Raw genomic sequence first — 46,989 nt, forward strand, 5'->3', positions numbered from 1 at the left:
CATTGAGGGTTTCTGCGTGTCTTCTTTTTCGGGGCAAGGTCACGGTAGAACGTGCCCCCCCCCCCCCCCCCCCTGAGGAATAACCCCATATTAGAAACAACTCTCCAAACATCCTACTTTCACCCTGTTTGTGCTGGTTGAGGCATTATCTCGTATCACAAGCGAATCTAATATCAAAAAAAGGCTAAAACGACTAAGGCGCGCGGTTTGGAAGTAGTTTGTGGATTGCATGGAGGAATTTAACCTAAAATAAGAGCCTATACAGGAAAAAAAGACGAAGCCACCCTTTAACTATATATCTCTATATTGTAGAGTAATTTTACTATTTACATCTCATTTGCAAAATAAAAAAAACCGTTTTTCAGTAAAGATGGAAGTAAGATCAACCATCTACGAAGGAACGGTTCTTTGTACATTCAACATACCATGGACTAACTTCATCGACGGTCTCTTCAAATGGGAGGGCCTACCTTTGAGACAACCCTTTCCTTTTTAGACTAATGAACCCTTTTACAAAAATTAAGATAACTCCTATCATAACAAACACCAAGTATTGAATTGCTGATTTAATATTAGAAAAGTTTTCGCTACTCTGAATTAAGTCCAAGTATTGCTCTTCGAAACGCTCCAAATTACTATTCGAGGGCTGAAGCTCTCGTGCTTTTAAATGATATAGATCTGACAAATAACTTGATAAAATAAAGGCACTCATAAGCAAAACAGTTCCAACAATCGAGTATAAAAGAGCCCTTTTTAACTTAGGAGGTTGAGAGAAGAAGCTTTCAAATAAAGGTTGTACTTTAGGAAAAATAAGCAAATAAGTAATTACAAATAAAATTATGATTACTAAATTAACGCTCCACAAATAAAACAAACAAGCAAAAAAGCAATAACCAACAAAAAGATTCGCGTTATTTTTCATTATGCCCCCTTGAACGTTCATCTGAATCAATATTCCCTTTACTCATGTAGATTAACCCTCTTAAGAAAAAAGCATTACTTTCATCTTTAATTAATGTCAATTGTTCGTTTAAGAAGTTATCTAAAGACACTAATTCCTTAGATAACAAATCCTCTAATTTAAAATATCGAATGATCTTCGAAGCGACATAGGTTGCCTCTAACGAGGGGGAGTTATCATAGGAATTAAACTTAAATCCTCCCTTGGGGTGAATATATTGTAACACACTCTCCTTTATAATATCACTATCTACGTGGCTCCCTAAGTAGTACTGCAATACAAAGTATTGATATAACTGCTCGATATTAATTTCATTTATATTGTCTAGTTTGTATTGATTAAATAATGATTTGCTGCTTTCACTTCCTTCATACTGACCAAGTTGTACACCTAATATTTTTGCGGATTCAAACAATGCTGTAATAGACAATATATTAATTTCTTCTCCACTTAAGAGTTTAATTCTACTTAATAAATAACGCTTTGCATTATTTATTAATTCCTTGTCACCTAATACGATAATACTTTTTGAAATAATTCTGAACTTTAAATCTAAAAATGTATTGAACGAATCCGAATTCTCAATTTGAGTAAGTAGAGATGAATAATAGTTCTTAATTCCTGATAAATTAAGTTCATTAATCTGACTTAGTTCTCTGGCTATAAATAAACCATACATTGTTGTATTTTCATTAATGATCCCTTCTAGAGAATTCCAACCGTTATTAAAATAAGTACTTTCGAAATTAGATTCTAACTTCTCTTTCTCCTTTTCGTTTATTCTGCCTTTAAATATAACGGAGTATTTGTATAAAATTTCCAGACTAGTCCCCTCACCACTAAAATACTGGTCAAAAGAATAAAGTAACTTATCTTCCGTTATATTAATATTAATATCAACAGGAACTGTTGAAGATATCATTTTGATTTGATACCACATATGAGTATTTCTAAACAAATCTTTTGAATCAAATATATCTGTAGATAATCCTTTTATTACATCTTTGAATTGAATCAAAAGTTCTTCTGGAATAGTTTCTTTTAACATAATCAAGTAATATACGTGATTTATTTTACTCATATCTGAATCTAAAGCAGAATATTCATTGTTAATGTAATGTAGAACCTTTTTTTTATTCGGTATCTCCATCTTTAATAAATCATAAATTCTAATCGCCCATAGCGTTGAAATGAGTGGGTCTTTAATTTCATCATCACTAATAAAAGAACCATCGGATTGTTGTCGCGCTTTAAAATGACTATCAATATTCTGTTGGTATCTTGTCGGAACATTCGATTCAAGTTCATTATATATTTCTAGCTGAAATATTAGAGCATACTCTGGGGGTACCCCCTCTAACCACTCAGTATTCGCTTTATCAGTAGAATGTACAGGTTGAACAAGTTCTACAGAGTTCATCCAATCAATTATTTCACTTTTATGCGGGATTTTAATGTCTAGTTTGTTTAAAGTTTTAAGTGTCCACAAAGTTGTGTAAATACTCGGTTTACCATCTTTAAAACCAGCTATATGCCCGAGATCAGCATAACGCTGTTTTAAAACAGGATCCATAGCGGCAGCTTGCTGTCCAATTGATGAAGCGTTACTACACCCAGTAAGCAGAATTGCCAGCACTATCAGACTTAGTAGTCCTTTCACTTTTGCCACCTCTTACTTCGTTCTCTTCTAATTAGGTTCCCGACAACATTTAACGCAAATATACAGCAAGATGATCCTTTACTGCGAGGCGGAGATTCTCTACTTAAGGTCTATGTCCACTAAGCCTTAAGCCAAAACATCGTATGAAACAATCAAAAGCACCATTGGGTGCTTTTGATTATTTCATACCAGAAAGCTCTAAGAAGATGTATCTAAACCATGGTCTCCATTAGCGGTAACATGTTCATAAATATCTCCATCCGGAATTTTTATCCATCCACTAGCTACAACTGTAGCTGTACTGATTGTCCAAGAAGAGAAGGATTCACTAATACTTGTTGAAACATTTATCGCATTGCATCCATTTTGAGTGGCCTGCTCCTGATATGGCAATCCGCCCTCACTAAATCCAGCATATCTCGTTATGGAAGCCTTAGCATAAATTTTCATTTCAACATCATCACAGTATCCTCCGTCCCACACAGACGAAGCCCACCCAGAAAAATTAACAGTAGTTGTAGGTAAGTCAAACGAAATTGTTCCCTGGGATCTGACGTGAAACCCCCCTATCTTGGTTCCATCAAGATTCCAAGTCGTACTTGTCGGATTCGCCGCAAAAGCATTTGATGCGAAAGAAACCATCATAACTGACCCCAATAGCAATGCACCTATTTTTTTTCTCATAAAACTACCTCCTGTTTATATTATTTATTACAGAGATAATTGAAACACGATTTGCTTAATCAAGTAATATCTACGATATAACAATTTTGTTAGAACAATGAAATAATGTATTGAATGACCACCCAAATTGACCACAGCATCTCGTAGTGAATGCGAGAAATAGCCCCCACTTTATACACAAGATGAGGGCTATTTTTCGCAATTTAATCTATAAACACCAGACAATTCAGCAGCAATCAATCCACCCACAAAAGCTGTTTGTCTAGCACTCCCAGATCCTTTAGACCGGAAAGCTAAGGCACCTGCTCGAAGAGATACTGAAAGTACTAGAACCGATTCTTAGACTTAGCATCCGAAACCACTTGAACAGGAACAAAGAACACCAGTTTAAATTCGTGAAGAAAGTGGCGCTGCGCATAGAAAAATCCTCCTCTATTTAGCTTTTGAGGAGGATTTTTCTATGATGTGCTCAATGGGAAGGGGTGATGTACACCACCTCTTGCTTTCACGCAAAACGCACAGTGTGTAACACTGTGCGTTCCTAAATCTATTTTATAAAGCTATTCATGCCGAATCTGGCTCCGCAAATACCCATCGATAAACGCATCCAGATCTCCGTCCATTACAGCACCAACGTTACCCGTCTCCACCGACGTACGATGGTCCTTGACCATGCTGTACGGATGGAACACGTAGGAGCGAATCTGGCTGCCCCATGCGATATCAGATTGCTCGCCGCGAATCTCAGCAAGATGCTTTTGCTGCTCTTCGATTTTGCGCTCATAGAGCTTGGAACGGAGCATTTTCATCGCTTGCTCGCGGTTCTGGATCTGGGAACGCTGCGTCTGGCAGGCTACGATGATGCCGGAAGGGATATGCGTAATCCGGATGGCAGACTCCGTCTTATTGACGTGCTGGCCGCCTGCGCCGCTGGCACGGTACGTATCGACCTTCAGGTCTTCCGTCCGGATTTCAATCTCGATGTCATCATCGATTTCCGGCATAACGTCACAAGATACGAACGACGTATGGCGGCGTCCCGAGGAGTCAAACGGCGAGATGCGAACGAGGCGATGGACGCCCTTCTCCGCTTTGAGATACCCGTAGGCGTTATAGCCTTTGACCGAGATCGTTACGCTCTTAATGCCCGCTTCATCGCCTGGCAAATAGTCGAGCAGTTCGACCTTGAAGCCGCTCTTCTCCGCCCAACGCGTGTACATCCGGTAGAGCATCTGGCCCCAGTCCTGCGACTCGGTGCCGCCAGCGCCCGGGTGAAGCTCTAGAATCGCGTTCAGCTTGTCGTAAGGCTGGTTCAGCAGCAACGTCAGCTCAAAGTCGCTGATGCGCTTCACAAGCGATTCTACGCCGTCTGTCAGCTCAGACTCGAATGAATCGTCGCCTTCTTCCTCCGCCATCTCCAGCATCGTGGAGAGATCGTCATGATCCCCTGCGAGCTTCTCGTACTTCTCCACCGTCGACTTGACCGCGTTCATCTCGGAAATAACGGCTTGCGCCTTATCATTATCATCCCAGAAGTCTGGTGCCGTCATCTTCTCTTCGAAGTTGGCGATGATCTCTTGCTTAAGGTCTAAGTCAAAGAGACCCCCTGAGTTCTTGGAGCCGCTTCGCCATCTCACGCAGGTCTTGTTTCACCTTAATGTCTATCATGGTTATCGCTTCACCTCAATCTGTATGTTCCCGTCCTACACGTTATGCCGCATAGGCGCTGGACGTGAAAAGAAAGGCGGACAACGCCGAATGCCTCGAACGCGTCCGCCTGCCGTTAACTCACCGTTTTCTTACTTGCCGTGGCACAGCTTATACTTCTTGCCGCTGCCACAAGGGCATGGATCGTTGCGGCCAATACGCTCTGCATCATCCTTTTGAACCGGACGCTTCGCTGCTGGTTCCCCGCTGCCGCCGGACTCCGTCTGGCCCTTCGCCACTTCTTGGCGCTCAAGATTATTCTCGACATGCGCCTTCATAATATACTTCGTAATCTCTTCTTGAATGTTCTCGATCATTTCCTTGAACATCTCGAATCCTTCGAATTGGTATTCACGAAGTGGGTCCGTACCGCCGTATGCACGGAGGTGGATGCCTTGGCGAAGCTGGTCCATCGCGTCGATATGATCCATCCACTTAGAGTCAACTGCACGGAGTACGACAACCTTCTCGAACTCACGCATCGTTTCCTCGCCAATCAACTCTTCGCGCTCATCGTACAGCTGTTGCACTTTATCGAACAGCAGCTCGATGATCTCTTCTTTTTCCTTGCCCCACAGCTCGTCTTTCGTGATCGTGTCTTCTTTCAGCAAGTTTCCGTGTGCGTAATCTACAATTGCCTGCAGATCCCACTCCTCCGGAATATCGCCTTCGCAATGCGCTTCGACGATCCGTTCTACTACCGGCTTGATCATGTCCGTCGCGATTTGGCGAATGTTCTCAGACTCCAATACTTCGCGGCGCTGTTTATAAATGATTTCGCGCTGCTGGTTCATAACGTCATCGTACTGCAAGACGACTTTCCGCATATCGAAGTTGTTGCCTTCGACGCGCTTCTGAGCCGATTCAACTGCACGGGAAATCATCCGGCTCTCGATCGGTTGGTCTTCGTCAAAACCAAGGCGCTCCATCATGCCCATGATGTTCTCTGCACCGAAGCGGCGCATCAGCTCATCCTCGAGCGACAGGTAGAACTGGGACGAGCCTGGGTCGCCTTGGCGTCCCGCACGGCCACGCAGCTGGTTGTCGATCCGGCGGCTCTCATGGCGCTCCGTACCGATAATGTGCAAGCCGCCTGTTTCTGGAACTGCCTCGCCGAGCAAAATATCCGTACCCCGGCCAGCCATGTTCGTAGCGATCGTAACCGAGCCCGCTTGGCCAGCGCGCGAAATAATTTCCGCCTCTTCCGCATGGTACTTCGCATTCAGTACCTTGTGCGTAACTCCGCGTTTCTTAAGCATCTCGGAGACACGCTCTGAGTTCTCAATCGACACCGTACCGACGAGCACTGGTTGGTTGTTTGCGTGGCGTTTTACAATTTCCTCAACTACTGCCTTGAACTTGCCGTTCTCCGACTTGTAGACCACGTCTGGCGAGTCCTGGCGAATGTTCGTACGGTTCGTCGGAATCTGGACAACCTCGAGTCCATAAATCTTCTTGAACTCCTCTTCCTCCGTCTTCGCCGTACCCGTCATGCCCGCCAGCTTGCGGTACATACGGAAGTAGTTCTGGAACGTAATCGTCGCGAGCGTCATGCTCTCGTTCTGAACCTTAATCTGTTCCTTCGCCTCGATCGCTTGATGCAAGCCATCGCTATAACGGCGTCCCGCCATCAGGCGGCCTGTAAATTCGTCAACGATAATAACTTCTTCGTCTTGTACAACATAATCAACATCGCGGCGCATAATGAAGGTAGCCTTCAACGCCTGTTGAATGTGGTGGTTTAAAAGTACATGTGCGTGATCATATAAGTTATCGATGCCAAATGCACGCTCTGCCTTCTCGACACCCGCTTCAGTCAGCGTTACGTTACGCAGCTTAATGTCAATCGTAAAGTCTTCCTCTTGCTTCATGCGGCTAACGAACCGGTCAGCTGCAAAATACATCTCCGTCGACTTCGCAGCTTGGCCCGAAATGATGAGCGGCGTACGTGCTTCGTCAATCAGAATAGAGTCCACTTCGTCTATGATGGCAAAGTACAACGGGCGTTGTACCATTTGTTCCTTATAAAGAACCATGTTATCGCGCAAGTAGTCAAAGCCATATTCGTTATTCGTGCCGTACGTAATGTCGCAAGCGTAAGCCTCTTGCTTCTCTGCGTGCGTCAAGCCGTGCAGGTTACAGCCGACCGTAAGGCCGAGAAACTCGTAGACTTGGCCCATGAGCTGGCTATCCCGCTGTGCGAGGTAGTCATTGACCGTAATAACGTGAACACCTTTGCCCAGCAACGCGTTTAGGTAAACTGGAAGCGTACCAACGAGCGTTTTGCCTTCGCCGGTCTTCATCTCTGCGATCTTGCCGTCATGGAGCACCATACCGCCGATCAGCTGCACGTCAAAGTGGCGCATGCCGAGTGTACGCTTCGCCGCTTCACGAACCGTAGCAAATGCCTCCGGCAAGATGTCGTCAATCTCCTCGCCCTTCGCAAGGCGCTCTTTGAACTCCTGCGTTTTTGCACGCAGCGCTTCGTCCGACAGCCCTGTAAACTGTGGCTCTATTGCGTTAATTTGTTCGACCGTACGCATCAACCGTTTAACTTCACGTTCGTTCGCATCGCCAAATATTTTCTTCACTAATCCGAGCATCAGCAACCGCCCTACCTTTCATCGTACCCCGTATTCAAATACGTCATCTTGCCCGTCGCCGCCTGTCATCATACGGATTCATATGAGGGCGGGTACGCTTTCTCTCAATGCCTAAATTGTAACAGTTTGAGCACTTTGTCGCAATGTACTTCACAGTGTTTCCAGCATCCAACAGGTATTCCCTGCAATTAACGCAATAAAGCCCCTTCTCCAGCGGAAAAGGGGCTGCCATATTCAATGGGATATTTGTTGGTGCGTAATGAGCATTAGCGTTGCTCGATGAGCCCGTATTTACCGTCGCTACGCTTGTAGACGACATTCACTTCCTTCGTATCAGAGTTGGCAAAGACGAAGAAATTATGCCCAACCATATTCATTTGTAAAATCGCTTCCTCCACATCCATCGGTTTGAACGTGAACTGTTTCGTACGGACGACCTCGAAATCCTCCTCTTCATCTAATAGACGGACAGCTGATCCCGAATCCTTGAAGAAAGTGCGTAGCCCGCTTTCATTGCGGAGTTTGCGATTTACTTTTGTTTTGTGTTTGCGAATTTGACGTTCCAGTTTGTCCACTACCGCGTCGATCGAAGCGTACATATCCTCGCTCTTCACTTCAGCACGCAGCATGGCACCCGTCAGCGGTATTGATACCTCAACTGCGTGATATCCTTTGGTTACCGATAGGGTAACATTCGTTTCGGAGGTTTCTGGTGCTTCAAAATACTTTTCCAGGCGGCTAGTCTTCTTCTCGACGTATTCGCGAAGCGCTTCCGTCACTTGGATGTGTTGACCTCGAATATTGTATTTCATAGGGCACTCCTCCTTTACTTATTCTTATTATAGCACAGGGCCAGGCTGTAGAACATCTTTATTTTCAGTTATTTAAGAATTTTCTGAAAATTTTGTTGAAAGAAAGAGAATGCGCTTACTTTATTTATGGATTATGTAACTCCAATGTCGATTGCTGTCATAAAAAAAAGCAGAGTCGCTGTTACGCGACTCCGCCTTTAATAAGTGCTATTGCTGTTGGTTTACGTTGTTGTTTTTTTCGAATACAACGTGCCCCATAGTCCGCTGTTAACAGCGTTAACCGCACGAATTCGGAACGTATGCGTCGTATTCGGCAGGAAGCCCGTTGCTGTATAGCTCGTTACATTCCCTACATTGACGACTACGCCATCGATTTCAATCTCATAGCCCGTCGCACCTGCAATCGCTGCCCAGCTTAATGCCATAGAGGTGCTTGCAGCCGTGAACGTGATTGAAGCCGGTGTGCCTAGAATTGTGCGAGTCGGCACAGGCGAACTCCAGTCGCTCGTTCCGCTCGCATTCTTAGAACGGATTCGAACATTGTACTCCGTATCTGTTACTAAACCTGTCTTGGTATAGCTTGTTCCCGCAGTAGAAACGATCGTTCCATTAAAATCAAGCTCATAGTTTGTTGCACCTGCTACTGCCGGCCACACCACAGTAATCGACGTGCTCGCAGTTGAAGTCGCACCCGTAATGGTTGTTGGCGCTGGAATCGTTGGTTTCGCCAATGCAGTGCTCCAGAGGCTTGCATTGTCTACATTCAAGGCACGGATTTTATAAGAATGAGCTGAACCCGTAAGCAGTCCCGAATGCGTGTAACTCGTTACATTCCCTACATTGGTTACGACGCCATCAGCATCAATCTCATAAGCAGTTGCACCTGGAATGGCTGCCCAACTCAACGTCATATCCGTGCTGCCTGCAGCTGCGGCAAGCGTTGGCGTTGTCAGCAGCGTCTTCACCGTTACTGGCGAGCTCCAGTCACTGTTACCGCTAGCATTCTTCGTGCGAACGCGAAGCGTGTAACCCGTATCCTGTACCAAGCCCGTCACTGTCCGGCTTGTATAGTTTGCATAGCTAATGATTGATCCATTTACTTCTAGATCATAGCCGGTTGCACCTGTCGATGCTGCCCATGCCACGTTCAACGTCGTATTGCTTGGAGATACCGCGCTTGTAATCGTCGATGCTGCTGGTATCGTCGATTTGGCTAACGCCGCACTCCACAAACTTGCGTTATCTGCATTTAATGCGCGGATTTTGTAGGAATGGGAGGTTCCTGTTGCTAATCCCATGAACACACGATTCGTTAAATTCCCTACATTGGTCACGACACCGTCAGCATCGATCTCGTATGCCGTCGCGCCTGGAATAGCCGCCCAGCTTAATGCCATGTCCGTGCTGCCTGGTACTGCGGCGAGCGTCGGCGTTGTCAACAATGTTTTCACAGATACCGGTGCGCTCCAGTCACTCACGCCACCAGTGTTTTTGGAGCGAATGCGGAAGGTATAAAGCGTATCTGCCGTCAGGCCGCTTCTCGCTGAACTTGTGCCCGTTACCGCTACCGCAGTTCCGTTGATTTCTAGATCATATCCGGTTGCTCCCGTTACTGCCGTCCATGTTACGGTTGCCGTCGTGCTCGTTGCTGAAGTTGCGCTTACGATCGATGTTGGCGCTGGAATCGTGCTCTTCGTCAACACTGCGCTCCACAAGCTTGCATTGTCTGCATTCAGGGCGCGAATCTTGTAGTTATGTGCCGTTCCTGTCAGCAGTCCTGTATGCGTGAAGCTCGTGACATCGCCTACGTTCGTTACTGTGCCATCGGCATCAATTTCATAAGAAGTTGCACCTGTTACTGCCGGCCATGCCAGCGTAATGTCATTACTTGCCGATGTGCCTGCCAATGTCGGCGTAACCAACAATGTTTTCACCGTATATGGCGCGCTCCAGTCACTCACACCGCTTGCATTCTTGGAACGAATACGAAGCGTATATGCCGTATCCGGCGTTAAGTTAGACACCGGACGGCTTGTGTAGTTCGTGAACGAAAGAATAGATCCATTTACTTCCAGATCGTAGCCCGTTGCGCCCGCCGCCGCATTCCAATTGACTGTCAGGCTCGTACTGGTTGGCGATACTGCGCTTGTAATTGTCGTCGGTCCCGAAACTGTAACTTTCGTTACCGCATTGCTCCACAAGCTTGCGTTATCTGCATTTAATGCGCGGATTTTGTAGGAATGGGAGGTGCCTGTTGCTAATCCCGTGTGCACATAATTCGTTACATTCCCTACATTGGTCACGACGCCATCAGCATCGATCTCATATGCCGTGGCACCTGGAATAGCCGCCCAACTTAAGGTCATGTCCGTGCTGCCCGGCGTTGCAGTCAGTGTTGGCGTTGTGATCAATGTTTTCACCGTTACCGGCGCGCTCCAGTCGCTTACGCCACCTGTGTTTTTGGAGCGAATACGGAATGTATAAAGCGTGTCTGCCGTCAGGCCGCTTCTCGCTGAACTTGTGCCCGTTACCGCTACCGCAGTTCCGTTGATTTCTAGATCATATCCGGTAGCTCCCGTTACTGCCGTCCATGTTACGGTTGCCGTCGTGCTTGTTGCTGAAGTTGCGCTCACGATCGATGTTGGCGCTGGAATCGTGCTCTTCGCCAACACTGCGCTCCACAAGCTTGCATTGTCTGCATTCAGGGCGCGAATCTTGTAGTTATGTGCCGTTCCTGTTAGCAGTCCAGTATGCGTGAAGCTCGTGACATCGCCTACGTTCGTTACTGTGCCATCGGCATCAATTTCATAAGAAGTTGCACCCGCTACTGCCGGCCATGCCAGCGTAATGTCATTACTTGCCGAGGTGCCTGCCAATGTCGGCGTAGCCAACAATGTTTTCACCGTATATGGCGCGCTCCAGTCACTCACACCGCTTGCATTCTTGGAACGAATACGAAGCGTATATGCCGTATCCGGCGTTAAGTTAGACACCGGACGGCTTGTGTAGTTCGTGAACGAAAGAATAGATCCGTTTACTTCTAGATCGTAGCCCGTTGCGCCTGCCGCCGCATTCCAATTGACTGTCAGGCTCGTACTAGTTGGCGACACCGCGCTTGTAATTGTCGTCGGTCCCGAAATTGTAGCTTTCGTTACTGCATTGCTCCACAAGCTTGCGTTATCTGCATTTAATGCGCGGATTTTGTACGAATGGGAGGTTCCTGTTGCTAATCCCGTGTGTACATAATTCGTTACATTCCCTACATTGGTCACGACGCCATCAGCATCGATCTCATATGCCGTGGCACCTGGAATAGCCGCCCAACTTAAGGCCATGTCCGTGCTGCCCGGTGTTGCAGTCAGTGTTGGCGTTGTGATCAATGTTTTCACCGTTACCGGTGCGCTCCAGTCGCTTACGCCACCTGTGTTTTTGGAGCGAATACGGAATGTATACGCCGTATCTGCCGTCAGCCCGCTTCTCGTCGAACTCGTGCCCGTTACCGCTACCGCGGTTCCGTTAATTTCTAGATCATATCCTGTAGCTCCGGTTACCGCCGTCCACGTTACGGTTGCCGTCGTGCTCGTTGCTGATGTTGCGCTTACGATCGATGTTAGTGCTGGAACCGTGCTCTTAGTAATTTCAGCGCTCCATGCACTAGCGTTATCTAGGTTAACCGCTCTCACTTTATACTTATGAGACGTCCCTTCAACCAGCCCACTGTGTGTGTAGCTATTCACATTGCCCACATTTATTGTGTTACCGTCTGCGATTATTTCGTATGACGTCGCTCCCGGAATTGCTGGCCACGTCAGAGTAATATCCGTATTACTTGAAGTCCCACTTACCGTTGGTGTAGTAAGCAATACTTTCGTTGTGATCAGTTCGCTCCAATCACTATAGGACGCACTGTTAACCGCCCTGATTCTAAATGTGTGCGAACTATCTGATACTAGATTGTTTTTAAATAACGAGAGCGCTTGATCTACTGACTCTACTACGCCGTCGTATTCCACTTCGAACTTCTTAATGTTATTTGATGTAGCCCAACTGAAATTTAATGATTTGTTCGTCGCTACAACTGTTATGTTGCTCGGTACCATCGGACTTGCTGAGTAACTAAACGGAATGCTCCAAGTACCGCCAACCGCTCTCACTTTATAGGTATGTAACGATGCCGCTACGAGACCCGTTTGGGTATAGCTAGTGTTGCTCCCCACTTGAACGACTGCACCGTCAACTTCCACTTCATAACCCGACGCCCCAGCTACTGTCGTCCAATTTAAAGTAATGCTATCTGTGGTTGAACTCGCCGTAACAGTAGGTGTTGCAATGTTTTCTGGCAGGAACCCATGTGGTTCAGTATCGTTGTAATACCAATAATTCAAACGTGACTCGAAATCTACCACTTTCTTAGAGTCTGCATCGATTACATAATACATTGCTGGGTAAACTTCATATAATCTTGGAGTTGTATTGCCGTACACATCAGTAAACGAAGTATCGGGGACTTGCCCATCTATAGCAGTTGTTTTTACAATAAAGTAGCGTGTCATTGTTACTTTCACTCTAAATGCATGCGGTATGTATCCTGTATATTGCGAATAGTAAGAACCATACTCTACATTCTCTATTTCCCCAACATTAGAAGCGTCTGCGTGCTGTGTGTTAATAATAGAGATGCCTACAGCATGAAATGGCCTGTAACGATCCCAAATCAACTTCGTTAACTGCCCGTTGATCGTCACATCATTCGTCGTGCTTGCTCCTAGCTGGTATGTATTGTCTGCGCTAGAAAGGGACCATACTTGTGCTCCAAATGCTTTTCCTGGTTGGCTGATGATACCCGATGTTAATACAAGGGTACAAGCTAGCAATAGTGCAATAAAACGTTTCATCCAATATCCTCCTAAAATCTATAATTCAAATCTAGTTAAAACCCTCCATCCTCCTTCCATATATTTCTTATAATTTAGACAAATTGTTCCAGTTATCTCTTTGATCATAAAAATTCACAATTTTATAAAAATTAGATATTAAAAAACAAAAAAAAAAAAAAAAAAAAAAAAAAAAAAAGAAACCAACGTTTGAAAAAACGTTGGTTTCTCTGTATTCAATAATTCTATTTAAATGCAATAAACGAAAGCAATAATCATAGCTGAATTTACGCCGACGAAGGGGTTCGTTCAACAAATAAACGACCTTCATAATAATCCGATACATTGCTCTGTTTCCGAATAATAGAACAAATACGATCAATATCTTCCGACGAGATATCTGGATAGATTGGCAAGGTTAACACTCTCTCAGAGATATAGCGTGCTACGGGTGTATTATCAGCATTATACTTCCCCCGATAACATTCGAACATGTTAGTAAGCGGGTAGAAATACTTTCGAGCAACAATGTTCTCATCCGCAAGTACGGTGTGAAGTTCATCCCTAGTGCTACCAAATACTTTCTCATCAATTACCACTGGGAAATAAGCGTAGTTTGATTTTACGCCGTTTTGTACTTGCCTTAATTGCAAGCCTTTAATATCAGACAACCGCTCCATATACATTGCCGTCACCCATTTTCTCTGCTCGATATTATGGTCAATGTAACGTAGATTACATATTCCCATCGCTGCAGAGAATTCATTCATCTTCCCGTTCCCGCCACTAAATACAACACTTTCAGGGGACTCAATCCCAAAGTTTTTGATTTTATAGAGACGTTTTTTATATTCTTCCTGGGCAAAGGTCAATACTCCGCCTTCAATGGAGTTAAATACTTTAGTAGCATGTAAACTGAACATTGAGATATCACCATAGTTTCCAACTCCTTGACCATTACGCGTTATCCCGAAAGCATGTGCAGCATCGAAAATTACTTTAAGGTTGTATTTCTTAGCAACTCTATCAATTTCCTCAATATTACATATATTACCATAAACGTGGACAGGCATAATTGCAGATGTCTTCTCCGTAATAAGAGATTCAATATATGCTGCATCAAGCGTATGGTCATCCCACGTTATATCACCGAATACTGGAGTTAGCCCACGCCTAGTAATTGCATGAGTTGTTGACGCGAAAGTGAACGGGGTAGTAATGATTTCGCCTGACAACTCCAACGCCTCAATTGCCATCTCTAAAGCGATGTGTCCGTTCGTGAACAAGGAAACCTGCGGAACTTGAAGGTAAGTCTCTAGTTCCGATTCTAGTCTCGCATGCTTTTCACCCATATTCGTCATCCATTGTGTTTCCCAAATAGACTGAATTTCATTAATATACTCCTCAAAAGGGGGCAATGAAGATTTCGTCACATTAATTTTCAATGGAAGCCCTCCTTAAATTTCGCCTAGATGTCACCCTTCTCACATACGAAGAAAATACTAGAGCATAGGTCAGGATACTGCTGTCCGAGTTCGTAACAACCATCCAAGTATTGTTTTGAAATAATATCAGTTTCGAGAAGACGGTCCCATTGAAAATTAGCTAGTGCTTTAAAGAAAATACCCGAACGATGGACAATTCGCAGCCCAGATTTCTTAATGTCTCTCTCCAAAGTATCTAATGAGTATGTAATACGATGACCGTGAGCAGCCTCGGGTTCTGTCACAGCACTATTATGCGTAATTAACCCCATCTTCACAGCAATTTGCCTAGATGGCGCATTCGCATTGGGACATACAATGAAAAATCGCCCTATATCTGATAACCATTCATCGTTCACCTTCGCGAGTAGGGCCACAGGATCGTCCAAATGCTCCAGTACATGTGTCAACACAACATTATCGTACTTAGAAGGAAGAACCGCCTCTTCAAATAGAGAGTGAACAAGCTTAACGCGATTACCAACTCGATTAGCTGCATAATCATGCGCTTCTTGCGAAGCTTCAACACAAGTGATGTCATCAAATAACGGTAAAAACCGGCTAGTAAAATCACCATTGTAACTGCCAAGCTCGAGCAAATTACCTTTTATTAAGAAAGGCTTGAACGAACGGAGCATATACGGATGCATAACATCCAAATCGAAGTTGTATGCATATTTACGCTCTCTGGTATCTTTAAGCTCTTCATCATAATTTCGTTGACTGTTCATAGTGACTCCTTTAGACGTGCGATTCCAAAACCATGCTTACCAAACTCGTTGCCGTTATAGAGCAGATACATTTGATTATCAACGCTAAACAGATGAGGATAACACATCATATCAGAATCCCAACTGCCTGCAGAAATATCTATACCTGAGTCATCGTCATTTCGAACCCAATTTATTAGATCAATTGAATATGCGTATCCGAGACGATAAGCTCTTGTACTATTGGTGCGAAAATCAGATGATTGCCTGTAACAGAAGAACATATGATATTTATTATTGAAATAAGCAACTGTCGGAAGTGCCTGACTTTCATCTACAAATTTATCATCAATTAGTTGTCTGTTGGATTTTTCCCAATTAACCCCATCATCGGAAACTGCATGACCGATCTTGTAAGTACGATCCGGCTGTGCGTTCCCTTCGTATACCCTCCAGCCAGTCCCATAGATGTACCACATGTGGAACTTATCATTCATATGAAGTACGAACGGATCTCCTACCAAATTTGGTTCGTACAGTGACGATGTTAATATCGGTCCATTGCCAAGCCGTTCAAATGTCTCTCCTTTGTCCGTAGACACAGCCAACCCGATTCCTGTATCGACAGAAACGGATCTTCTTCTCGTCCAGCCCGAGATGAATCCATATATTACTTCACCTCGCCTAACAACATTCATTGGGAATATGCCATGCTCATCAAAACAGCCTAATTCCCCTAACGGAATTACCATATTCGTGGATCGATTTATAATATGGGTAAAACTTTTATCAAAATCAACAAATGCAATGTGACTCAAATATTTACCATCATCCTGTACCCTGGTAGAAAAATAAACCCTTACAAAATTATCAAATACAAGCGTTTGGGGTGATTGCGCAAATATTAACCCATGTTCAGCTGTGTCGAAAATTTTACCCAGTTTCTCCCATTCCATTAAATTAGATCCCCTTCGAGCTCCGCTAACCCGAAGCCATATTTCCCAACCTCGTTACCGAGATAAAACATGTATATTTTTCCATCCAGTTCGAATACGTTAGGATAAGCGATCATTTCCGAGTCCCACCCCTCGGTAGAGATATCTAGTCCCACGCGCTCATCATCCCGCTTCCATGTCATTAAATCGTCAGAATAAGCGTATCCGATGCGATAACTATTATCTTTGTTTCTTCGGAAATCAATCGCTTGCCGATAGCAGAAAAACATATGGTATTTGTTGTTTCGATATATAATATCTGGACATGCTTGCGCCTCGTCTTCACCTAACTTATCCGTTATAAGATCCCTATTTACTTTCGTCCAATGAATGCCGTCTTGTGAGGTTGCCATTCGAATTTTGTACGTAATTTCAGTTCTGCCTTCATGTTCAAACCAGCTACGACCCGCAATGTAAGATAAATACCAGGTTCCATCAAATTTATTGATTTTCGGTGATGCTACAACAAATGGTTCATCTAACGAATACGATAAAACCGGTCCGTCGCCTAATTTATTAAAGGTCTTACCTCCATCCACACTCTTCGCACATCCAATAGCAACGTCGAATGGCACCGATTCGCAACGCGTCCAACCACCGTAATAAGCAACGATTTTATCGTCATCCTGAATAGCAGAAAGCGGGTAGGTTCCGAACTCATCAAATGTGCCGGTATTGCCTAGCTGCAAACAAGGTTTGTCCGCTACTCCCAACACGCTAAACTTGTGATCCCTGCTTAAATCCACATATGCACTGTAGCTTACGTATTGTCCATTATTATCTGGTTTTGGCCTACAACTAAAATAAACTCTTATAAATGTATCAAAAATGATTACATTAGGTGCCTGCGCAAATTGATCCATCCATTCTGCTCGTTCTGGAATGGATGTCGGATCGAACACAATTCCTCTTTTCCTCCAACTCAATCTGCTCATATTAACTCCTTCATCATAAGCTGCGAAACAAGCGAATCTCCGCCCATTACCACAAACCCATTTTTAGTATAATATGTAATTGCTTCCATGTTCGAAAGATCAACCTCTAACCAAATAGTTTGCATGCCATATTGAACCGCTCGTTTACAAACTAAATTTAATAATGTTTTTCCTATGCCTTTATTCCGGCAATCTGCTGAAACCGCTATCTGAGCTAAATAAGCCTTTTTCCACGCGGTATCGTTGGCGTAGCACGCAATAAAGCCCAGTATACGTTCTCCTTCTCCGGCAACATATACGAGTGCATTCTGAGCTAGCTTAGTCGCATAACCCCCTAAATCTCCCACACGGTGATGAAGAGTTCTTGGGAAATCATGATTGAAGTTGGCTAATAGACGTTCGATTTCGTCTACTGAGGTGATTTGTTTGATTTCCACTTAAACCACCTCATAATGCTCTAGCATTTTCGAAATTCGAGCAGGATCATTAAACATCATTACATCCACAATTGACAGCCAAGGCACGAACGGCGTACAGAATTGGGCGTATTCAATTGAGCGAGATCTAAGAAATGATAGCGCAACTCCCTGCCTGGAAAATTGTTCTTTCGAATAAAGGTCCATTCCGCCAATCGGATTATAGTAAATGCTTGCCCTTAAATGATCACATATAGCCAATACTTTCTCTTGTGCTCTAAGCGAATGATCAATCGGCAAAGAAGATGAAACCACAACTGGCGTATCGATCCTTAGGCGATTTGCAGCAAGACCGATCGATCTGTGAATGAATTCGAACAAGTTGCGTTCCTCCCATTTCACAGCTTCTTGGATTACTCCATATCCCTCCACAAAAAATGGAGCTTTCTTATATGCATTCTTTATTGGATTCAGAAGCTTATCCGGATTAAACCCGGTCGCTACTTTCCTCTGTACGACATGCAAATGATCAGCGTCCTTTTGGAGAGGTATGGTGAAATATGCATCTTTCCCTTGCTGCAGAAACCGGTTGCGGTTGATCCATCCTTTTTTGGTATATTCTATATTGTCGTAGACTACAAATAAATCTACAGCCTTTAACAATTGAAAGTAACCGATATACGGTAAAAAATAAGGCTGCATAATGGCAATTTTCATCGTTTCACCGAGAACATAATAGTATCGGAACCTAATAGCAAATCATGCTTGGCATGAATCTTTACGCCTATTTTCGAAGCTGTATTCTTAAGTTCGGAGATTACAATTTCATTATTGCCTTTCGATGGTATGGCTTCGACTGAGATTGTGCCGAACCCCTCTTCTTTTAACAGTTTCTCCACTGTCGAGAAAGACATTAGCTTCCGCTCAATTCCTCCATTAAACCAAGTGCCATTTAACGCGATGAGGTTGCTAATAACATTAGCACTGTAAGGATTACTGACTACAAAACGGAACTCCCCATCCTCAGTCAGCAACTTATTGATCGATCGAATAAGCTGCTCTATTTCATCGTAATATTCAAGCGGTTTACACAACAAGATGTGATCATATCGATGTCCAGATACTTCTTGAACAAGTTCATGAATCGATTGGACGAAAATAAACGGATCGTGAAACTGTTCGTAGACCGTGGCAAATGTACGATCGAACACAGCATTAACCAATTGAACATCTAAAATACCCGCGTTCTTGTAATGATTCCGTATAGCATAGGGAACCTTGCCAAATCCAGGATCTAAACTTAGCAATCGGACCGAAGCTTTTTCTCTTAATTCGAAACCCGAATATAAATAGTCCACGCCGTCAATAATGTCATTCCACGGATCGATTTTATGCTTTTGTTTAAAGATCTCCCTACTAACATTAAGTGAGTTATTATCCTTCTGCCCTTCTCGTAAACTAACGCTTCCGTAATGATGGCAGTATGTATCTCCGGCTAATATTAGTTTGTAGCCACTTTTCCGTAAAAGCAAAGAAATATCATCATCGCAAAATTCGGCATGTTGATATAAGCGATCGTGGCAAAGACCTTTCCCGAAAATATCCATAGGCACTACATGTAAAAAAGGACAAAGACGCTCTCTCTCCATCCACTTATTGGGATCGGAATGGTTAAAAGCAGCGGCAAACTGTTGCATCTCTTCATGAGACTCATAAGTTACATTAATTGATTGCTTATTCGAAATTTTATTGGTCATCGGCACGACCATGCCGATCGTTGGATCCGACTCTAAACAGGTCATTAAGTTAGACAACCAATTATTCAAAACGATAACATCATTAGAAACCGATACGAGTACACGGCCCTCTACTGCCCTCGTTCCAATAAAATAGGCATTCATAGCTCCAGTGTTTTTGTATAAATTTATGACCTTTTTATTCGGGTGTTTGATGCTTGCATAGTACTCTTTCGTCCCATCAGTAGAACCATCATTTACTAAAATCAATTCAAACTCAAAATCTTGTGTATATTTCAATATAGACTCTACGCATTGCTTGGTGAATTCTAACTTGTTATATGCTGGAACGACAATGGAAATAGGATATTTGTATACCCCGCTCTCCATAGATCGCTTTGCATATATGTTTAAATTAGCTGAGTTGAATTCATCGCGGTAGTAACTGTCCCACTTATTAGGATCAGGATAGATTTGTCCGAAAAAGTGCACTTCTTCCCTTAACTCCTTTAGTAATGAAAGTAGTGTAAACTCAACCACCATGATTAACTCATCTTTATTAGTGACCTGTGAATAATTCAAGGTCTCTTCTATGCACAGAAGTATATTCTCATAGATTCTAATCAAAAACCGAGAGGAAACAAGTTGCTGTAATCGAGTTAAGTCAGCACTCGACCAATTCATTGTAGTATACGTTCTCGTCAGTACCTGCCGCCATGCGTCATCCGTTTCTTCTTCATGCAGCATAGCTACGCATGACTCAACTAACAATACAGCTTGATTCAAGCTTTCTACTTTGCGTTGAATAAAGCCACTATCATCGAGGGCATCACTTCTAATCCCGCCCTCTCCTTGTTGTAATTGTGATATAAATTCAAGATTGATTTTTGCATCGGGATAACCGGGGTCTAATCTGACTGCTGTAGTCAAACATTGAACCGCCATATCTAACTCCTGCTTGGAATAATGTAACACGCCCTTAAGATTCCAAAATCGTGCATTGTTTTCAAATAACCGCCTATGCTCATTAATGAGTGATGAAGCTTCTTTTATATGATTTGTTTGAAGACTTGCTTCAATACTCTCTAATATATGTTCCATTTAAAATCCCCCAATCAGATAATACGTGACCAAAAAAACACACTAGCCTTATTATTGTTTATATCGGATAAAGGATAAACAATTGTGTAGATAGTAGGTTAATTAAATAAAAAAACCTCGGTAGAATTACCCGAGGTTTTTAAGTTCATGTCTGGTGCTCACACCATCTATGAAGTTGGCTCGTTATTCGAGCTGAATGATTACAGTTTAGTAACGTTTGCAGCTTGTGGACCGCGTGCGCCTTCGACGATGTCGAACTCGACTGCTTGGCCTTCTTCCAGCGTTTTGAAGCCGTCAGCTTGGATTGCGGAGAAGTGGACGAATACGTCGCCGCCTTGTTCCGTCTCAATGAAGCCATAGCCTTTTTCTGCATTGAACCATTTTACTTTACCTTGCATGCATAACATTCCCTTCATCTTCAAATGCTGTGAATCGCCTTAGTAGTAAGGCCCACAAATCGAATATAACGCGGCTTCATAAAATTGTCAAACATTTTTTTGTAAGCGAATACATTTATCTCTCCCCCTATTTCAAACCTCCCTTAGCACACAATATCTCTGTTTGGTTTCCCGAAAATTTCTTATATAAGTTAGGAGTAGATTTAATGATCTGTTCCAGCATTAATCCATTTCTCAGAAGTCGAATTTCAAACGGAAAACGGAAGAAATTACCGACCGTATGTCGTATCGAGACATTTCTCTTCCTATTAATATTCAGCTAAATTTGTCGATAGATTATATAATAAGCATAACGCTTCTATAGTAGCGAAATACGATTCAATTAGACAAATTCCACTGCTACTAGAGTACGTTCCGCAATATTTCAGATGGGAAGTGAACAACATGAAGGTTGTCATTTTGGCAGGTGGACGGGGGACGCGGATAAGTGAGGAATCTCACTTGAAACCAAAACCCATGATTGAAATCGGTGATGCCCCTGTACTGTGGCATATCATGAAAACATATTCCCACTACGGATATAACGAGTTTGTTATCTGTTTAGGCTACAAAGGATATATCATCAAGGAGTACTTCGCTAATTACTATCGACATATGTCGGAAGCTGTCACTTATGATTTCACATCAGGGAACACCGTGGAAGTCCATCAGAACAAAGTGGAACCATGGAAAGTTACGCTGGTGGAGACAGGCATTAATACCTTGACAGGGAGTCGAGTCAAGAGAATAGAACCTTACGTCGGGAATAACCCTTTCATGCTGACCTATGGCGACGGCTTAGCTAATATAAACATTGACCAACTTGTCCATAGTCATCAAAACAGCGGCAGGCTTGCTACTATAACTGCAGTACAGCCTGATGGAAGGTTTGGTCGATTGGAGCTGGATGGCGAGCGTGTTACAGGCTTCACCGAAAAGGTGAAGGGCGACGGCAGTTGGATCAACGGTGGTTACATGGTTTTCCAGCCAGAAGTCTTCAATTACATCCATGACCGTGACACAACGATCCTTGAGCAGGAGCCATTACAAAACTTAGCGAGGGACGGCGAACTGAACGCTTACCGCCACGAAGGATTCTGGCAACCGATGGATACGCTTCGCGAGAAAATTGTTTTAGATGAGCTTTGGGAAGCGCAAAAAGCACCGTGGAAAGTATGGGAAGACTAGTTCTCTAATCAACCAGTACAATACAGTAATTCAATGGAGTTAACCTATGTTTAAACTAACCTTAACAGTAGATGAGCTGCAATCCTATGTTTTTCATCAATTGAATCACTTTTTTCCTGACAAGCGGCTTTCACTCACCGAGAAAAGGTTCAGCCAGTCCATTTATCAGGCATTAGAGCGCACGGAGTATTGTTTTCAGCATATTGCTTTAAAATCGTTCCATCACGAAGGCACCACTTTCTTCTCCCATCTTCATTCCGATCAGTACACACTTTTCCTATGGTTCTTGTCAAACTCAGCGTGGAAAGTATATGAGGACACGGAGGTTGCTTCGAAGCTTTTCTACTTAAACAAAACGTTAAATGGCGTAATCTGCATGTATGACGCGGGAATGCCTGATATTTTTCTAATCGTGCACGGCGGTGGTGTTGTATTAGGGAAAGCGTCATATAGTGATTTCTTCGTTTGTTATCAAGGATGTACGGTCGGTGCAATCAATGGCGTCTACCCCGTGCTGGGAAAAGGTGTTGCTATGGCGCCGCAATCCTCTATTGTGGGCAATTGCACGATTGGTAACGGTGTAACGATTGGAAATCAATCGTTGTTGAGAAATACGCATTTGAGCAGTGGATCGCTATATTATCGACATACAGAAACGGGGCAGCACCATATTCAACCAACCGACAAGCCTTGGGCGCAGTCCTTCTTTAATGTTCCAATCCCTTTCAGTGGAGAAGACTTATGAAAACGAAAACAGTTTTAATAAGCGGTGCGAACGGATATATTGCACTGCATCTTGCTGAAATGTTAAAGGTTCAAGGATACAATGTGTTAACGGCTACAAGAGACCTGCATGGGGATATTCAGATGGATTTCACGACTCCACCTGAAGTGGCCTCTCTACGATGCAGAGGAATAGATGCGATGATACATACGGTGTCACCGAATGAGAAACTTTACAAAACGGATCCCTATCGTGCATTGTCCGAGAATGCTGCTGGAATCCATGCGGCACTTGATTTCTGTAGAAACAATGAAATCAAGGATTTCATCTATTTTTCCAGCTTCCATGTTTTCGGCACACAGTCGGGTAAATTAACGGAAGATTCACCTATCGTTCCACGGAACGATTATGGATTAGCACATTATGTGGCTGAAAAAACGGTTCAGATGTTCGATCGGACGAATCAGGTGAATGGATGGGTGATCCGACCCTCTAATTTGTTTGGTGTTCCTGTCGATTGCGATAAGTTCAAACGTTGGAACCTAATTCCTTTCTTATTCTGCAAGGAAGCAGTCGAAAATCATGCCATAACGCTAATGACGCCGGGAAGCCAGTTGCGAAACTTTGTTGGTGTGAATGATGTTTGTAAGAAAGTGCATTGGATTTTGGAACACCGGCCAGACGAACGGATTTTTCATGCTTACGGCAATGAGACGCTGAGTGTTTTGCAATATGCGCAACTCGTTAAAAAAATTGCGTTGGAAACCTTTAATCTACCAGTACAAATCATTCGCCCCGATGGAAATGATCAAGTGGTAGATTTTGAGTTTACGACCCAGTACGATATACCAAACCTTAAGCCAAAAGATGATCTAAAAACTTTTGTAAATGAAATGCTGAACGATTTTCTCGCTCGAACTAGAAAGGAATGAATCGCCATCATCTGTTGTATTTGCGGCCAAGCCTGTACGTTCGAAGAGAAGTATAGCCGTGCTCCCCACAGCCTAATGAGCGTTTACGATTCCGAGCAATTAAATTTACGTGATCTTGAAATCTATCATTGTTCTTCTTGTGGACATACGCAGATCCCTGCGCATATTAGCGAAGAATACTACCAGGATTATTCGATGGGCTCTTACTGGGGAGCGAGCTTCAAACGCCTTCGAGAGCAGCAGCTTGAACGATTAGCTGTACTTGCACCTTCCCGCAAGCGCTTTTTGGATATCGGCTGTGGGGTTGGCCATTACCTTGCGTTAGCAGAGAAGCATTTTGAAGAACTCTACGGGGTAGAACCCTCCATATCAAGCGTAACGACTGCGCGAGAGCGCGGCTTCTCCGTCATTCATGATTATTTTCACGAAGGGCTTCAATTTGAGACCGGCTTCGACGTCATCAGCATGATTGAAGTGTTAGAGCATCTCGAGCAGCCAGCTGAATTATTTGCGAAAGCGGCTAAGTTGTTGAAAGACAATGGCATATTGTTGGTAGAGGTTCCGAATGGGCAACGGATTGTCGAAAACCGTTTATACAATAATTTGTGCACGGATCATATTCAGTATTTCTCCGTTACCAGTCTGGCCGCAATGGCACGCCGCGCAGGGCTGACAGTCGTATGCGCGCAGGAAGCTGCAGACCCTAATCTACTTGAGCTGTACGTGAGAAAAGTGCCGAAACCGGCTGACTCATTCAGCGATAGAAGGCAAACGGCTTTAGATAAACTTACGGCACAGCTTCCAAGTGATGCAAAAGTGGCGGCCTGGGGCGCCGGAGCGGAATCATCCTGTTTTCTTGCCATGCTAGAAGAAAGCGTCGCAATTGCATGCCTCTTTGATAGCGATCAAGCCAAGCATGGTCATCATATCGCAAGCATCCCTATTGTAGCTCCAACATCGGAAGCCGTGCGACAGTTTACGTGTATCATTCTTTTCGCCAATTCTCACAAAAGACAAATCCAAGAGCAACTCATTCAGCTCGGATTTACCGGGATGCTGCTGACGTTCGATAACTGAACCTATTCGGCAGTTTCTCTACAAGCCACAAGGTATAAGGAGCCTACATATGTTAGTTTGGTCTACGCCTTTACATCAGGCGGCAATCATAGAGAAAGAGCCTATAACCGATAACCGTGGCTATTTTGCAAGAAGCTTTTGCACCAAAACGTTGGCAGCACACGGACTTCCGTTCCATATGGTTCAAACCAATATTGCCTTTAACCATCATGCAAGGACATTGCGAGGAATGCATTTTCAACTCCCTCCCTATTGTGAAGAGAAGATAGTCACTTGCACGCAAGGGACCTTATTTGATGTTATTATCGATCTTAATCGTGAAAGCCCCACCTTCGGAAAATGGTATGGCTTAACGTTGTCTGCCGAAAACGGCTTGTCTTTATACGTACCAAAAGGGTTTGCGCATGGGTATGTAACATTGACGGAAAACACCAGTATTCATTATATGGTCAGTGAGTATTACACGCCTTCCCATGAGTCTGGCGTTCGCTGGAACGATCCGGCATTCGGGATTGAGTGGCCGCTTACCGAGCAGTTGATCATATCCGCCAAGGATGAACAGTGGAAAGATTTTAACTTAAATGTGGATGGCATGGTTTTGTCAGAAGGAGTCGTGCATGGATAATCAATCAGCGGTGCAAGTCCTTGGAATTGTAGAAATCGGACGCGATGGCGTCAGCCACCTAGAGAACTGTATATACAACGGTGAGATCGGCCCGAACGATATGGCTGTTTTGGACACGATGGCTGAACTGCTAGAAGCTCTTGAACACGGAACTTCGCACATCCCCATACCTAATCGTGTCAAAGAAATAAACGCTAATCTTTTATTTTATATCGATGAGCTAAAGCAACATTTAGTAGACGAAAATGTAGAAACGTTCTTATACGATTTTCGCTTCCACTTCTGCTCGCTCTATCGAATCTTAGAGCTAGAAGTCGCTTACATCGTGGAGAAATTCGTAAATAAACGGGATTATCCTCGCTTGTACCCAGAGGTGGGCAGCGTTGACCATAATGAAATTATTGCAATAGGTGAACAAGCCCGCTGCAAAGTGAGTGTTGTCCTGCTTGCCTACAATAATCTGGACTATACGCGCGATTGCGTACAGAGCATTTTGGATCATACGAACGACGTGGAATTCGAATTGATTTTGGTAGACAACGGCTCCACGGATGGTACGAAAGCATATTTCGACTCGGTTCCGGGTGCCAAGGTCATTCATCTGAAATACAACATTCATCTCGTAAAAGGCTTCAATATCGGTCTGATGGCGGCGGAGGGAAAATATTGCGCGGCCGTATGTAATGACTTTATATTCACGCCCAACTGGTTAAGCAATTTAATGGTTTGCATCGAATCGGACTCGCAAATCGGATTTGTTTCTCCGGGGGCGACATCCATTTCCAATATGCAGAAGATTTCAATTCCTTTCACTTCCAAAGAAGATTTCATCGAAAAGGCGAGAGCTTACAATGTAAGTAACCCAACCAAGTGGGAAGAACGCGTCGTGCTATTGCCGAATGTTTTATGCTGCCCAACAGCTCTGCTTGATCGCATCGGCTATTATGATACTCGCTTCTTCCGTGGTGAGTTTCTAGACGATGATATTAGCTTCAAAATCAGACGCGCTGGGTACAAGCTTATTTATTGCGGCGATACCGTTACACACCATTATGGCAGTTTAACAACAGCTAGCGACCATTTGACGAATTCGTTAGAAGAAGGTCGAAAAACGTTCTTAGACAAGTATGGGCTCGATGCTTGGATAGATGCACATATCAATCCTGCATATATTAAAATAGACTACTCTCGACTATCTGGAGTAAAGTCGATTCTTGGAATTGATGTAAAATGTGGGGCCGATTTGATGCAAATTAAAAATCGCCTCTGGTCAGACTTCGGAACAAAAGCCGAATTGTCTATTTGTATGACGGAAGCCAAATACGAAACGGATACCCGATCGATTTCAAAAAACGTATTTCTACTAAACCGGGTAGATAAGCTGCCGGAGGAACTTGCCGGAAAAGTCGACCTAGTATATATTGAGAAACCTTTAGATTACTACGTTGAAGGTTTAGATGCTATCTTTGCTGGTCTAGCACAGGTTATGAGTCCAAATGGAAAGCTCATATTCACGGTTAACAATAGCGTTTATATTGAATCATTGTTTGAGATGCTTCAATCATCTTATACGATGCACAACCGTAAGATCTATATCAGAGAGTTAATTTGTCTTCATGCCAAAATGCAAGGGTTTGAGCCTTATGGAATCCTTAATTTCCAATCCGATTTTAGTTCGATAAGTGAGCAGACCGTAGTCCAATTAACTAAACTCTTAGCGAGCGGGAAAGAGTCACAAAGCAAGCAACTGGAATTGTTAATGTCTAAGTATGCTGTATATCAAATGGATTTTCAGGCTCTTCGCCAATAGAACAAATTCAAATAAAAGGCAGGAGCCTCCTATATGATGAAAAGTGGCATCGTCGATCGTTCCTTCTGGGAAGGCAAGAGTGTATTCCTCACTGGACATACCGGATTCAAGGGCAGTTGGCTCAGCTTATGGCTGCATAACATGGGAGCCACGATAACAGGATACGCTTTACCAGCTCCTACTAAACCCTCTTTGTTCGAATTAGCGAATTTAACTGACATTTTGGAGTCATCTATTATTGGGGATATAGCCGATCTTGAACTGCTTAGACAATCCATAAAACAGGTTAGCCCGGACATCATTATTCACATGGCCGCACAACCTCTCGTTCGCAAATCTTATGAGGATCCTGTTGAAACCTATCGAACCAACGTTATGGGAACCGTCAATATTATGGAAGCAGCGCGCTCTTGCAGCTCGGTACGCGTGATCTTGAATGTAACGACAGATAAATGTTATGAAAACCAAGAATGGCAATGGGGATATCGAGAGAATGAACCTTTAGGCGGGTATGACCCTTACTCCAGCAGTAAAGCTTGTTCCGAATTGATCACGTCTGCATATCGACGGTCTTTTTTGAATCGTACTGAAATTAAAGTTGCAACGGCGCGTGCTGGCAATGTTATCGGGGGAGGTGATTGGGCAGCGGATCGACTACTCCCTGATATGATCCGAGCGCTGACGAGTAAAGAACAGATTCAAATTCGTAACCCAGACGCTGTACGTCCATGGCAGCATGTGTTAGAACCTTTGTCTGGTTATTTAATTCTCTGTCAGCAACTGTTTCTAAAAGGCGATGCCTACGCTCAATCTTTCAATTTCGGACCTCAGGAAAGCGATGCTAAGCCCGTGGAGTGGATAGTCAAGAAAATGTTCAACATGTGGCCCTTCGAACATCCGGGTTATCACATCACGAAACAAGATCTTAAACATGAAGCAAGTATGCTGAAACTTGATTGTTCTAAAGCGATGCATGAACTCGGGTGGATGCCTAGGTGGCCTTTAGAAATCGCATTGAAAGCTACGCTCCGGTGGGTCGTTGAATATTCCAATGGTCGAAACATTAGAGAACTTTGTGAACAACAAATCAAAGAGTATGAGACTACTAGCACTTCATATTTTGTATAGTTTGAACCCCACATGCGCGCTTCGCCATGATGGGGTTAGTGTTTATTTTAAACATTATTGCAGATCTACAATTGGAGGATTTGAACAAAATGAATAAACTAATTTCATTATGTATGATTGTCAAAAATGAGGAACAAGTCTTAAATAGATGTCTTGACAGCGTCAAATCCCTAGTAGATGAAATCATTATTGTCGATACAGGATCTACCGACGAAACGAAAGAAATTGCTCAACGATATACTAATCATGTTTATGATTTCAAATGGATTAATGATTTCTCTGCTGCTCGAAACGAGGCCTTAAAGCATGCATCCGGCAAATGGATACTAATATTAGATGCCGATGAATATATCCAACAGGGGGATTACACTGAGCTTCGAAAAATGCTCACTAACTTCTCGCCACCTGCTCCACACGGATTTGTTATTCGAATCTTTAATATTACAGGTAACAATAATGCTAATATAATGGAATCAACTGGAGGCCGATTGTTCATTAATAATCTAGGCATTTCTTACCACGGTGCTCTTCACGAACAATTGCGTACTACAGAAGGAGCAGCATTACCCTATACGCCAGTGGACCTAACCGTATATCACACCGGCTATACCGACCAAACGCTCGAAGAGAAAAATAAATCTCAACGCAATATGGGAATATTGCTAGGAATGAAAGAAGAAAGAAAAAATGATCCTTATTTTCACTTTGTACTGGCCAATGAGTATAAAAATAAAGGGGATCTAGATGAGGCACTGTCTTTATACAAAAAATCAATGCAGCGTACCGACCCTGACCATTCGTGGTATATGCACTTATTGGATCGCATTATTCAAATCACTCTACAAAAAAAGATGTTCAGAGAAACCGATCATTACATTCGTCTAGGCTTGAAAAAATGGCCAATGCACACTGACTTTCATTGCCTGAATGGCATTTTGCTAGAGCAGTTCGGTTATCTTGAGCGTGCTTACAAATGCTTCGAAACCTGTATTGAGCTTGCTGATTTGCATGAAAAGAAAAACCAGCCTTATTGGCTCACCCAAATAAACTATGCCCGTTTAATCCCGCATCAAATGATGGCCAAAATCGCATTCACCCTCAATAACAACCAACAGTACGTTTATCATCTTACGTCTATTTTAAATATGGATAAAAACAATGTTAGTATATTTAAAACATTGTTACAGGTTCTTTTAGCAAATGAAACTACAAAAAACATTATTCCTTTTATTGAGAAACTTTATCCGTTAACTCATTCACACCATACTCTTCTCCTATTGCGTTCAGCGGTCGCTTGCGGAAGCCAAGAATTAACGCAATATTATTGGGATAAATGCATTAGCAATCAAGTTGATTATTCTTCTATCGACGAACTGGCTGTCGGATTACTTCTTCAATTTAATTCAAAAATAACTATTGGCACTCCAGAGCTGCCTATGCCGACTGATCTATTACTATGTGCTGCTCTGGTTAATGACGATCGTTCGTTTTTGGAATATATTTCGATAGATGAACGAGATCATGCAAATGAACTTTATCAACAAATACTGAATAGTATACAAAGCGAGAAGCAATGCCAGCTATTAATTAGCGTATCGAGCAGCGCCCTAATGATTTCATTCCTAATTCGACTATACCAAAACCATTATCATGTTTTATTTGATCATCTCGTTTCTACTATTGATGATGCCTCTTTCATTAATAACCTCGCCTCAGATCTAATTTCACTAGGATACAGTGAAGTAGGAATAACTTTACTTTCAATACTCTTGGATAACAACCAGATCCAAGCTGAAGGATTTAAAATTCTCGGCACCTATAGTTGTCTACTGGGGAATATCGAAGATGGTATTTCTTTATTCCGAAATTCACTTGAAATTGAACCCGCTCACGATCTGCTAGGCTTTGTTGCAACATGGGGCAGCGAAGATGCACACCGATCTTTCTACAATCATTATCAATCCAAGTTTAATCAAAATGAGTTACCCAATTTTTTACCTTTAATTTGAGTTACTATTTCCTATACAATATTGAAAATAAACAAGCAGCCTAAGTCATTGACTTAGGCTGTTTGTTATACAAGTTTATTGATAAGTGAAATCGATCGTGTTACTAACTTTTCCATCTGGATTAACTACTTTGATTGGCACTGTTCCGCTTCCCGCAGGTACGTATACCAAAATTCGATAGGATCCATACATATAAACCGTGGTAGCTTCTTGCGTGCCATAATATACTTTAGCTCCTGAGCCGAAATCAGCTCCATCAATATATGCAACATATCCACCGCTAGGTGAGGTATCTGTATTGTACACGCTCGTAATTACCGGCGGCGGTGTTGGCGGTAGCGGATTATAGATAAATTGCGCTGTAGCGCTATTTCCGGAAACCAATTTAACTTCTACTGGCACTGTACCTGGATCAGCAACTTGTGGTGTTGTAACCATGATACGATAATTTCCGTAAATCGCCTCAATCGGAACAACGATTCCACCAATCTTTACGGTCATACTAGCCTCAAAGTTATTTCCATCAATATAAATAACCGTTCCGCCTGTGATAAAACCATTACCTGGGGAAATCACCGATATCGTTGGAATAGGCGCTGTATAGGTATAAGCGTCAGTTTTTGTATCCGTCATTCCATCTGGATTCGTAACTGTAATATCAACCTTACCTGCGACCGTTGTAGACGGTGCAATTACATATACTCGCGATGCTGCCATGAAATTAGCGTCAATTTCTATATTGCCAAATTTAACTTTTGCCCCTGGTTTGAATCCAGTTCCATCAATGTAGACTACGTCGCCACCAGATAGAAGACCCGTATCTGGTGAGATGTTAGTAATAGTAACTGGTATCGGAACAGGAATTACATATTCATAACCATCGGCAAGAGTAGCTTCCTGACCATCTGGATTCACGACTTTCACATCTACTTTTCCACCAACTGAACTTGCTGGTATAACTGCCAGAATTCTCGTTGGATAGATTGTATAAACAGTCGCTTCTACATCACCGATGAATACTTTTGCACCAGCAAGATAATTGGAACCATCAATATAAACTGCTTCTCCACCTTCGAGTGGGCCTGCATTTGGCGACATCCCACTAATTGTAGGTGCTGGCGGGGGTGGGGGTGCTAAATATTCGTAACCATTCGTAAGTGTTGCATTTTTGCCGTCTGGATTTACGACCTTAACATCAACCTCGCCTGCACTTGCAGCGCTTGGAGTGCCAGCAATAATACGGCTAGGGTATACGTTATAAACTGTCGCCTCACTATTACCAATGAACAGTTTAAGGCCAGGGACAAAGTTAGATCCGTTCACGTATACTACAGCGCCACCATCCATTGGTCCATTGTTTGGATCCACTCCCGTTACGGTCGGCGGAGCCAATACAGGTGGCTCATCATAGGTGAAGGCATCCTCTAATGTAAACGTTTCGCCATCGGTGTTTACAACTTTAACATCTACTTGGCCTGGTGATACACCTGCAGGGGTATTAACCGAGATTCTACCACTCGACATATAGAGGAAATCCGTTGCTTCAACACCACCAAAGTAAACTTTAGTGTCTTGCTGGAACTTCACTCCATCTAAGTAGACTCGCTCTCCCCCAGCTAGAGCACCATGATTCGGTTCTACCTTAGTTATCTCAAGCACAACAACAGGAGGTGCGTCATAGGAATAACCATCTTCTACAGTAGTAGAAGTCGCATCTGGGTTTGTAAACTTCACGTCTACTAAGCCTGATTCTGCTCCTGCCGGTACCTTAACGATTAAATAACCATTTCCATTATTCGTTGTAACCGTACCCGCGATACCATCAAATTCGACTTTAACACCTTGCATAATAAATTTGCCATTAACCGTAACTGAGTTACCGCCTTCAAGCGGTCCATTATTAGGCGTAATCGAATCAATCACTGGATTTGCCTTATATTGATATTCTGTCTGCGCTTGTTGCCCATCCGGATTTTGCAAGGTTACAACTGCATTACCTTGCGCCCCAGGTGGTGTCGTGAACGTTGCTTTGTTCTCACTTACTACTAAGTTTGCAGCATAACTACTACCAATAGTAACCGTTGCCCCGTCTCTAAAGTACTTTCCGTTGAGCGTAACGGTTTCACCACCAGTTGGTGAACCACTAGATTCTACGATGGAAGTGATCTGAGGAGCAGGGAATTTAACTTGTACGATTGAGTTTGGAATTTCTTTCGAACGTTCTGCACCTGCATAATCCTTGTATTCAACTACACTAGTTGATTCTGAAGTATAAAAATGTCCACTAACATTTTTATTAACTGGACGAATCTTATACGTAAAGGTCAAATCGTTGTTTTTTAATTCCTTGAAATCCCATACTAACGTCTTGCCTGTAACCGTAGGTTTTGGAATATTATTATCGTATGAACCTGGTACGATCTCAAAATTCGGTCCAACTGTATCTTTAATCACGACATCATATGCACTAGCAAGTCCAATCTCTGCTACGATTGCTGCATAAATTTCGCTAAGTCCCGTCGATCCTAAAACAAAGTGATGGTGGTCTGAAGTAGTGGCCATTTCTTTCAGCAATTTATTCGGACCGCTTGTTAACGGATTATCCGTTGTTTTAAGCAATGCTATTGTGTAGAATACAATTCCTGCATCTTTTGCTTCCTTTGCTTTACTCTTTGCAAAACCGTATGGATCAGTTTCAGGCCGTGTAGCATCACCATCTGTAAGGATAACAATTACCGGTTGTGCCTCTGGTCTATGGTTGTCAAGCATGTTCTTTGCAACTTGAATAGCATCTCCCGTTGCTGTATCACCGTCTGCCGTGATCCCAGCAATGTACGATTTAACTGCTTCTTTATCCGTCGATAAGTTATACGAACCAATCTTATCTTTTGAGGAAAAATCAACGATACCTACGCGGTGCTTTGTTAAATCCATCAAATCAATGAAGCCTTGTGCCGCTTCCTTGGCGTTTTTCATCTTGTTTTCATTACCGTTTTTATCAGGTGCCATACTGCCAGATTTATCGATGATTAGCACAACGTCATTCGGCATGACCACACCAACCGGTGGCGATCCTTTAACAGTTAATGATACTTCCGCTTCTTGTTCCGTCGTGATCACAGCTGGATTCACAGAGCGAGTAATTGAAACATAATCGTTAGTTGTTGCAAATGCAACTAGTGATGTGCTCAAAATACTTATCATCATTAAAAATGATAATACTAGAGCAACCTTCTGCTTTATTCCTCTCATTGTATACCCTCCCTTATATTATAAAAAAAGAACAATAGCTAGGGGCTATTGTTCTGTAAATCAAACAATTTAGCAACCTGGCAATCTTTGTCTACGACTTAAGACCCATGGCTTTGCGTCATTACATTTCTGTAATTTTGCCAAGATTATTATTTACCCCTATTATACAATAGAAAGATAATTATTAACATTTATTTTTTCAATATTATTTCATTTTTTTGATTTTGACATAGAACAGGGATAAAACGAATCTCGTCTTATCCCTGTTTATTAATAAATAGTGCAGGTGTTTGCATCATATCATCTTGTTGATAACTATTTCTTGCTCTTTTGGTATGCGTAATCGATTGAAGTTGTTCTTGTGCAGCTTTTTTTTCCTGCAGCAATATGGTATTAAATCCGCTCGACATCTCTTTGCATTCGGATAAAATCCTCTTAATTTCAAATGGAAACTGTGACATTCCACTTTCCTCAACGACATTATCCATTGCTATACATATTCTGCGCTGCTCATCTAGTATCGAATCTAGTTTTTCATTAACATCTGCTTCCGATAGATCTAGTCCAATAAGTTGCAAAGAGAGTTCTCTCATCCTGTTCGCATCATCAAGCAATGAACTCGTAATCGTCATATCGAAACCTTATTATTCAACTTCACTTCTTTTACTGCTTCACCCCATGTGTCTCTAAGGCCCGTCAATAATCCCAGACACTCGATAAGTGGCTCGACATCTTTTCTCATATCTGATTGGTTTAAAAGATGCAGCATGTAGTCATATAGCGAAAAAAGATTTTTAGAAATATCGTATTCCATATTTAGTGTGACTTGTAGTTCTTCGATTATGTTCTGTGCACGTACAATGTGTTGATGCTTATCATCAGGCTTTGCTTGCTCAATAGAGGATTTAGCTAACTTCACAAACTTTATACAGCCATTGTAGAGCATTAGTGTCAATTCGCCAGGCGATGCTGTCTGAACTTGTGTTGTCATGTAATGGTTTTGAGCTCTTTGTTCCATTACTACTCACCTCTTCTCATCGATGATTGCGCCTACCGACAGCTCCTGCAACTTTTCAACAAGTTCTATAAACTTTTCTGAAGGACACTCATGTACGATTTCATGAGTGTCACTATTTAATATCTGAACAATAACCTGCCCTGTTGGCTGATGAATTTTGTAATTGAACTCATGCGGCGTGCCTTGAACTGCACGATTCGCTTTATCAATCGCAGACATCAATGCCTTTTCTGAAACTGATAGTATTTCATGTTTTTGCTTTTCTTTAAGGTGTCCATATTCTCCGCTAACACGGATGTAAGATTCTCCTGTATTCGACGGTACAGACTTTTGCGCTGGATAGTTCGATGCACTCGAGCTAATATTCATTTATAGTCACATTCCTTTACTAGGATTGTTTAGACAGCCACGATAAAACAGAGTTATTCTTAGCAACTGCTGATTCCATCGTAGAAAATCTCTTATAGAATACATCTTCCTTTTTAGAGAGTTTGTCATTCCAATCCAAAATTTTCAATTGAATATCAGCTACATTTTTCCCCAATTCCGTTGTAATATCTGTCGTCGATCCACCAACTTTTCCTGCCTTTTTGATCAAGCTAGACAGGAAGTCATTGGACTTCTCATACAACTTCACCGCTACACCCTTTTGGCTTTCTACACCAGGATTGCTCGTAAACAACTGTGATACCGCTTGCGGGTCTTTTGCAATAGCATTACGTAACTGAGTCTCATCAATGATCAATTTACCTGCATCCTGCTGCTGACCCCGGATATACGGTGCAGTCGTGATGCCTACTTTAAACAAAGCGTTAAATTCAGAGGACACTCCATTAACATTGGTAGTGAATACTTCTCGCAATTGATTCTTTATGTCTTTTAATAAGGAAGAATCATGAAGTAGCCCTGCCTTAACCTTCTCATCCCAAAGCTGAATATCTTTATCTTCCATATCTGCTCTCTGCTCTTCAGTTAAAGGGGCATAACCTTTTGATTTCGTTTCGTTCAACCTCTTATTTACTAATTCTATTAAATCATTGTACGCTGTAACAAAAGATTTTACCTTATTTACAATCCCGTCTGCATCGCCTGATACATTTACCGAAACTGGTGCAGTGGTAACTTTATTAAGCGTCAGATTAATACCTGCTAAATCATTAAGTTTGGATAGCTCCGGATCCATGCTCGAACTAATTTGATATTGATTTGTATTCGAAGTCACGTTCACTGAAGTGCCGTCTGCTTTAGTAATCGTAAACTCTGCAGCCTGACCCTTAACTGCATTAGGAATAGCATCCGCCGAGGAGATAGAACCACTTGTAAAATTAAGTGCACTCAATAAATTACCCGATACTTGTTCCAAAGTTACTTGGGTAGCACCTGTTGCACTATTTTTAAATACAATCTTATCGTTGAAGGCATCATAACTCATGGTAGCCCCAGTTCCAGCCGAATTAACCCGTTGAATCACATCCTGCAACGTGTCTGACGATGTATAGTTAATAGAAACCCCATTAACTTTGAATTCGCCGTCTACTATTGCACCGGAAGCAAACTTTGAACTACTCGCAGCAAGCGAAGAATTGAGATCTAACCGGAATGACTGATTGTCAGTGAAGCCTAGTGAATTAACAGCTCCATTTACTTCAATAAACTTGATTTGAGGCTTGTAGCCATTGCTTCCAGCACTCGGGTCAAGTTGCAGTTCGTTTGCCCCTGTTAAATTGACTTTAACTTTATTTTGTCCAAACGATGTATCTAATTGTTTTTGCAACTCAACTTGCAATTCAGAAGGTGTGTAGCCTGTCTTCTCAGTAAGATTAATCGCTTTTGTAATACCATCAAACGTAACGAGCATCTGACTATTGGATGATGTAATATCAACTGAGGCCGACAGCGCACTTCCTGTGAAACCTTCCGTAGAAATTTTAGCGGAGCTAGATAGCTGTGCTGCCACAGCTAATTTATTCGTTGATACAGAGAATGAAGTCGCAGGCAAATTACTGCTTACTCCAACGTTTACATCCGTAGATGATGAGGTGCCCTTCATTCCCGTCATATTAGTACTGTAACGCATTGCATTCATAGACTCACGAAAAGCAGACATCTTTGTATTAATTTCTCGATAAAGATCCATCTGAAAACTTGCTAAATCCTTTTTTTGCTTTAATTTAGATTGAGGCAACCGTTCTACTTTCATCAAATCACTAACAATCTTATCAATATCCATACCTGATGACATACCACTGATACGCATTGGCATATAAATCCCCGCCCTTTCATTATTAATCTATTAGTATATATATCGTAATTTCTTCAACGTTTATTTAGATAATTATTGAAGTTCTTTCAGCCTCATCAAAGATGGATCATAATTATACGAAGCTGCCTCTTTATAATATTTCACTGCTACATTAGCTTTACCCATTACTTCATAATAAACGCCTAGGTTATGCGCTGCTTTATAACTTCCAGACCCTCTCGAGGTACTATAGTCATTTGTCTCCCCGATTAATAGCGCTTTTTCGAAATAATTCTTCATCTCTTCAAGATCACCTTTTTCCATAGATAACGTACCTAACAGAAAAGGAAGGTCAGGGAAATCGGGGTACTCCTCTTGAAAGGGGTTAATTATTTCTATCGCTTCCTTAACGAATCCTAACTCTTTAAGGCTATACCCAAACTGTACGAGCATGGGGGGAAAATAGGGGCGCTGATATTCTTCAAATTCAATCGCACGTTGAAAGGCGTTGTATGCCTCTCCGAACTGCTGATTTGAATAGTACAGTTTACCAAGTTGATAATACATATAACCACTTGGTTCTGCTTCTAATTGCATTCTATATAAACGAATATACCTTTCAAATTTACCTTTAGACGCATATTCATCTTTTTCGTATCCATAGTGATCGATTCGTATTTCACTCATTTTAAAAGAAGCTAGTTTATCATTATCATGTAATTGTTCGTGAACCATACCCTTATAATGAAACCTCGAATTATTAGGAAACAGTCTAACCATTCGATGGTTAGTGCTTTCTTGATCTTGAAAGTTGTGGATGATAACCGCCGCTGGAAAATCTGAAAATCTAATTAAATATTCATCAATCAATTTTTCAGCAGATGGCGGCAAAACCTCATCAGCATCTAAAATTAACACATGTGGTTGTGTCGCATATTGAATAGACTGGTTCCTAGCATCTGAGAAATTATTGTTCCATCTATAATGATATACTTTAGCTCCCATAGCTGCTGCTATTACTGGCGTGCGATCAAGCGAACCTGTATCTAAAACGATAACTTCATATCGTTCAGGGATGCTTCTTAGTACCCTAACTATATTGGATTCTTCGTCTTTCACAATTAAACATACAGATATATTCACTGTTATCCCCTTCTCTTATTAAAAAAGAAAGCCCACAAAGTGGGCTTTCTTCTTATCTTCTTAAGATTAACGAAGAAGTTGCAATACGCCTTGTGGCGCTTGGTTAGCTTGTGCCAACATAGCTGTCGAAGCTTGTTGCAGAATGTTGAATTTCGTGTACGACATCATTTCATCAGCCATGTCAGTGTCACGGATACGGGATTCTGCAGCTTGCAGGTTCTCAGCTGTTGCGCCCAAGTTGTTGTACGTATGCTCGAGTTGGTTTTGGTAAGCACCCAGGTTCGAACGAGCTGTGTTAACTTTACCAATAGCACCATCAACAAGCGTCAGAACAGCCTTAACGTTAGCCGAAGTCAGACCAAGTCCACCTGCTCCGGACTGAATGTTGTATACGCCAGCCGTGTTGAGGTTAAGAAGTACGGATTCGGACGTGCCGCCACCGATTTGGATCGTGATTGGAGCAGCGATCGAACCATCAAGCAACGTGATGCCATTGAATTTCGTGCTCGTTGCAATGCTGTCGATTGCGCCTTTGAGGCTCACGTACTCGGAGTCCATTGCAGCCAAGTCAGATGCATTGTACGTTCCGTTGTTCGATTGTACTGCGAGTTCTTTGATACGCGTCAGCATATCGGAAACTTCGCCCATTGCGCCTTCAGCCGTTTGAACGAGCGATACGCCGTCTTGCGCGTTACGCATACCTTGGTTCAACGATTTAATTTGCGCACGCATTTTTTCGGAAATCGAAAGGCCTGCAGCGTCATCAGCAGCGCGGTTTACGCGGTAGCCGGACGAAAGTTTTTCGCTCGATTTACCTTGTTGAATGTTGTTAGTTACGAGGTTACGGTGTGCGTTCATTGCGTTAAGATTGTGGTTGATAATCATTGGAAAATTCCTCCCTGAATTGTATTGTCCACTTCCATGTGGAGCAGGCTTTTCGCCCTACATTAACTTTATCGGAGCTATTTGATGATAAGTTTATAGTGAATTAGAGATTTTTTTTGTATTTTTCTTATTCGGACCCATGCCTTTGTACCCAGTTTCTTAAACGTTCCATTTCTTCCTTAGTTGATATGGCATCTTGGTTTGAAGCCTTCACATCATCGATGACTTCCCTACGAAGAATGCTATATTCTCTTGGTGCCGCAATCCCAATTTTCACTTGTTCTCCCTCTATTGACGTAATAATAATTTCTATATTTTGATTAATTACAATTGACTGTCCGCGTTTACGACTAAGAATTAACATCTTTATTCCCCCTCACTTTGCAGAGGAAATAGCGGAGCATTAACCGGATAGTTAGAATGATTCAAAATAAACTGCCTTGCCATTCCGGTTGAAATGTTTATAACAATTGGCGCCACTAGATTTATAGTTGAATGCGTGAATTTCGATTTCATCGTTACTATTGTGTATACGGCTACTTGTTCAGGCTGCTCGATGCGTAAGACCTCAATAATCTCATCACTGAGCTTAAACTCATAATCAGGATAAACCTCAAATGGAGAAACGACAACGAATCCTATACCCGCGTCTTCTTCGCTTTGTAACATCCAAAACGGACTCGATGCATCTATCTGTTCCACTTTAAAATATTTTAAATGTTCAAATCCTACGATGCTGCTTGAGAAATCAATCTTTACGTCTTTAATAATATTGTAGATCACGGCAACGCCTCCGATTCTGTAGATTTGCACGAACTTTTTTAAAAAAACGATGCTATAGCATTCGCTATAGCATCATTATTTATACAGATCATATTGTGTTACCTCTATTTGAATCGAATTTTTCTGACGCAAATAAATCTCAAACTTCCCACGCTGTGCTTCAATCTCTGCTGGTTGTGGCGTGTATTCAATTGATACGGGAGAAGGCGTAATTCTCGTCTCCACCTCCCCTGGCATGAACTGAACTTTCACATTATTATACCCGGGCGAAGCAATCTGATAACTTACAGGATTCGGAGCGAATAGTGCATTTTGCGCTAGATCAGCAAACGCGCTTCTTGATGTCGTTATATTGGCCATTCGTTTTCCCTCTTCAACTTGTTGTGCTAGTTGCTGAAGAAATACTGACTTCATTTGACTATAGATTCCGCTACTCCACTCTAAATTCGGACCTTTGCCTAATGCATGCAAAGCTTCTGTAGAATCAACTGACAGCTGAGGTCTTGTTGATTCAAAATCTAGAGTTGCTGCATTTTGTTGAATACGTTGTTCCCCACGCGGCATATGCATTTGTTGTTGGGTTGGGTCCGCATCTATGCCAATTGCTGCAAAGGTCTGTCGAATAGATAATCGTAGGTCATTCACCAACGAACGCCTCCTTTCTTACCGCAAGTAGTCGATAAGAGTAGGACTAATAATTTTGGCACCTGTTGATAACGAAGCTTGATAAACTGCTTCTTCTTGGTTATATTTCATAATTGTCTCTGCCATATCCGTATCTTCCGTCTTACTTTGAAGCCCTGTTAAATTATAATTTAAATCTTGGAGGCGCGTATCGATTAAATCGATTCTGTTCGTACGAGCGCCCACCTCAGATCGAATATTAATAATTTTATCATAACGCGTGTTTAAGCGGGCATACGCATCTGCCAAGGCAGCTCTATCCGCTGTAGGAGAAAGTGCATTCTGTATATCTTTCAATGCTTTGAACAAATTGTCCGTGTCAGTTGTTTTACCGAAAACCTCACCACCGGTCACATTAGTCGCAACTGTTACTCCAGCAGCAAAGCGAACCTTGAAAAGTTGATCGTCTGTTTCCGGTGCTGTAGTCGTCGAAGCGGTAGCAGGGTTATATGGGGTCTTATCTGTCATCTGACCGTTAAAAATGTACTTTCCATTCAGCTGGTCATTACCGAAAATAACAGCTTGTTCATAGATCTGTCCGACTTCAATCGAAATTGCATCCAAAGCAGATTGTGGATTCGTTCCGTTTAGCGCTTGAACGCTTAATTCTTGAACGCGCTGGACAACATCATTCAATTGACCAAGTACCGTATCGGCGTGATCCAGTTGTGATTTTGCTTGTGCAATGTTCTTATCATATTGTTCATTCATTGCGAGCTCGCTGCGATAGCGAAGTGAGTAGGTAATGCCTACTGGATCATCGGATGGCTTGTTAAGTTTACGTCCAGTTGAGAGTTCATTTTGTTGGCCTTGCATACGAGTCAAGTTGTGGTTAATATTCCGCATCAACTGACCTTGCATCATTCCGGGAGTTACACGTAATGCCATATCATGAATCCTCCTCAAGGTTTCTTATAGTAGGAAGGCGGGCACTAGCCCGCCATTATCATATATTTTACTTATTCATTGCTTACGGACTATCGACCCACAATTCCCATCCCATTAATGACTTTGTCTAAAGTTTCGTCAATTGTAGTCATAAAGCGCGCCGCTGCCGAATATGCGTGCTGAAACTTTATTAATTCAGACATCTCTTCATCTAACGAGACACCACTAACGGATTGACGGCGAGAATCGACTTGTGTAACGATATCTTGTTGATTAGTCGCTTGGCGGTCTGCCTCTTGCGATTGCAGACCGAGCTGGCCAATCATAGAAGCATAGAATTCATCGATCGTTCCTGCTGTAATTCCATTCTGGCTTGCTATAGGAGAGAACTTGAATGGCGTTTCTTTCAAACCAGCCATCAAGTTAGCCAACGTATTGTTGCCTTTAACCGTTTCATTCACACCATTTGTAATCGCAGTACGTAACGACGTGGCAATATTCATTGGATCGTCAACGATATCTTGGCTCAGGCGAATGTTCGCGGCCGTAATCGTTGGAGTCCCATCACTGGTTACGAATATATCATCCGCTTGTCTAGGCGGATTCGTGAACAAGTAACCGAGGTTATGTAATCCGTTGATGCCTCTAACCGTTGTTGTAAGATCTGCCGCAAGTTGAGACCCATTAAAAGTTGAACCTGCAGGGATCGTGATCGTGATCTCACCGTTGACAAACGTATCCGCCATTGCATCGAGTTGGCTTTCATAATCTTTAAGAATTTGGTCACGTGATACGAGCAAGCCTTGAATCTCGCCGCCCACGACTCCGCCGCTGTTGAATTGCGTTTCTAGTGCTTGTACCGTCGTACCTGGCGCATTCAAACCATCCACTAGCATAATGCTGCCTACCGAAATATCATAACCATCTGCGGTGTTGACAACCGATACATTGACCATTTTGGAAAGTTGATCTACGAGGTAATCGCGTTCATCCATCAAGTCGTTCGGGTTATCGCCGTATGCTTCGAGTCGTTTGATTTCTAAGTTCAGATCCGCTACAGAGTTTGAGATCGAATTGATTTGTGCCGTCTTGGTAGCGATGTTAGTTGTAAGATCGTTATCGAGATCCGTTAAGTGCTTGCTCGTTTCATTAAATGCATCGACGAGTGCAAGCGCGTTTTCACGAACAATTTTGCGCCCAGTAATACTCTCTGGGTCCTTCCCGAGATCCGTCCATGACTTCCAGAAGTTATCCATGACTGTGCGAATGCCGGAGTCCGAAGGCTCGTTAAATACCGTCTCAAGCTTGCTCAGCGTGTCGGATTGGATCGACCATTCGCCGAGGCTGCGGTTCGCGTTGCGGAATTGGTCGTCGAGGAATTTCTCGCGCACGCGCGTGATCGACGTGAACTCGACGCCGGTACCGAGCTGGCCCGGGATGTTGCTGCGCATGTAGCCCGGCGCTTCAATTGGACGGGATGCGACAAGGTTAACGCGTTGGCGTGAGAACCCCGGCGTATTCGCATTGGCGATGTTGTGGCCCGTTGTGCTGATGTTGGCTTGTTCGGTGAACAGGCTTCGTTTGGCTGTTTCTATGCTATGGAATGTCGATCTCATCGATTACGCTCCTTAGACCTTCGAATTGTATCGTCCCGCATTGGACGAACCGTATTTTAACTCTGCCGGATTCGAGTAGGTATAGCTTTCATCCTCCGGGCTTACGATAATTTCTAATGAGAACTGGATAAAATCAAGCGACTGCTTAAGCAACTGCTGATTGTCCTCGTTTACTCTAACCAGTTCCTTCACCACTTTGCTAAGCTGCTCATGGAGCTGTTGGAGCTTTAAGCGCTCCTCTACCTCGAACACGACGCTCATCAGCTGCTTCTGCGTGACGGCAACGCGCGAGTATACGCCTTTGGCAGCCATTACTTTGGTTGATTCCAAGCCTCGCTCGGCCTCTAGCTGCCCGATCCGTTTATTGAGCCGGTTCTCCGTCATCATATACTTAGTCAGCTGTTCCAGATCGTTAGCAATAATCGCATGTTTCTTGACTCGTGCTGTCTCAAGCAGCTCCTCATGCGCTTCAACCATCTGTTCAAGCGTTCCGATTATTTCTGCCACTGCCATGCTGTTCACCCGCGCTTCCGCCGATTAGTTCCGATCCTGTTGCTTTAAATAAGGGAGCAGCTTCTCTGCAATCTTGCCCGACTCCACATGGTACGTGCCAGTCGACACTTGTTCTTTAAGGGCTTCAATCTGCTTCTGGCGCTCTGGCGATGTCACATTCTGCGACTGCAGCATTTCCATTGCTTCAGAAGAAATTTGTACATTGTCCGTCTTCTTCTTGCGGCTCGCTTCGGCTGCACGCTGCTCATTATGCTTCGCATATGGATTGACGGCGCCTAGCCGCTGAGGTTCGTTGATCTTCATCTTCATCCACTCCGTTCGTCGTTCCCAAAAATAAAAGGGCCGATAATCATCTATAATGTATTATCGGCCAGTGTATTGGATTTTTTTATAGGAAAGCTTGACATGCCAAAAATGTACCGAAAGTACTGAACGTTAATATTTATCCCGAGTGCGGTCAAGGGACTGATAGGCCCCATTGCCCTGCTTGGTGTTATATCCGTATTTGTCATTATTGAGGTTCAGCTTATTAATATCCTTGGTCAATCTCGTACGGCATGATTCACACAGGTTGCCCTCACGGATCGTGTTGCTGCACATTTCGCAAGGATACCCCATATTAGGCGCGTCCATAAGCGAAATCCGGCCTTCACGAATAAATCTTGTAATCTGTGCGATGCTGACTTCGGTCTGTTCGGATACTTCATAAATCGTAGCGCCGCGATTATCCCTTAAGTAGGTTGCGCAGAGCTCGTATAAGTGATCCAAATCCTTGATACAGGCTGGACATAAGTCACGTAAGTTCTTCGCATATAATTTGCCGCAGCGAGGACAATTATCCAAATTCATTTGGTGCAGCCCCCTTTGGCCACACTTGGCCAAGTTGTTTATTAGTGCTATTTTACCTCACCTGCACCGGTTTTTCATAGCATTTTCGATCAAAGCTGCAAATTATATGTCGATTTACCCCGAACGTGCAACCGTTATCGCATAAACATGTATTTGCACATGAGGCGCGTACTGCCTTAACGCTTCATGCAGCACTTGTGCACAAGCATTGACCGTACTTCCCGTCGTATAAATATCATCCACAATTAAAAGACGAAGCAAGCCCGTTGACGCATGATGGGGATAGGAATGGGATGATACAGGGCCCTCAGGTGCGGGGATAGCTGTAGCGCCATTTGAGGATATGGGGAAAAATCGTTCAAGCGCTGTTGGATCGATCGCAAACAGCCCTTCGACACTTTGGAGGCGAGCGAGGCGGGATTGCAGGCTCTTTTTCTCCGAATCGCGCGTCCGAATGAACAGCTCTGCGTATGGCAGCTTCATTTGGCCGCACAGCTCTCTTGCTAGCAGCTCAGCCTGATTAAAGCCTCGGTCCAGCAGCCTCTCCTCGCTGACGGGTACAGGGATGACGGCATCCCACTTTCTAGCGGATAGGGTGCGGCTGTTCAATTCCAGATCTAGCCGGCGAAAAGCGTACGTTAGCAGCGCGGCCAACGGGGTGGCCAGCCGTTCGTCCCCGCGATATTTGAAAAGGGCGAGCCATTCCCTAACTCGTTCATCGTAACGCACAGCACTCCGGTTGCTTATTACATATGCCGTTTCACGCCGCACACAATCTCCGCACGGGCCTGGCCGGCCACATACTGCGCACGCGATGGCGCTAATCCATGGCATCTGTTCTATGCATTGTTTGCATAATTGCCGCAGCGTAGAGCCCGCAGGCAAGATTGCACTCACGTGAATCGGAAGATGTGCGGATTTACGGGTTGATTGGCGGCACAGCGGGCAAGGCGGCGGCGAAGGGCTAAGCAGGTTGGCTAGTTGTCCCGTTGCAGATCGGCATTGGTTAGTTATGTACCAGATGAGGTTGCGAATCAGGAGTCACCTCGCTTTCGAGTGGTTGCGTGAGAATGCGGCTGGGGAGCGCTATAGGTTGCAAGGCGCGTTGTGCGTGGCAGCAGAAAACCGCGGGCGGCAGCTTCCCGGTTCATGCCCTTAATTTGCTGAACAGCTCGGCGTTGATGCTCACTGCGATGGGATGAACAAAAATAGACACGGCCTGCCGGGTCCTCCTTTGACCGTCCAGCCCGGCCTGCCATTTGGACAAGTGAAGCTTCATCAAACAGCTTGCCATCCGCATCGAGAATAAACACATCGCTGTGAGGCACAGTGACCCCTCTCTCCAAAATGGTCGTTGTCACGAGCATGCGAAACTCGCGTTCGCGGAACTTGGCGACATGCTGGGGGCGCTCGGCGTCTTGCGACGACGTCGCTCCAATTGGCAGGTTAGGCATGGCACGCCGCAATAAAGCAGCGAGCGGTTCAGCGTGGCGTATCTGTTGAACGAAGATGAAGCATTGCGCACCGCGGTTGATTGAAGCTTGCAGCTGGCGGAGCAACTGGTGTGGAATAGCTCGGCGGGATAAAATTTGTGCCACTCGCGGCATTCGAATATAGACAGGAACGGGCAGCGGATGCCGATGAAAACGGACGGGTACGCGGGCATGGTCGATTTGCCGTTTGCGTACAGCTTGTTGCAAGTGTGCCGGAGGCGTAGCGGATAACAAGACGACGGCTCCGCCCGGCTTCCCGGCTTTTGTTGCTGCATAGTGCAAAAGCGGATCCCCGTGAAAAGGATAGGCATCCAGTTCGTCGATTACAACGAGCTCGAATCGCTCATGAAACCTGAAAAGCTGATGGGTGGTTGCAAGCGTAATGTCGCCATCCTCCCATCGTTGTTCGCTGCCTCCGTAGAGCGTAACGGCTTTCGCTTCCGGAAAAGCCCTCCTGATTCGGGGATCCAGCTCCAGCACAACGTCCCGGCGAGGGGTGGCTATTAAGGCTTTGCCGCTGTAGGAAAGCGCCGCTTCGATGAGCGGGAAAATCATTTCTGTTTTGCCAGCGCCGGTTACGGCCCAGAGAAGGAATGGGACCGTAGTTCGGGGCGCTGAAGGCGCCGTGGAGGGCGCGAGCGATGCATGGCGCGCACCCGCTTCGCGGTGGTGCGCGATAGCCGCCAGCGCGGCCAGCCTCGGCCGCGCATAGCGCAACGCCGCCGAAGCGGCGGCGTGCTGCGCTGGGCTGAGCCCCCAGCGCGCGCTCGGCTCCGCCGAGAGCACGGGCGCGGCTATCGCACGCGCCACGGCCAAACCAGGCGCCGCCAGCCTGCTTGCGGCGGCGCCATGCGCGTCTGCGGGGCAGCCTTCGCCTCCACCAAGGATCAGCAGCCCGCATTCGCGGCTGCGCCCCATGGTGAGGCATGCCTCGCAGTACGCGCAAGCGGATGAACCGCACGCTGCGCATGCCGTGCGGTTCATCCGCGCTTCGCCGCTGCCGCATCGCAGGCAG

40 protein-coding genes and 1 riboswitch are annotated in these 46,989 nt (G+C 43.7%); of the genes, 8 read left to right on the top strand and 32 right to left on the bottom strand.

From position 1 onward, the window contains the following. Positions 1-466 precede the first annotated feature (466 nt). From GON22_RS22530 to GON22_RS22600, 15 genes are all read right to left on the bottom strand, one after another. Positions 467-922 (bottom strand): hypothetical protein, encoded by a 456-nt coding sequence (locus GON22_RS22530; RefSeq protein ID WP_160398362.1) that lies wholly within the window; start codon positions 920-922, stop codon positions 467-469. Beyond that, entirely contained in the window at positions 912-2,630 is a 1,719-nt protein-coding gene (locus tag GON22_RS22535; protein ID WP_160398363.1) for a hypothetical protein, read from the bottom strand. Before GON22_RS22535 ends, GON22_RS22530 begins: the two co-directional genes overlap by 11 nt. Before the next feature lie 189 nt (positions 2,631-2,819). Then, on the bottom strand, positions 2,820-3,305 hold the full coding sequence (locus tag GON22_RS22540; protein WP_160398364.1) for a hypothetical protein: 486 nt from the start codon (positions 3,303-3,305) through the stop codon (positions 2,820-2,822). Positions 3,306-3,865: 560 nt separating this feature from the next. Next, a protein-coding gene (prfB, locus tag GON22_RS22545) for a peptide chain release factor 2 (protein ID WP_160398365.1) occupies positions 3,866-4,973 on the bottom strand; the annotation gives its coding sequence in 2 pieces (ribosomal slippage) (positions 3,866-4,900 and positions 4,902-4,973; 1,107 coding nt in all). Positions 4,974-5,104: 131 nt separating this feature from the next. After that, on the bottom strand, positions 5,105-7,615 hold the full coding sequence (gene secA / locus GON22_RS22550; protein WP_160398366.1) for a preprotein translocase subunit SecA: 2,511 nt from the start codon (positions 7,613-7,615) through the stop codon (positions 5,105-5,107). A 266-nt stretch (positions 7,616-7,881) separates the two neighbouring features. Continuing rightward, on the bottom strand, positions 7,882-8,427 hold the full coding sequence (gene hpf, locus GON22_RS22555) for a ribosome hibernation-promoting factor, HPF/YfiA family (protein ID WP_160398367.1): 546 nt from the start codon (positions 8,425-8,427) through the stop codon (positions 7,882-7,884). A gap of 221 nt (positions 8,428-8,648) precedes the next feature. After that, positions 8,649-13,322: a fibronectin type III domain-containing protein gene (locus GON22_RS22560; protein ID WP_160398368.1), complete on the bottom strand. Its 4,674-nt coding sequence runs from the start codon at positions 13,320-13,322 to the stop codon at positions 8,649-8,651. A gap of 266 nt (positions 13,323-13,588) precedes the next feature. After that, positions 13,589-14,746: a DegT/DnrJ/EryC1/StrS family aminotransferase gene (locus tag GON22_RS22565; protein WP_237179307.1), complete on the bottom strand. Its 1,158-nt coding sequence runs from the start codon at positions 14,744-14,746 to the stop codon at positions 13,589-13,591. A gap of 23 nt (positions 14,747-14,769) precedes the next feature. Beyond that, positions 14,770-15,516 (bottom strand): class I SAM-dependent methyltransferase, encoded by a 747-nt coding sequence (locus tag GON22_RS22570; protein WP_160398369.1) that lies wholly within the window; start codon positions 15,514-15,516, stop codon positions 14,770-14,772. Next, positions 15,513-16,451, bottom strand: a complete 939-nt coding sequence (locus tag GON22_RS22575) for a hypothetical protein (protein ID WP_160398370.1) — start codon at positions 16,449-16,451, stop codon at positions 15,513-15,515. Before GON22_RS22575 ends, GON22_RS22570 begins: the two co-directional genes overlap by 4 nt. Continuing rightward, positions 16,451-17,392 carry a glycosylase gene (locus GON22_RS22580; RefSeq protein ID WP_202113456.1) on the bottom strand — a complete coding sequence of 314 codons (942 nt, stop codon included), beginning with the start codon at positions 17,390-17,392 and terminating at the stop codon, positions 16,451-16,453. Before GON22_RS22580 ends, GON22_RS22575 begins: the two co-directional genes overlap by 1 nt. Before the next feature lie 29 nt (positions 17,393-17,421). Beyond that, positions 17,422-17,862 carry a GNAT family N-acetyltransferase gene (locus tag GON22_RS26270; protein WP_160398372.1) on the bottom strand — a complete coding sequence of 147 codons (441 nt, stop codon included), beginning with the start codon at positions 17,860-17,862 and terminating at the stop codon, positions 17,422-17,424. After that, the gene (locus tag GON22_RS22590; RefSeq protein WP_160398373.1) at positions 17,863-18,558 is read right to left on the bottom strand and encodes a WbqC family protein; all 696 of its coding nucleotides are present in this window, start codon (positions 18,556-18,558) and stop codon (positions 17,863-17,865) included. Further along, positions 18,555-20,678 carry a glycosyltransferase gene (locus tag GON22_RS22595; RefSeq protein ID WP_160398374.1) on the bottom strand — a complete coding sequence of 708 codons (2,124 nt, stop codon included), beginning with the start codon at positions 20,676-20,678 and terminating at the stop codon, positions 18,555-18,557. Before GON22_RS22595 ends, GON22_RS22590 begins: the two co-directional genes overlap by 4 nt. Positions 20,679-20,878: 200 nt before the next feature. Next, positions 20,879-21,076, bottom strand: a complete 198-nt coding sequence (locus GON22_RS22600) for a cold shock domain-containing protein (protein ID WP_006039992.1) — start codon at positions 21,074-21,076, stop codon at positions 20,879-20,881. A gap of 444 nt (positions 21,077-21,520) precedes the next feature. On the opposite strand from GON22_RS22600, the gene rfbF reads away from it, so the two are divergent. The 8 genes from rfbF (at position 21,521) to GON22_RS22640 (ending at position 30,608) form a co-directional block, all read left to right on the top strand. Further along, positions 21,521-22,303 (top strand): glucose-1-phosphate cytidylyltransferase, encoded by a 783-nt coding sequence (rfbF, locus tag GON22_RS22605; protein ID WP_160398375.1) that lies wholly within the window; start codon positions 21,521-21,523, stop codon positions 22,301-22,303. A 46-nt stretch (positions 22,304-22,349) separates the two neighbouring features. Continuing rightward, positions 22,350-23,048: a serine acetyltransferase gene (locus GON22_RS22610; protein ID WP_160398376.1), complete on the top strand. Its 699-nt coding sequence runs from the start codon at positions 22,350-22,352 to the stop codon at positions 23,046-23,048. Next, positions 23,045-23,959, top strand: a complete 915-nt coding sequence (locus tag GON22_RS22615) for an NAD-dependent epimerase/dehydratase family protein (RefSeq protein WP_160398377.1) — start codon at positions 23,045-23,047, stop codon at positions 23,957-23,959. The genes GON22_RS22610 and GON22_RS22615 overlap by 4 nt, the downstream gene beginning before the upstream one ends. 195 nt (positions 23,960-24,154) lie before the next feature. Next, positions 24,155-25,036, top strand: a complete 882-nt coding sequence (locus tag GON22_RS22620; RefSeq protein ID WP_160398378.1) for a class I SAM-dependent methyltransferase — start codon at positions 24,155-24,157, stop codon at positions 25,034-25,036. Between the two features lie 49 nt (positions 25,037-25,085). Further along, a complete protein-coding gene (gene rfbC, locus GON22_RS22625; RefSeq protein WP_160398379.1) occupies positions 25,086-25,661 on the top strand; it encodes a dTDP-4-dehydrorhamnose 3,5-epimerase in 576 nt (191 codons plus the stop codon). Next, positions 25,654-27,471, top strand: a complete 1,818-nt coding sequence (locus GON22_RS22630) for a glycosyltransferase family 2 protein (protein ID WP_160398380.1) — start codon at positions 25,654-25,656, stop codon at positions 27,469-27,471. Before rfbC ends, GON22_RS22630 begins: the two co-directional genes overlap by 8 nt. Positions 27,472-27,504: 33 nt before the next feature. Beyond that, a complete protein-coding gene (gene rfbG, locus GON22_RS22635) occupies positions 27,505-28,599 on the top strand; it encodes a CDP-glucose 4,6-dehydratase (protein ID WP_442954398.1) in 1,095 nt (364 codons plus the stop codon). Between the two features lie 89 nt (positions 28,600-28,688). Beyond that, on the top strand, positions 28,689-30,608 hold the full coding sequence (locus tag GON22_RS22640; protein WP_160398381.1) for a tetratricopeptide repeat-containing glycosyltransferase family 2 protein: 1,920 nt from the start codon (positions 28,689-28,691) through the stop codon (positions 30,606-30,608). A 75-nt stretch (positions 30,609-30,683) separates the two neighbouring features. Here GON22_RS22640 and GON22_RS22645 read toward each other — a convergent pair whose 3' ends face one another. The 17 genes from GON22_RS22645 to GON22_RS22725 all read right to left on the bottom strand — a co-directional run. Then, on the bottom strand, positions 30,684-33,860 hold the full coding sequence (locus GON22_RS22645) for an IPT/TIG domain-containing protein (protein ID WP_160398382.1): 3,177 nt from the start codon (positions 33,858-33,860) through the stop codon (positions 30,684-30,686). Positions 33,861-33,928: 68 nt separating this feature from the next. Further along, positions 33,929-34,012, bottom strand: a riboswitch (cyclic di-GMP riboswitch). Positions 34,013-34,117: 105 nt separating this feature from the next. Continuing rightward, positions 34,118-34,492: a hypothetical protein gene (locus GON22_RS22650; protein ID WP_160398383.1), complete on the bottom strand. Its 375-nt coding sequence runs from the start codon at positions 34,490-34,492 to the stop codon at positions 34,118-34,120. Beyond that, positions 34,489-34,878: a flagellar export chaperone FliS gene (gene fliS, locus GON22_RS22655; RefSeq protein WP_160398384.1), complete on the bottom strand. Its 390-nt coding sequence runs from the start codon at positions 34,876-34,878 to the stop codon at positions 34,489-34,491. Before fliS ends, GON22_RS22650 begins: the two co-directional genes overlap by 4 nt. A 6-nt stretch (positions 34,879-34,884) precedes the next feature. Beyond that, positions 34,885-35,247 (bottom strand): flagellar protein FlaG, encoded by a 363-nt coding sequence (locus GON22_RS22660; protein WP_160398385.1) that lies wholly within the window; start codon positions 35,245-35,247, stop codon positions 34,885-34,887. Between the two features lie 19 nt (positions 35,248-35,266). After that, entirely contained in the window at positions 35,267-37,141 is a 1,875-nt protein-coding gene (gene fliD / locus GON22_RS22665; RefSeq protein ID WP_160398386.1) for a flagellar filament capping protein FliD, read from the bottom strand. Positions 37,142-37,213: 72 nt separating this feature from the next. Further along, on the bottom strand, positions 37,214-38,263 hold the full coding sequence (locus GON22_RS22670; RefSeq protein WP_160398387.1) for a glycosyltransferase: 1,050 nt from the start codon (positions 38,261-38,263) through the stop codon (positions 37,214-37,216). Positions 38,264-38,329: 66 nt separating this feature from the next. Continuing rightward, positions 38,330-39,148 (bottom strand): flagellin N-terminal helical domain-containing protein, encoded by an 819-nt coding sequence (locus GON22_RS22675; protein WP_160398388.1) that lies wholly within the window; start codon positions 39,146-39,148, stop codon positions 38,330-38,332. Positions 39,149-39,275: 127 nt separating this feature from the next. Further along, positions 39,276-39,512: a carbon storage regulator gene (locus GON22_RS22680; protein WP_160398389.1), complete on the bottom strand. Its 237-nt coding sequence runs from the start codon at positions 39,510-39,512 to the stop codon at positions 39,276-39,278. A gap of 2 nt (positions 39,513-39,514) precedes the next feature. Next, complete coding sequence (gene fliW, locus GON22_RS22685; RefSeq protein ID WP_160398390.1) at positions 39,515-39,931, bottom strand: flagellar assembly protein FliW; 417 nt, start codon at positions 39,929-39,931, stop codon at positions 39,515-39,517. Between the two features lie 75 nt (positions 39,932-40,006). Then, positions 40,007-40,576: a DUF6470 family protein gene (locus GON22_RS22690; RefSeq protein WP_160398391.1), complete on the bottom strand. Its 570-nt coding sequence runs from the start codon at positions 40,574-40,576 to the stop codon at positions 40,007-40,009. A gap of 18 nt (positions 40,577-40,594) precedes the next feature. Beyond that, positions 40,595-41,503 carry a flagellar hook-associated protein FlgL gene (gene flgL, locus GON22_RS22695; protein WP_160398392.1) on the bottom strand — a complete coding sequence of 303 codons (909 nt, stop codon included), beginning with the start codon at positions 41,501-41,503 and terminating at the stop codon, positions 40,595-40,597. A gap of 89 nt (positions 41,504-41,592) precedes the next feature. Next, positions 41,593-43,119 carry a flagellar hook-associated protein FlgK gene (gene flgK / locus GON22_RS22700; RefSeq protein ID WP_160398393.1) on the bottom strand — a complete coding sequence of 509 codons (1,527 nt, stop codon included), beginning with the start codon at positions 43,117-43,119 and terminating at the stop codon, positions 41,593-41,595. 12 nt (positions 43,120-43,131) lie between these two features. Next, entirely contained in the window at positions 43,132-43,632 is a 501-nt protein-coding gene (locus GON22_RS22705; protein WP_237179311.1) for a flagellar protein FlgN, read from the bottom strand. 24 nt (positions 43,633-43,656) lie between these two features. Further along, positions 43,657-43,935, bottom strand: coding sequence for a flagellar biosynthesis anti-sigma factor FlgM (flgM, locus tag GON22_RS22710; RefSeq protein WP_160398395.1), 279 nt, complete (start codon positions 43,933-43,935; stop codon positions 43,657-43,659). A gap of 132 nt (positions 43,936-44,067) precedes the next feature. Beyond that, the gene (locus GON22_RS22715) at positions 44,068-44,481 is read right to left on the bottom strand and encodes a TIGR03826 family flagellar region protein (RefSeq protein WP_160398396.1); all 414 of its coding nucleotides are present in this window, start codon (positions 44,479-44,481) and stop codon (positions 44,068-44,070) included. Positions 44,482-44,595: 114 nt separating this feature from the next. After that, positions 44,596-45,210 carry a ComF family protein gene (locus GON22_RS22720; protein ID WP_237179308.1) on the bottom strand — a complete coding sequence of 205 codons (615 nt, stop codon included), beginning with the start codon at positions 45,208-45,210 and terminating at the stop codon, positions 44,596-44,598. A 305-nt stretch (positions 45,211-45,515) separates the two neighbouring features. Further along, a partial coding sequence (locus tag GON22_RS22725) for a helicase-related protein (RefSeq protein WP_160398398.1) occupies positions 45,516-46,989 on the bottom strand: 1,474 nt, incomplete at its 5' end.

The organism is Paenibacillus sp. MMS18-CY102 (assembly GCF_009789195.1).
GTDB lineage: Bacteria > Bacillota > Bacilli > Paenibacillales > Paenibacillaceae > Paenibacillus_T.

Coding starts and splice junctions, on each gene's coding strand:
- GON22_RS22705 (WP_237179311.1), bottom strand. CDS start 43,632: ATGGCAGTGGCAGAAATAATCGGAACGCTTGAACAGATGGTTGAAGCG.
- GON22_RS22540 (WP_160398364.1), bottom strand. CDS start 3,305: ATGAGAAAAAAAATAGGTGCATTGCTATTGGGGTCAGTTATGATGGTT.
- GON22_RS22575 (WP_160398370.1), bottom strand. CDS start 16,451: ATGGAATGGGAGAAACTGGGTAAAATTTTCGACACAGCTGAACATGGG.
- GON22_RS22715 (WP_160398396.1), bottom strand. CDS start 44,481: ATGAATTTGGATAATTGTCCTCGCTGCGGCAAATTATATGCGAAGAAC.
- GON22_RS22530 (WP_160398362.1), bottom strand. CDS start 922: ATGAAAAATAACGCGAATCTTTTTGTTGGTTATTGCTTTTTTGCTTGT.
- rfbF (WP_160398375.1), top strand. CDS start 21,521: ATGAAGGTTGTCATTTTGGCAGGTGGACGGGGGACGCGGATAAGTGAG.
- GON22_RS22660 (WP_160398385.1), bottom strand. CDS start 35,247: ATGAATATTAGCTCGAGTGCATCGAACTATCCAGCGCAAAAGTCTGTA.
- GON22_RS22640 (WP_160398381.1), top strand. CDS start 28,689: ATGAATAAACTAATTTCATTATGTATGATTGTCAAAAATGAGGAACAA.
- hpf (WP_160398367.1), bottom strand. CDS start 8,427: ATGAAATACAATATTCGAGGTCAACACATCCAAGTGACGGAAGCGCTT.
- GON22_RS22590 (WP_160398373.1), bottom strand. CDS start 18,558: ATGAAAATTGCCATTATGCAGCCTTATTTTTTACCGTATATCGGTTAC.
- rfbC (WP_160398379.1), top strand. CDS start 25,086: ATGTTAGTTTGGTCTACGCCTTTACATCAGGCGGCAATCATAGAGAAA.
- GON22_RS22610 (WP_160398376.1), top strand. CDS start 22,350: ATGTTTAAACTAACCTTAACAGTAGATGAGCTGCAATCCTATGTTTTT.
- GON22_RS22650 (WP_160398383.1), bottom strand. CDS start 34,492: ATGACGATTACGAGTTCATTGCTTGATGATGCGAACAGGATGAGAGAA.
- fliD (WP_160398386.1), bottom strand. CDS start 37,141: ATGCCAATGCGTATCAGTGGTATGTCATCAGGTATGGATATTGATAAG.
- GON22_RS22620 (WP_160398378.1), top strand. CDS start 24,155: ATGGGCTCTTACTGGGGAGCGAGCTTCAAACGCCTTCGAGAGCAGCAG.
- flgL (WP_160398392.1), bottom strand. CDS start 41,503: ATGGCATTACGTGTAACTCCCGGAATGATGCAAGGTCAGTTGATGCGG.
- flgK (WP_160398393.1), bottom strand. CDS start 43,119: ATGAGATCGACATTCCATAGCATAGAAACAGCCAAACGAAGCCTGTTC.
- flgM (WP_160398395.1), bottom strand. CDS start 43,935: ATGAAGATCAACGAACCTCAGCGGCTAGGCGCCGTCAATCCATATGCG.
- GON22_RS22600 (WP_006039992.1), bottom strand. CDS start 21,076: ATGCAAGGTAAAGTAAAATGGTTCAATGCAGAAAAAGGCTATGGCTTC.
- GON22_RS22615 (WP_160398377.1), top strand. CDS start 23,045: ATGAAAACGAAAACAGTTTTAATAAGCGGTGCGAACGGATATATTGCA.
- GON22_RS22595 (WP_160398374.1), bottom strand. CDS start 20,678: ATGGAACATATATTAGAGAGTATTGAAGCAAGTCTTCAAACAAATCAT.
- secA (WP_160398366.1), bottom strand. CDS start 7,615: ATGCTCGGATTAGTGAAGAAAATATTTGGCGATGCGAACGAACGTGAA.
- fliS (WP_160398384.1), bottom strand. CDS start 34,878: ATGGAACAAAGAGCTCAAAACCATTACATGACAACACAAGTTCAGACA.
- GON22_RS22560 (WP_160398368.1), bottom strand. CDS start 13,322: ATGAAACGTTTTATTGCACTATTGCTAGCTTGTACCCTTGTATTAACA.
- rfbG (WP_442954398.1), top strand. CDS start 27,505: ATGATGAAAAGTGGCATCGTCGATCGTTCCTTCTGGGAAGGCAAGAGT.
- GON22_RS22680 (WP_160398389.1), bottom strand. CDS start 39,512: ATGTTAATTCTTAGTCGTAAACGCGGACAGTCAATTGTAATTAATCAA.
- GON22_RS22570 (WP_160398369.1), bottom strand. CDS start 15,516: ATGAACAGTCAACGAAATTATGATGAAGAGCTTAAAGATACCAGAGAG.
- GON22_RS22645 (WP_160398382.1), bottom strand. CDS start 33,860: ATGAGAGGAATAAAGCAGAAGGTTGCTCTAGTATTATCATTTTTAATG.
- GON22_RS22675 (WP_160398388.1), bottom strand. CDS start 39,148: ATGATTATCAACCACAATCTTAACGCAATGAACGCACACCGTAACCTC.
- GON22_RS22630 (WP_160398380.1), top strand. CDS start 25,654: ATGGATAATCAATCAGCGGTGCAAGTCCTTGGAATTGTAGAAATCGGA.